Source organism: Nocardia sp. CC201C, from assembly GCF_030010695.1.
Classification (GTDB): Bacteria; Actinomycetota; Actinomycetes; order Mycobacteriales; family Mycobacteriaceae; genus Nocardia; species Nocardia otitidiscaviarum.
On sequence record NZ_JASCXP010000012.1, the window covers coordinates 1 to 40,916 of the forward strand.

At 64.5% G+C, this 40,916-nt stretch carries 30 protein-coding genes and 1 pseudogene; 6 read left to right on the forward strand and 25 right to left on the reverse strand.

All coding sequences use genetic code 11. The features are described from left to right. Positions 1–57 precede the first annotated feature (57 nt). Positions 58–1,431: an AarF/ABC1/UbiB kinase family protein gene (locus tag QK444_RS02640; protein WP_282776721.1), complete on the reverse strand. Its 1,374-nt coding sequence runs from the start codon at positions 1,429–1,431 to the stop codon at positions 58–60. 104 nt (positions 1,432–1,535) lie between these two features. Between QK444_RS02640 and QK444_RS02645 the strand changes: the two genes are divergently transcribed. Further along, the gene (locus QK444_RS02645; RefSeq protein ID WP_282776723.1) at positions 1,536–2,216 is read left to right on the forward strand and encodes a TetR/AcrR family transcriptional regulator; all 681 of its coding nucleotides are present in this window, start codon (positions 1,536–1,538) and stop codon (positions 2,214–2,216) included. Here QK444_RS02645 and QK444_RS02650 read toward each other — a convergent pair. Continuing rightward, positions 2,211–3,449, reverse strand: a complete 1,239-nt coding sequence (locus QK444_RS02650; protein ID WP_282776676.1) for a helix-turn-helix domain-containing protein — start codon at positions 3,447–3,449, stop codon at positions 2,211–2,213. The two genes, QK444_RS02645 and QK444_RS02650, sit on opposite strands and share 6 nt — an antisense overlap. Before the next feature lie 395 nt (positions 3,450–3,844). On the opposite strand from QK444_RS02650, the gene QK444_RS02655 reads away from it, so the two are divergent. Continuing rightward, positions 3,845–5,923, forward strand: coding sequence for an AMP-binding protein (locus QK444_RS02655; RefSeq protein ID WP_282776678.1), 2,079 nt, complete (start codon positions 3,845–3,847; stop codon positions 5,921–5,923). Between the two features lie 8 nt (positions 5,924–5,931). Here the strand turns inward: QK444_RS02655 and QK444_RS02660 are convergent, their stop codons facing one another. The 11 genes and pseudogenes from QK444_RS02660 to QK444_RS02710 form a co-directional block, all read right to left on the reverse strand. Further along, positions 5,932–6,090 (reverse strand): hypothetical protein, encoded by a 159-nt coding sequence (locus tag QK444_RS02660; protein ID WP_282776680.1) that lies wholly within the window; start codon positions 6,088–6,090, stop codon positions 5,932–5,934. A 291-nt stretch (positions 6,091–6,381) separates the two neighbouring features. Beyond that, the gene (locus QK444_RS02665) at positions 6,382–6,966 is read right to left on the reverse strand and encodes a hypothetical protein (RefSeq protein ID WP_282776681.1); all 585 of its coding nucleotides are present in this window, start codon (positions 6,964–6,966) and stop codon (positions 6,382–6,384) included. 110 nt (positions 6,967–7,076) lie between these two features. Continuing rightward, complete coding sequence (locus tag QK444_RS02670; RefSeq protein WP_282776683.1) at positions 7,077–7,715, reverse strand: hypothetical protein; 639 nt, start codon at positions 7,713–7,715, stop codon at positions 7,077–7,079. A gap of 25 nt (positions 7,716–7,740) precedes the next feature. Further along, positions 7,741–8,982: an MlaD family protein gene (locus tag QK444_RS02675; RefSeq protein WP_282776684.1), complete on the reverse strand. Its 1,242-nt coding sequence runs from the start codon at positions 8,980–8,982 to the stop codon at positions 7,741–7,743. Continuing rightward, positions 8,979–10,226 carry an MCE family protein gene (locus QK444_RS02680; protein WP_282776686.1) on the reverse strand — a complete coding sequence of 416 codons (1,248 nt, stop codon included), beginning with the start codon at positions 10,224–10,226 and terminating at the stop codon, positions 8,979–8,981. The genes QK444_RS02675 and QK444_RS02680 overlap by 4 nt, the downstream gene beginning before the upstream one ends. Next, positions 10,226–11,455, reverse strand: coding sequence for an MCE family protein (locus tag QK444_RS02685; protein WP_282776688.1), 1,230 nt, complete (start codon positions 11,453–11,455; stop codon positions 10,226–10,228). The genes QK444_RS02680 and QK444_RS02685 overlap by 1 nt, the downstream gene beginning before the upstream one ends. A 1-nt stretch (position 11,456) precedes the next feature. After that, positions 11,457–12,470 carry an MCE family protein gene (locus tag QK444_RS02690; protein ID WP_282776689.1) on the reverse strand — a complete coding sequence of 338 codons (1,014 nt, stop codon included), beginning with the start codon at positions 12,468–12,470 and terminating at the stop codon, positions 11,457–11,459. Continuing rightward, complete coding sequence (locus QK444_RS02695) at positions 12,470–13,543, reverse strand: MCE family protein (RefSeq protein WP_282776691.1); 1,074 nt, start codon at positions 13,541–13,543, stop codon at positions 12,470–12,472. Before QK444_RS02695 ends, QK444_RS02690 begins: the two co-directional genes overlap by 1 nt. Continuing rightward, positions 13,540–14,871, reverse strand: a complete 1,332-nt coding sequence (locus tag QK444_RS02700) for an MCE family protein (protein WP_282776692.1) — start codon at positions 14,869–14,871, stop codon at positions 13,540–13,542. The genes QK444_RS02695 and QK444_RS02700 overlap by 4 nt, the downstream gene beginning before the upstream one ends. 16 nt (positions 14,872–14,887) lie before the next feature. Continuing rightward, the gene (locus tag QK444_RS02705) at positions 14,888–15,754 is read right to left on the reverse strand and encodes an ABC transporter permease (RefSeq protein WP_282776694.1); all 867 of its coding nucleotides are present in this window, start codon (positions 15,752–15,754) and stop codon (positions 14,888–14,890) included. A 3-nt stretch (positions 15,755–15,757) separates the two neighbouring features. Then, a pseudogene (locus tag QK444_RS02710) lies at positions 15,758–16,530 on the reverse strand (ABC transporter permease). A gap of 166 nt (positions 16,531–16,696) precedes the next feature. On the opposite strand from QK444_RS02710, the gene QK444_RS02715 reads away from it, so the two are divergent. Together QK444_RS02715 and QK444_RS02720 are read left to right on the forward strand one after the other, a co-directional pair. Beyond that, complete coding sequence (locus tag QK444_RS02715; RefSeq protein WP_282776696.1) at positions 16,697–17,581, forward strand: AraC family transcriptional regulator; 885 nt, start codon at positions 16,697–16,699, stop codon at positions 17,579–17,581. A 269-nt stretch (positions 17,582–17,850) separates the two neighbouring features. Continuing rightward, positions 17,851–18,267, forward strand: a complete 417-nt coding sequence (locus QK444_RS02720; protein ID WP_282776697.1) for a MarR family winged helix-turn-helix transcriptional regulator — start codon at positions 17,851–17,853, stop codon at positions 18,265–18,267. Positions 18,268–18,333: 66 nt separating this feature from the next. Here the strand turns inward: QK444_RS02720 and QK444_RS02725 are convergent, their stop codons facing one another. The 3 genes from QK444_RS02725 to QK444_RS02735 are packed head-to-tail and all read right to left on the reverse strand — an operon-like array spanning position 18,334 to position 24,065. Next, positions 18,334–20,955, reverse strand: a complete 2,622-nt coding sequence (locus QK444_RS02725) for an aminotransferase class III-fold pyridoxal phosphate-dependent enzyme (protein WP_282776699.1) — start codon at positions 20,953–20,955, stop codon at positions 18,334–18,336. A gap of 24 nt (positions 20,956–20,979) precedes the next feature. Next, complete coding sequence (locus QK444_RS02730; protein WP_282776700.1) at positions 20,980–22,023, reverse strand: 3-oxoacyl-[acyl-carrier-protein] synthase III C-terminal domain-containing protein; 1,044 nt, start codon at positions 22,021–22,023, stop codon at positions 20,980–20,982. Continuing rightward, positions 22,020–24,065, reverse strand: coding sequence for an AMP-binding protein (locus QK444_RS02735; RefSeq protein WP_282776702.1), 2,046 nt, complete (start codon positions 24,063–24,065; stop codon positions 22,020–22,022). The genes QK444_RS02730 and QK444_RS02735 overlap by 4 nt, the downstream gene beginning before the upstream one ends. 1,009 nt (positions 24,066–25,074) lie before the next feature. Between QK444_RS02735 and QK444_RS02740 the strand changes: the two genes are divergently transcribed. Beyond that, on the forward strand, positions 25,075–26,193 hold the full coding sequence (locus QK444_RS02740; RefSeq protein ID WP_282776703.1) for a nitroreductase family protein: 1,119 nt from the start codon (positions 25,075–25,077) through the stop codon (positions 26,191–26,193). A gap of 155 nt (positions 26,194–26,348) precedes the next feature. Then, positions 26,349–28,487: an MMPL family transporter gene (locus QK444_RS02745; protein ID WP_282776706.1), complete on the forward strand. Its 2,139-nt coding sequence runs from the start codon at positions 26,349–26,351 to the stop codon at positions 28,485–28,487. Between the two features lie 17 nt (positions 28,488–28,504). Here QK444_RS02745 and QK444_RS02750 read toward each other — a convergent pair whose 3' ends face one another. The 9 genes from QK444_RS02750 to QK444_RS02790 all read right to left on the reverse strand — a co-directional run. Further along, a complete protein-coding gene (locus QK444_RS02750; RefSeq protein WP_282776707.1) occupies positions 28,505–28,822 on the reverse strand; it encodes a hypothetical protein in 318 nt (105 codons plus the stop codon). 14 nt (positions 28,823–28,836) lie between these two features. After that, on the reverse strand, positions 28,837–29,997 hold the full coding sequence (gene redW, locus QK444_RS02755; RefSeq protein WP_282776709.1) for an L-prolyl-[peptidyl-carrier protein] dehydrogenase: 1,161 nt from the start codon (positions 29,995–29,997) through the stop codon (positions 28,837–28,839). 5 nt (positions 29,998–30,002) lie between these two features. Beyond that, entirely contained in the window at positions 30,003–32,765 is a 2,763-nt protein-coding gene (locus tag QK444_RS02760) for a polyketide synthase (RefSeq protein ID WP_349239508.1), read from the reverse strand. Then, entirely contained in the window at positions 32,728–35,391 is a 2,664-nt protein-coding gene (locus tag QK444_RS02765; RefSeq protein ID WP_282776712.1) for a PEP/pyruvate-binding domain-containing protein, read from the reverse strand. Before QK444_RS02765 ends, QK444_RS02760 begins: the two co-directional genes overlap by 38 nt. Then, positions 35,388–36,437 (reverse strand): class I SAM-dependent methyltransferase, encoded by a 1,050-nt coding sequence (locus tag QK444_RS02770; RefSeq protein ID WP_282776714.1) that lies wholly within the window; start codon positions 36,435–36,437, stop codon positions 35,388–35,390. Before QK444_RS02770 ends, QK444_RS02765 begins: the two co-directional genes overlap by 4 nt. A gap of 6 nt (positions 36,438–36,443) precedes the next feature. After that, positions 36,444–37,268: a thioesterase domain-containing protein gene (locus QK444_RS02775; protein WP_282776715.1), complete on the reverse strand. Its 825-nt coding sequence runs from the start codon at positions 37,266–37,268 to the stop codon at positions 36,444–36,446. Between the two features lie 8 nt (positions 37,269–37,276). Beyond that, positions 37,277–38,818: an amino acid adenylation domain-containing protein gene (locus QK444_RS02780; protein WP_282776717.1), complete on the reverse strand. Its 1,542-nt coding sequence runs from the start codon at positions 38,816–38,818 to the stop codon at positions 37,277–37,279. After that, the gene (locus QK444_RS02785; RefSeq protein WP_282776719.1) at positions 38,815–40,428 is read right to left on the reverse strand and encodes a pyridoxal phosphate-dependent aminotransferase family protein; all 1,614 of its coding nucleotides are present in this window, start codon (positions 40,426–40,428) and stop codon (positions 38,815–38,817) included. The genes QK444_RS02780 and QK444_RS02785 overlap by 4 nt, the downstream gene beginning before the upstream one ends. 9 nt (positions 40,429–40,437) lie before the next feature. After that, a partial coding sequence (locus QK444_RS02790) for an acyl carrier protein (RefSeq protein WP_282776720.1) occupies positions 40,438–40,916 on the reverse strand: 479 nt, incomplete at its 5' end.

Genomic DNA, 40,916 nt, shown 5'->3' on the forward strand with positions numbered 1-40,916 from the left:
TCAATCCCCTATGGTCGAAAACCTCCGGATCCAGACCAAGCTCCGCCACCGCCAACGCTATTGTTCGGCCTGCCACCCTGCCATAACCTGTCCGATATCGGTTGCCGGTCGCTCACCGTAAAGCCATTCCCGAGCGAGCCTGTGCCAGTTGGCGGTTGTCTCCAGCTGTCCGAGAGCAGCGAAGGTGAACAGGTCGGTACGCCGGGAGAACACGGTCTCCGGGGGCAGCATCTGCTTGCGCATGCCGCGGAATTCGTTAGCTCTCGGGTCGATAGCGAGCACCACGGCGCCGGTGGCGAGTTCAGGGGTGATGGTGATCTCCTCGTCCAGGAGGTGCCACCCCGCTGCGGCCCATACGTATTCGAGACATTCCTGTGCGGTGACCCCCGACATCGGATCGACGATTCCGCGGTCGAGCCACTGCTGGAACAGGTCCTCGGCCCGATACTCGGCTGCGGCCTGCAAAGCCTCGCGCTCATACTCGACATGCACCGGATCCATCCGATGATAGAGCCCGAAATCCACGAAACAGACCCGACCGTCGGAAGCCAGCAGGACGTTTCCTGGATGCGGATCACCGCAGAACTCGTAATCGGCGAAGATCGAGCCGATGTAGAAGCGGTAGATCAGCTCACCGATCCGATCCCGGTCAGCGGCGGGCAGCTTTCGAAGCTCCGGGAAGTCCTGCCCCTCCACGAACTCGGTCACGAGAACGTGGTCGGTACAGAATTCTTCGACGCTGTCGGGCACCGTGATGAAGGGGTGCCCCCGGTAGCGTGATGCGACTCGGTGCTGGGTGCGGGCTTCACGTGCATAGTCGAGCTCGCCACCGATATTGCGCGCGATCTCGTCCAGCACGTCGGCATCAGCCGCGCTGGGCAGCATCGACTTCCAGAGTCTGCTGAAGAACGTCAAATTCTGCATATCGGATAGGACTGCCTCGTCCACACCCGGATACTTCACCTTCACCGCGACGCTCCGCCCATCGCGCAGCCGTGCCCGGTACACCTGACCGATCGAGGCCGCGGCAATCGGAGTCTCGTCGAAGTCCGCGAAGATCCGCGATATCGGGCCGAGATCATTCTCGATGACCTGACGCATCGCCGGGAAGGGCACCTCCGGTGCCCGGTCGCGCAGCTCGGCGAGCTTGAGTCGAAAGAGCTCCCGATGCGACTCCGGAACCAGGTCGACGTCGAGCACCGAGAGCATCTGCCCCAGCTTCATCGCCGCACCCTTCATACTCCCGAGCACGGTGACCAGTTGTTGTGCGGCCTGCAATGCCGACCGCTCGGCGAGCATCTGCCGGACCTGATCGGACCGGCCGAGCATCGACAGCCTGGTCCCGACCCCACGCGCGGCCTGCTCAGCGGCGAACATTCCGAGCCGTCCGCCACGCGCCAGCCGACTACTGGGCACTCGACCAGTAACCATCCGTACCTCCCGGAGAAGCCTCTGGGGAAACAACTTACAGCCGCATCGACGCTCACACCCTACGATGATCAATGTTCGGTTACACCGCACAGAATGGAGCTGTGATGCCGCCGAAGGCCACCCGGCAACGCCGCCCACCGACTCAGGATCGCGCGAAGGCGACCCGAGAGCACATTCTCGATACCGCCGCGCACCTGTTCGGTGAACGCGGCATCGCCGAGACCTCCACCAACCGAATTGCGGCGGAGGCCGGTGTGAGCATCGGAACGGTGTATCGCTACTTCCCGGACCGCACCTTCATTGTCGATGAATTGCTCGAGCGGATGCTCGTCAGCGCTGAAGCGAGCTTCACGGAGTGGATGACGCGACGCCCACTGCAACCAATCGATGACTTGGTCGGCGCAATTCCTCAACTGGTCACCGAGATATTCGAGGTCTTCACCGAAGATCTGGCCGAGAACGCGAAGCTTGTCCGCGCGATGATCGCTGGCGTTCAGTTCTTCCGCAGTGGCATCCCCGAACTCGAGCCACGGCTCCGGCTCCTGGTCAAGCTCTTATTGATCCAGGTACTCGGCCCTGGAGACGACGAGAAGTACGACACGATGACATTCGTGCTGATCAATACCGGTTTCGCGGCGGTGCTCCGAGCCTCGTTGCCATCGGTGGACAGTCAGGAGCGGCGGCGGGCGATAGCCATGACCGCCGGGATGATCGCCACGTTCATTCAGGCCGAGATCCAGGAACCCAAGGTGTATGGCGTGGAATCGGTATCGATACCGTCATGACGTGCCCGAATCGGTACTTTCTCGGAACGAGCGGGCAATCAGCGCCGACCGCAGCTGCCATAGCCCCGACGTAGCAGTCGGATCCAATCCGGTGAGTCGACCGATGCGCCGGAGCCGATAGTCCACGGTATTGGTATGGATATGGAGTGTTCGCGCCGTACGCTGACGATTGAGATCGTTGCTGATATGACTCCGCAGCGTCTCCATCAGTTCGGGATAGGCGTCGAGCGGGTCCAGTAGTGAGCCGAGGATTTCCCGCCCCGGGCCTGGCCGGGTGAGTTGATACTCCAATGCCATATCGGTGAATCGGTACAGTCCCGGAACACAGCGCAGACGCTGAACCATGTCGAGTAGTTCATGCGCCCGGTCGGCAGCACCCGGTACTGCTCCGACCGAGGCAGTGACGACGGCCGCGGTCACCGGTACATGCGCGGCAGCCGACAACTGGGCTATCAGCTCATCGAGTTCATCATCAGCGTATGTACTGGTGGGGATGAGGATGGTCCCACCATCCACGCTGAGCAGGGCGAGCGCGCTCTCGCCGCAGCGGGTGGCCAGCGCCGCCTGCAGTCGGCGCAGTTTGCGACGCGCGACGACCTTTGCGTCCAGTGTCGGCGACTGCTCATCCGGGTGCTTCGAAATAGCCAGTGCCAGAACGGAATACTCCTCCGCCAGGGCGATCCCACATTCACGCGCCATGGTGGATGTGGGATAGCCGCCGAGTAGCGCGGAGGTGAGTGTGTGCACCGCGTTGTGATGTTCGCTCACCACTGCCTTGTGCTCACGGATGTAGGCGTGCGCGACCGTCCCGCTCATGGTGTCGAGCAGCTCCACCACCCGTTTCGCGCCATCCATCATGCTGGCGTAGTCCTGGGGCGTCGCGTTGCCCACGATGAGATCCATACCGACCTTGAAGCCTTCGTGGATGGCATGCAGGATCGTGGTGATCGGTACGCCTTCGCGCGCCCACCCGGCGGCAGCGCTCGCGAGCCGATCGGTCTTGGCCGCGATGTCTCTGCCGTCGAGCATGCCTACCGACAGCTCCAAACAGATACGAGTCACGGCGGTGATGTCACCGGAGATGATGTCGCCGGGCAGGGTGCCGCAGGTGATCACGTTCTCGATGAAGTGTCCGACCAACTGTTGCGACACCCTACGCACGTCCTGCAAAGGCGTTGACATCGGTTTGCCGGACACGGTGAGGCCCGGTCGAAGCATCCCATTGGTTGTCATCGTCGACTCCCTTCCGCCCAGTTGCTGCGGTTCTTGCGATGATCGAACCCTAAAGTGAATACCAGCTCACATTCCACTCCTCTTCGCTCGGCGGCGAGGCATGGGCCGATCATGTCCGTAGCCTGCGAGTAATCCCCCAGCGTGAGCGATTCGGTGAAGTCCGACAGTCGAAGTGCTCGCGTGCCCTCTCACTTTTCGCTGAGCCACGTGGCCTGAGGAGCTGGAACGCGGTGAACACGCACCGGCCGCAGCCTCGTCGTGACGCCGTCCCACTTCGGAGGCACTCGTGATGTGCATTCCGACAAATATGTAGCAACCGCGCCCGTGGTGAGCCCTCGACGGCGGTACCGTCCGCTTTGTCCCGGCAGGCGACGGGACGCACGAGGAGTTGCGAAATGGTTGCCGAAATCGTCGAAGTGGTTCACACTCTGCCGCTGGCGCGGCAACTGGTCTGGAACATTCTTATCCAGCCGGAGAGCTACGCCCGGCTGTTCAACGGAGTCGGTGGTCTGGAACCACTGGAACGGGACGAAAGCTACTGGCGCGCAGCATTTCGTGTCGGTACACCCGAAGTCGGAATCGAAACCGTCGAGGTGAAGCTGGCGATCCGCCAGTGGTACGACCGCCTCGAACTGTCCGCCCCACAGGTGGGCGCGCTGGCTACGATTCGGTTGCAGCGTGAGTTCAGCGACTATGACGCAACCGAGCGCACGGTGGTGCGGGTTACGTTCTTCGCCGCTGCTCGCGCACACCCGGCGCTGGATCGGGTGTCCAAAGCGGCCGTAGGCGCTTGGACCCGGGCGGGCCTGCGACACGTACTGGGACTCGCCCGACAGGCGTCGACATCCGTTGTGATCAATGGCGAGAACCTCCCACTGCGCCGACGCACCAGGACCGCTGGGCAGATGATGCGGACAGGCGTCTTGGCACCGAGCCGACCGGACCGCGGCATGCGGCAACTGGCTGGGCTGGCGAAGTGGCGGTTCACCCTTGCCGGCGGGTACGCGGCGGGCGCGGCACTCGAACCCGATCGACCGGCGCTGATCGACGACCACGGCACACGCACCTTCGACGAGGTGCACCGACGCACCACCGCCCTGGCGACCGCCATGGCCGATCTCGGCATCGACTCCCACCATTCGATCGGCTTACTGGCACACAACCACGCCGATATGGTCGAAACGATGGTGGCCGCAGGCAAGCTCGGCGCCGATCTGGTGTTGCTCAACGCCGGGCTCTCCGGCCGACAGCTCGAGGAGATCGCTCAACGCGAACGCCTGACGGCACTGTTCGTCGATGCCGCCCTCGAGCCGTTGGTGAGCTACCTGCACGACGGTGTTTCGCGATACATCACGGGCGCTCGACGCGGGCGCGACGACCTGTCCACCATCGACGATCTGATCGCACTCGGTCATGATCGAATCCCCAAGCCCGCCCATCCCGGGCGGCTACTGGTCCTGACGTCCGGCACCAGCGGCATTCCGAAATGTGCTCGGCGGCCGCACGCGAAGGGCTTCGGCACCATCGCGGCGCTGCTGTCGCGAATTCCGCTGCGCATGCGGGAGACGATGCTCATCCCGGCCCCTTTGTTCCATACCTGGGGCCTGGCGGCGTTGCAGCTCAGTACCGCCTTGCGCGCCACCGTCGTGCTGCCCGAACAGTTCGACGCCGAGGACTGTCTGCGATTGATCGCCGAACACCGAGTCACCTCGCTGATCGTGGTACCGACCATGGTGCATCGCATCCTGGCGCTGCCAGCCGCGGTCCGCGACCGCTACGACACCAGCAGTCTGCGGATCGTAGCCAGTTGCGGCGCACCGCTTCCGGCGGCCACCGTGCTGCGCTTCCTGGACGATTTCGGTGACGTCCTCTACAACATCTACGGTTCCACCGAGGTGTCCTGGGCCACCATCGCCGGGCCGGAGGATCTGCGCGTCTCCCCCACCACCGCGGGTTGTCCACCCCTGGGGACCAAGGTGGCGGTGCTGGACGCGGATGCTCGCCCGGTTCCGATCGGAGCCGTAGGACGGATCTTCGTCGGCAACCACATGCTCTTCGATGGCTACGTCGCCTCGACACCACCGGCCGAGGCCGACGGAATGCTGGATACCGGCGATCTCGGATACCTCGATGTAGCGGGACGACTGTTCATCGCCGGGCGCGACGACGAGATGATCATCTCCGGCGGGGAGAACGTATTCCCGCGCCCGGTCGAAGAGGCCCTGTCGTTCCTACCGCAGGTGAACGACGTCGCCGTGGTCGGAGTACCTGATTCCGAATTCGGTCAGCGCCTGGCAGCATTCGTCGTCAAACACCGGGGCTCCGGATTGGATTCCGCCATGATCCAGAACTACATTCGTAATCGCCTGGGCCGTGCCGCGGTTCCGCGAGACGTATCCTTCCTGACCGAGTTGCCTCGCACCGCCAGCGGTAAAATCGTCAAGCGGTTGTTGGGGACCGGCCAAGCAGTATGAGCTGACGATCAACGCCAGAGACTGCGGCAGGGCAACTGCCGCAGTCCCGGCCGAATATGGTCGTCGACAGTGACCAGTAGTCCGAGATGACCGGCGGCCGCGGCGAACTCGGCCGCTTCGGGCCACGTCGCCAGATATTCGAGCACCATGCCGGGTTCGGAATCCACTCGACAAAAATATACGGTTACCCGGCAGGTGAGTGTTACATCCACCTCGTCGTGTACGACATGATTCGTGTAGCGTTCCATTGCAATTGCGTTCCTTCGACGACGGTGTCAACTGCCCGATTCGATCGATGGAATCGGTGCAGCGGACGCAATAAATACGCTAGGGATCCGCTCCCCGCGCAGACGGGATATGCCGGCCTTTCTGGACGATTCACAGCAGAACGCAGGGTGCGCTGTGCGGCGCCCCTGCGTTTCGTGGTAGTCGGTCTGCGGCTACAGCCGGGACCTGCCTCAGCGATCGTGGATCTCACTCGCCAACCAGGTGCCGTCCACTTTCCGCATACGCAACACGATGGTCCCGGAAACGCTCTGCTGAGCAACGCCGTCCTTGTCCGCGGCGACCGTCAGATTCACGAGCAGTTCGGCGCGATCGGCGGTGAGCATGGTGACGCCCACCGGCTCGGCGGCGGCTTGCACGCTCGTCTTCGCCTGCTCGATGGCGTCGACGGTAGTGGCCGAGAATTTGTCCAGGTCGGTCAGCATCTGGCCGGTGACAACGCCGCGTACAGCAGCGTCGTAGCCATCGATCGTGTTCACGTCATAGCCGTAGATGGTCTGCAACGTATGAACTGCCGCCGCTTTCACTTCTTCGGTTGCGGCCGTGTCGACAAGCGCCATATTGGCGTCGTTCATGCCGGATTGCATAGCCGCGAAGACCGCGAATCCACCGAACATCACCGCACCCACCGCCGCGGCCACGACCGTACGCCACGAGCCGTGCCGCCCGAAATCGAAGCGGGGGAACGACATCCAGCGACGGAACCTCGTCGCCGAGTGATCCACCGGGGTGGACTGCGCTGCTGCGGACTCTGTCATGACGCCGTCGGTCTGCTCCGAATCGGCGGGCCCCTGCGCGGGCCGTGATTCCGAGGGCCGCCGTTTGGTGGTGACTCGGTTCACCGGTCGTCGAGTTGTCATCGGTACTCCTACGATCCGGGCTGTGTGGTGGGTGCCGGTTCCGGGACAGGTGCCGGTATCGGTGGTTCGGGGGCGGCACCCGAGTTATCGAGCAGCACAGGCTGAGTCAGCGATGCCACCTGGTCGGTCTTCCATACGTCGCCGTCTTTGATCATGTCCAGGCTCCAGGAGTATCGGTAACTCGACGTCGACTTGTCCTGCTTGGTCTCGGTCACCTTCATGACGACGAGCGCCGTAGCCCGGTCCAATTCGCTGTTCAGCGAAGTCAGTGCGGCAACCTGCACTTGCGATTCCATCCCGACACCGGCCTGCCGCGCCATCTCTTCGGACTTCTCCCGGTTCTGGTCGGCCGAATCCAGAATCGCGCCTGTCATGGAGGAGCGGGCCAAGGCCAGTGAACCAGGAATATCGTCGATCTTTATCGTGGTCATGTTGATCGCGGCCTGGCACGCAGCGGCCAGAGCGGCTTCACGCGCGTCCGCGCGGGGCCCATCGGTGAAGTAGGCTGCCCGCACCCAGCCGCCACCGAACCACAGTGCCGCAAGCAAGGCCGCAGCCAGCGCCCCCACCGCCGCGGCGGTGAGCGGCGCGGGTGGACGCGTGACGCCGGCCGTCACCTCCGCGGAATCGTTTATTTTCGTCACCATTCGCACCTCACGTCATGGTCGTCGGTCACCGCTTCGGCGTGACCCCGAGCAGAGTCGCCACCTGAATGGCGATCGGGCTCACATCGAGCTTGTCCGGGTCGGTTTTCGGGGTGTTGTCCCATGGTTGCGGGATGCTCGGATCGGCGTACTCGGCCCGCGCTCCACCTCGTACGCCGGTCGGATTACCGAAAGGCACGGTGCATTTGGCGTCGGCATTGAACGGAAAGTCGTCCACAGTATCGTCGAAGTCCGGATTCGCGGCCTTCATATCCGCCAGGATCTGGTGCGTCCCCTCGTAACCGACCGAGCAGGCGGGCGGATAGTTCAGCTCGAAGACGTAGCCGAAATGCGTGGTGCCGTCACCGGGCGCGGCGGCCGATCCGCCGAACGAGATTGGTGGCATCATCATGAGAATTGGTTGCAGCGCATAAAATTTCGGCGACACTGTCTTCAGTAGCGTACGTAGCGAGGTCAGATTCTCGGTGAGATCCGGACCACTGTCGGTCACCAGTCCTTCGATCTGCTCACCTGCCTCAGCGCCGGTGCCGATCAGACGGCGCACATCCGGGTCACTGTCACGCAATTGCGCGGTGAGCTGGTCGAGGCCCTCGCTGAACTCCCGGATAGCACCCGACTGCTCGGCCTGGGTGCCGAGTGCGGTCCTACCGTCACGGATCAGCTGGATGGTCTGCGGCAACGCCGTGTGGAAGTCGGTGGTGATGTTGTTCAGCGACTGCACGAGAATCTGCATATCATCGCCCTTGCCATCGAAGGCCTTGCCGAGTTCGGTGATGGTGGTGTGCAGGGCGGCCAGGTCGACCGACTCGGTGAAGTGGTCCACGCTGGCGAGCAAGTCCTCGACCGGAACCGGTGTCACTGCACCGTGGATCACCGAATTATCGTGCAGGAAGGGTCCATTCGGGCTGTCGGGCTGCAGGTCCAGGTATTGCTCGCCGATGGCCGAGCGGCTCGCGACCACGGCGGTCGCCGACGCCGGTATCCGGGGTGCGCCCGAGCTGATGTCGAGCCGCATCGCCACACCCTCCTCGGTCAGCTCGAGTTCGCCGACGCGCCCCACCGGGACCCCGCGGTATGTCACCTCCGCCCCCTGGTAGAGGCCGCCGGTCTGAGCCGCCTCGACCCGTACGTGATAGACGCCGAACCCGAACATCTCGTCCAGCCGCACATACCTGGCACCGACATAACTGATCCCGACCACGGCGATCACCACGAAGGCGATCAGCTGATAACGAACCAGACGAGTCATCGCGGACCACTTTCATCAGCGGGAGCGGGGACCACCCCGAGGTTTTCCAGCAGCGGCGTCAGTACGCCCGGCAGGGTGGGCAACGGCGGCACGGGCAACGTCGGCAGCAGGGTGATCGTGGGCCACCCGGGACGCGGACCATTGCCGTTGTAGTACGGATTCGTCGGGTTCACCGTAACCGGCGGGCCGAACGGTGGCGGGGTGTAGACCGGTTCGGGTTTGCCCACGCCGAAATTGCTCATCAGAACGCCGATCTCCATATCGACCGAGAGCCAGGTGTTGACCGATCCACCGAAGGTGCTCTCGAGCGCCGCGTCCGGGAACGGATAGGTGGGAAAGAGCGGCAGCCCCGTGACCAGATCGCCAGCGCCTTTCGCCAATTCCTGCAGGATGGGCCGCAGCGCGGACAGATCCTTGATCAAGTCGTCCTTAGCGGTGTTCAGCACATCGAACCCGGCCTGTCCGACGCGGTCCAGCTGAGTCAACAGCGACACCAGCTGGGGCCGCTGCTCTTCGAGGATCCCGATCCCCTCGGGCAGCTCGTCGAGCATGGCGCCGATCTGGTCGGTCTGGGCGCTCACCCGCCCGCTCAACGTGGCGAGGCCATCGATAGCCGCCGTGATGTCATGCACCTGTTCGTTCAATCCGGCGATCAGGGTGTTGGCCTGCTCGAGCAGGGAACGTACCTTGTCCTCGCGCCCGCCGAGCGCCTTGTTCAGCTCGGTGACAATGGGCTGCAACTGAGCCACGCCACCACCGTTGACGAGCAGCGACATCGCGCCGAGTACCTGCTCGACCTCGGTCGCGTGACGCGTACTGGAGACCGGGATCACCGATCCGTCGGTCAGTCGCGCGGTATCTGCGCCCTCCACGGGCCCGGTCAGCTCGATGTACTTCTCACCGAGCAAGTTCGATTGCCGTACCTCGGCGCGCGCGTTCGCGGGCAGATCGACCGAGCGATTCACCACGACACGGACGCTGGCGGTCCACATATCCGCGGCGAGCGCGATCTCCTCGACCCGGCCGACCGGTACGCCGTCGACCTTCACCGCGGATTGCGGCACCAGGTCGAGCACGTCGTCAAACTCGATCTCGATACTCATCGGATTGGCGCCGATATCCGCCCCGCCGGGCAACGCGACGCTGTAGATGCCGTCGGAGGCGCACGAACTCACGCCCGCGGCCGTCACCGCGATCACCACAGCGGTGACGAAACCGCGTGCGGTGCGGCGAATTCCGCTCATCATCGATCTCCCTGTTCCGAGGGCGGAAGTTGATTGGAGGGGGTTCCGGGCACCGTCCCGGGCACCGGATCGCGCTGCAGGTTCTCATTGCTGAGAATGCCGAACGGCAAGATCATCGGCGATTTCACCGCCGCGGCGAGCGAGTCCGCGATCGTCGCGCAGTGGTCGAGCAGCGGCCGTAGCTGTCGGCTGACCTCGTCGAAAGTCGGGTTGCCGGGCATCAGTTTGCCCAGATCCATGAACTTGCAGATCGTCCCGAATGGATCCTGTAACTGGTCCTGGAAATTGGACCGCATGTCCAGGGTGCCGGCTTCACCGTTGTGGATGCCGATCACATTGCTCATCGCTACCGGGATGACCGGCAGAGCCGCCGCGATATCGTCTCGGTGATCGGCAAGATTCTTGGTCAAAGCGGTCAACGCATCCGCGTTGTCCGCGATCTTTTCCCTGTTGTCCGACACGAAACCGGCGACATCGCCGAGGGCGATCGAGAGCAGGTTCAGTGCGTTACCGAGACTTTCGCGTTCGCCGGCCAGGAATCCCGACAGATCCGCCAGCTGGCTGTTGAATTCGCGTACTTGCTGATCGTTGGCCGTCAGCATGGAGACGAAGATCTGCAGGTTCTTCACCGTCTCGACGATGTCGCCCCGCGAATCCGACAGCGTGTGTGCCGCACGGGAGAGCTGCGTGATGCTGTCGGCCATCGCCGCACCGTTACCCGCGAGATTCGCCGCTCCGGTTCGAACGAGCTGGTTCACCGCGCCTTCGCGATTGGCGCCATTGGGTCCGAGAGCCTCCGACAGTTCGGTGATGCTCTCGTACAGCTGATCGACCTCCACCGGCGTCACGGTCCGCTCGCGGGGGATGGTGGCACCGCTTTCCATGGTGGGGCCGCCGCGATAGACCGGGGTGATTTGGATGTAGCGATCCGAGACCACCGAGGGGGTGACCAGGGCTGCGCTGGCGTCCGCTGGAATATCGAAGCGGCGCTCGACCCGCAGCGTCACCTTCACCTGCTCACCGATCGGCTGCACGGACTCCACCGAACCCACCGGTACTCCGAGGATCCGAACATCCGAACCCTCGTAGATCCCGACCGTCCGATCGAAATAGGCGGTGATCCGGGTGCTGGTTATCCGGCCGTATCCCCACGACAGCGCGGCGGCCGCGACCAGGACCACGACCACGGCGAGGGCGATACCGGGCAGGGATCGAATCCTACGGACCATGTCAGTTACCTCCGATGGTGCGGATCGGCGGCCGGACACCGGGAATCTCCGGCAACGCGGGCGGCGAGAGGTTCACGATGACGGCTTCGAACCACCTGCCGTTTCCCATCACATTGGCGTAGAGCTCATAGAACGGCGCGGCGAGCTCCAGGGTCTTGGCGATGTTGGCCTGGTTGTCGTTCAAGGTTCCGATCGCGGTACGCAGGTTGGTCAGGGCCGTGCCCATCTGCTCCTCGTTGTCCTTCACCAGTGCACTCAGTTCGGCGGCCAATGTCTCAGCGCCGGTCAGCAATTGGCGGATGGCCTGCTGACGGAAGTTCAGCTCGGCGAGCAATACCCCGCCGGACCCGAGCAACCGCTCGAATTCGGCATTGCGGTCCGCCAGCACCGCCGTGGTGCCCCGGAGCGCGTCGAACATCTTCAGCAACTGCTCGTCGCGGCTGGCGATGGTCGACGAGAGCCGAGCGATACCGTCGATCGATCCGCGGATCTCGGTCGGCGTGGTCGCGAATGCCTCCGAGAGCACCTGCATGCTGCCGGCCAGCTGCGCGGTGTCGATCTGATCGAATTTGGCGGCGGCGTCGGTGAACGCGTCGACGACGTCGTAGGGAGACAGGGTGCGCGACAACGGGATCGGCGTATCCGGGTCGGCCGGATTCAGTCCTCTGGGGTCCAGCGCCAGATACTTCTGACCGAGCAGTGTCTTGATCTGGATAGAGGCGGTGGTCTCATCGCCGATCCACGCGCCGGAGGTGCGGAAATCGACGAGCACCTTGTCGCCGTCGAGATACACGTCCGATACCTGGCCGACCTTCACCCCCGCGATGCGGACCTCATTCCCCTTCTTCAAGCCGGCGGCTTCGGAGAACTCCGCGGTGTAGCTCGTGCCCGCCCCGAGGAAGGGCACCCGATCGAGGAAGAAGACGGCGGCCACGGCCAACAGCACCACGCCGATACCGAGTCGGCCCACCGTGGCGGTACTGCGTCGACCGCGCTGCAATATCCGATACTCCATCAGCGGGCCTTCCCGTGGCATCGAGGGGCCGTGTTCGTGTACACGGGCTGGTTGATCGTCGGCATCGTGGGCAGGTTGAGATGCGGAGCGTCCTGGGCACCGGTGCCGAGCTGAATGTCGAGACCGCAGAGATAGAACTGGAACCACCCGCCGTAGCTGCCTACGCGCCCGAGCTTCTCCATCTTCACCGGCAGGGTCTCCAGTGCCGCGTTCACTTCGTCGGAACGCTCGTTCAGAGTGCCGGTGAGTTCATTCAAGCCCGCGATCGCACCCTGCAGATTCGGGCGTACCGGTACCAGCAGGTCCGCGGTGGCCGCGGCCAGGTTCCCCATCGAAGTCACCGACCGGCCGACCGTGTCGCGTTCAGCGGACAATCCGCTCACCAACGCTTCGGTGTTCACGATGAGTTGGTCGAACTGATCGTCGCGTTCGCTGACGGCGGTGAGCACCGCGGTCAGATCGCGCACCAGATTCCCGATCACCGCGTCCTTGTCGGCGATCTTGTTGGTCAGCGATGCCGTCGTGGCCACCAGGTCGTGGATGGTGCCCTGCTCCCCTTGAAAGACCTGGATGATCTCGTAGGACAGCTTGTTCACATCGTCCGCGGTGAGCGTGCGGAACAGCGGACGGAATCCGTTGAACAGCGTTGTCAGATTCAGTGCGGGCCGGGTGCGATCCAACCCGATGGTGGCTCCGGCGTTCAGCTTGCCGCCCTGTTCGCCGGCGCCTTGCTCGAGCGCGATGTATCTCTGCCCCACCAGGTTTCGGTATCGGATCGACGCAGTGGTCGAGGCCGGCAGCCAGTTGCGGTCGTGTAGTTCGAACTCCACTTCGGCTTCACGCCGGTGCACGATCCCGACCTCGGTGACCTTGCCCACCCGCACACCCGCGATGCGCACCTCGTCGCCGGGCACGAGCGAAGTGACGTCGGTGAACCGGGCCTTGAACACTGTGCCACCACCGGTGTAGTTGGCGATCGACAGTGCCAGGACGGCGGTCGCGAACAGCGTCACCATCACGAAGACGGTCAGTTTGACGAATGGGCCTCCCAGGCCGCGTAAACGTCCTTTCATCGGAAACTCACCTCACTGCCACGGAAAGCGGGCGCGACGGCCCGAGTCAGCCAACCGGGCACGGACTCCGGGGAAACATCGTGCGCCGCACCGTAGATCGCGCCGAGTGAGTCCTGCTCGCCCGGTGAGCCGGCCAAGGTGGGCTGCTGTCCGGCGGGGAACACTCGAAGCTGCGGTTCCGGCAGATAACCGGTGGTCTGATCGCCGGGATTGCGGCTGGGCGGTTGGTAGGCGCCGTCGTTCGGGGGTCCGCTCGGGTATTGCCCCGGGTCGATGCCGAGGGGCAGTTCGGGCAGGCACCACGGGCCGCGGTCGTCGAACCAGCGCGGCTCGTCCTGATTGGGCAGATACCGCCCGCGATTGTTGACGAGTTCGATCGTCACCCTGGTTCCCGGCATATCCGTGCCCTTGCCGAAGAGCTCGTCGATACGCGGCTTGATCTGCGCGAAGTTCGCCAAGGTACAGGCGTATGTCGGAGCGAACTTGGCGAGCTTCTCCATCGCCGGACGCGAATCGGCAGCCACATCGATGATGTTGTCGCGGTTGGCGATCAGGAAGTCGGCGAGCGTCAACGAGCTCGGTGTCACGACCGCGTACAGATTCTCGATATCGGCGCGACGCTCGACGACGGTCGCATTGGTGGTGCGGAAGTTGTCCAGCGCCTCGACCAGTTGCGGGGCGGCATCGGAATAGGTATCCGCTACTGTGGCGAAGCGCTGCAAGCCCTCTCGCAGTTCCGGCATCACCGCGTTCACATCGCTGAAAATGGTGTCGAGCTTGTCCACCGTCGATCCCAGCGCCTCGCCCTGACCCGACAGCGCCTGCGAGAGCGCACCCAGCACCGCGGCGAGATCCTGCGGCGGGATGGCCGCCAGCAAGGGCATCAGATCATCCAGCAGCTTGCTGACCTCGATGGCATTGCCACTGCGGTCCTGCTGCAGGGTGACGCCGTCGGTCAGGCGAGCTGTGCTCGGTTCATCCGGAATGACCAGCGCCACATACCGTTCCCCGAACAGCGTCTTCGGCAACAGTCGAGCGGTCGCGTTCGCCGGAATCCAGCCGGCCTTGTCCGGGTCGATCGCCAGATGCACCCGCACCTGCCCCCGTTCGGAGCGGCTGGACCGCACCTCACCGACCGTGACGCCGCGAACCTTGACATCCGCGTTGCGGCCCAATGCGTTTCCGGCGCTGTCGGTAAGGAGCGTCACCTCGACGGTGCGGACGAAGGTCTTGTTGTACACCGCGACGGTGGTCGACAGAAACAGGCCAGCCATCGCGAAGAATGCGATACCCGCTAACCGGACACGCGTCTTCCTGGTCCTACTCAATGCGTGAACTCCCTGCTCATCCAGCGATCCTGACGGTGGTTGTCGTGCCCCACAGGGCGAGGCCGAGAAATAGGTCCAGCACGTTGACCAGCACGATGGCCGCACGCACCGCTCTGCCGACCGCTACACCGACCCCTGCGGGCCCGCCGGTGGCATGGAAGCCGTAATAGCAGTGCACCAGGATGATGACGAACGCGAAGACCAGTACCTTGAGGAACGAGTACAGGACATCCTGCGGTGGCAGGAATAGTCCGAAATAATGGTCGTAGGCACCACTGGACTGGCCGTTGAACCAGATGCTGATCAGCCGAGAGGCAACGAACGTACCGAGCAGCCCGACGATGTACAGCGGTATCACCGCGACGAAACCAGCGATGACCCTGGTGGACACGAGGAAAGGCACACTCGGCACCGCCATGACCTCGAGCGCGTCGATTTCCTCGGAGATCCGCATGGCGCCCAATTGCGCGGTGAAGCCACAGCCTACCGTCGCCGAGAGCGCCAACGCCGCAACCAGAGGCGCGATCTCACGAGTGTTGATATAGCCGGTGAGGAAGCCGGTCAAGGTGGCACTGCCGAGCGTATCGAGCGCCTTGAATCCCTGTAGCCCCACGACGACGCCGACCGATCCGGACATGAACACGATGACACCGATGGTGCCGCCGATCACCGCGAGTGCACCGGTCCCGAAGGTCACCTCGGCCAACAACCGCATGACCTCCTTGCGGTAGTGCACGACGGTGCGCGGGATCCAGGCGACGGTGCGGGCGTAGAACGACATCTGCTCGCCCGCCTGGTCCACCACATTGACGGGCGCTCGAACGATTCCGCCGAGTCGCCGGGACGACCGCGCGAGCAGCGGTGGTTGATACTTCGTCGCCATTCGTCATGCCCCCTTGGCGGGAACGAGTTGGAGATAGACCAGCGTCACCAACAGGTTCACGAAGAAGAGCACCATGAAGGTGATGACCACCGACTGATTCACGGCTTCGCCCACGCCCTTCGGCCCCCCGCTGGGACGCAGGCCCTTGTACGAGGCGATCACGCCGGCGATGAACCCGAACAGCAGCGCCTTGATCTCCCCGACCCACAGATCGGGTAGCTGCGCCAGCGCGGAGAACGAGGCCAGGTACGCACCCGGCGTCCCCCCTGCAGGAGGACGTTGTAGAAGTAGCCGCCCGCGATGCCGACCACCGACACCAGTCCGTTGAGCAGCAGCGCGACCAACATCATCGCGAGCACTCGTGGCACCACGAGCCGTTGGATGGGATCGATGCCGAGGACCTCCATGGCGTCGATCTCCTCGCGGATGGTGCGCGAGCCGAGATCGGCCGCCACCGCGGAGCCGGCAGCTCCCGCGATGATCAAAGCCGTCACGACCGGGGCGGCCTGCTGGACGGTGGCCAGCACACTGGTCGCACCCGTGAAGGATTCGGCGCCGAGCTGTTTGATCAGCGATCCCGTCTGCAGTGCCACCACGGCGCCGAATGGGATGGCGACCAGTGCGCTGGGCAGAATCGAAACACTCGCGACGAACCACGATTGCTCGATGAACTCCCGAAACTGAAAAGGCCGTTTGAATGTTTTGCGCAGCACATCGTTCGATAGCACGAAGATATTGCCGACCTGGCTGAAGGCGGAATCAATAGATGACCGCAAGTGCGCCGGGTTCGAATTCACCGGGCGAACGTTAGCAGCGAAATAGTTTGCGACACAGCGTAGTTGCCATTGCTGTGCGAGATATCGATATCCCGCACATATCGTTGTGACGAGTCACTGCGAGTACTCGGGCCAATTTCACCCAGTGCGCCATATGCTGTCACGTATGGCCGATACTTCCGTAGCCAGATCCGCGCCCTCGCAAGCATTCCGACCGATTGTCAACGAATTGGGAGACGATCCAGGAGTGATGCCGATCGCCCTGGCGACGGCGTTGCACAGTTCCTCGACGCTGTCGGGCGCGCTGCACGCGGCCTCGCAACAACTGTCCAGGCACGGCCGGTCGTTACGCATCGTCGTGGTCCCTGACCCCTATCAGGCTCAGGGCGTTGTCGCGCTCCGCTACGGCCCACCGACCTACGATCGTCGAAGCCGCCAGGCCAACGACTTCGACCTGGGCTTGATACATCGAATCCTCACGGCGCTGGCGGGCCGCAGTTATGGGCTGCGCAGCGTCGAGTTGCCCTACCAGGCACCCGCGCCGTTTTCGATGTACGAGAGCTTCTTCGAGGCTCCGGTGCGGGATCGTCGACCCGCAGCGCTGTTCCGTATCCCCCACTCCGTGCTGACCTGGCCTATCGCCGAGACCGCCGAGAGACAGGTGCGTGAACTCGCTCTGACCACGCTCGACCGACAACTCCCCGAAGCACGCGCTGAGCTGTCGCCGCAGGTCGCGGCCGTGGTTGCGCGCATGCTCGGATACACCGTCCCAGACCTGGGCATGGTCGCCGATACGTTGCGCGCACACCGACGCACACTGCAACGCAGGCTCGAACAAGAAGGAACCAGCCTGACCGCCATAGTCGACGACGTGCGCAGACGGGAGGCACACCGCTATCTGACCGTGACCGACGTGCCCATGGGTGAGATCGCACGCCGGCTCGGCTTGTCGAGTCCATCCGTGTTCACCCGGTGCTGTCGCAGATGGTGGGGCCGGACACCGAGCGCTGTCCGGGCTCGTCGCACCACGCCCGGAGCCGTGCCGAGCTGAGTGATTGTCACGCTGAGAAGAGAATCCGACCAGGGCGTCGCCGAGAGCGGCCGACACCCGCACTTCCGCTGCAGAGGATCGCGATGACGAATCCGTCCCCCCGCCTCCACTACCACTACAGCGGTACCCACTCACCGGGAACCGAAAGAGCAGGGTCGCATATCGTTTCCGACCGAGGGGCCGGACTCCCCCACGTGGGCCCGGAGCCGCCAGGCCGCGTCGACCCGACCGAAATGGCAGCACGGCTTCGGATAATCTCCGGACTGATAGTGCACCGCACGCGCGATAGCACCGCCGTCGCGGAACTGTCCCCCACACAGGTATCGATTCTCGGCCGTCTCGGGCGCAACGGTGCGCTGTCGTCGGCCGACCTCGCGAAGAGCGAACGACTCAAACCCCAGACGATCCGCAACCTCGTCGACGGCCTCCGCACCCGCGGCCTCGTCGTGGGTGTACGCGACAGCGTCGACGCCCGTCGAAACATGTTCGCGCTCACCACCGAGGGACGCGGCTGGGTACGTGGGAGGCGGGCCACGGCCGCGGATCGCGTCCTCACCCGCGTCCTGACCGAGCAGCTGAGCGAGACAGAACTGGCGACGGTCACCGAGGCATTGTCGTTGTTGGAACGGCTCGCATTCGCTCCGCCGGACCCACCCAGCACTCACCGCGATACGCTGACGGGGTAGAAGTGCGTACCGCGGTGAGTGGTTCGCGAGGGTGCGGTGGCGCATAGCGCCGCCACACCATCACTCCTAGGTGACGAAAAGCTGGTCTGCCAGCATCTCGTCGAGGCTCTTCTCGAAGGCGTGCGCGATCTGGTCGAGATCCTCGGTATCGTGCGCGGCGCTGATCAAGAAGCTGTGCATCTCGGGCAGATAGACATAATGCTTGCGCATGTAGTATGCCAGCGCGATCGTCGCCTTGAAGTTGCTGCCCCCCATCCGTTCCCGGTACAGGCCAGCGGCACGGTGGCTGAAGTTCAAGGAGAATATCGAGTGCCGTGCATTGATTCGGCATGCGATACCACGCGACTGCGCGGCCTCGCGCATCAGTTGCGCGAGGTACTCGGTATTGGTGTCGAGTTGCGAGTAGATTTCGCGGTGCGCATCCAGGTGGTCCAATACTGCGAGACCGGCTGTGCACGTGAGCGAATTGCCACTCAGAGTGCCCCCCGCGAACACTTTGTTCTCGTAGTCGTAGAACGGATCCTGGGAACTCTTGGCCATATCGATCAGATGGCGCTTGCCGATCACCGCCCCGCAGGGCAGCCCGCCACCGATCACCTTGCCGAGGCAGGTGAGATCGGGGTGCACGTCGGCCAGCACCTGCGCACCGCCGTAGGCGACCCGGAACCCGGAAACCACCTCGTCGAAGATCAACGGGATATCGAGTTCGGTGCACAGGGCCCGCAATTCGCGCAAGAAGTCCACGTGCAGCGTGACCACCGAGGTCGGCATGGGTTCGAGGAGAACACAGGCCAACTCGTCGGCCTGCTCTCGCAGCCGCGTGAGCCCGGCGATATCGCCGTACTGCAGCACGGTGGTGCCCGCGACCGTGGCCGGATCCGTGCCGAGAGTTCCGGCCACCGGCTCGGGCCGGTCCCTGGGACCGGAGAATCGGAACCACGAACTGACCATCGCCTGATCGGAGAACCCGTGGTAGTGCCCCTCGAACTTGGCCACCCGGGTCCGGCGCCGGTATCCGCGCGCCATCCGAATGGCGAACAGGACCGATTCGGTACCCGAATTGCACAACACCGCCTTTTCCGCGGCAGGGAAGGCCTCGACCAGCTTCTCGGCCAACTCGAGTTCCGGTGCGTTGCCGATGCCGTTCACGAGCCCCCTGGCAAGACCACTCGCGATCGCCGCATTGATTTCCGGATGCGCATAGCCGAGCAGGTGCGGCCCATAACCGCCGGACAGGTCGATGAAGCTGTTGCCATCGCAGTCGGTGACACTGCCGCCGGCGGCCTCGGCGACGAACACGGGGAAGCTGCTCGGGAAGAAGTAGCGGTCGATGTGCGTCGGCGCGACGAGCGTCGCCTGCGCCCGGTCGCGCATGGCCAGCGACCGGGGCATCTGATCCTGGAACTCGGCTTCGAACCGCTGTTCCACCTCGGTACTCATGTAGGGCGAGTAGCGGTCGGTGAACTTGCTGGCGTTGGCCCAGATATCGATCTCCGGATCTATCTGGGTCGCGAAACCCTCGCCGGAGAGGAAGACCAATTCCACCTTGGTGAACGTGGTCGTGTACCGCGAATCGTACCGCTGCAGTACGGCGTTGACATCGTTGAAGTACGCGACGGTCGACCACCGGTTGCTCGAGACGTCGAAATGATGGCGCAATACCCCTACCATCTCGGCCTCATAGGACGCGTACTGCGTGGTCAGGGTTGGTGCGGAGAGCACGAAATGGCGGGTGAAGCGGTCGACTGCGATCGTCCACTCCTTGCGGCTGCACGCGTAATAGAAGGAGGACAATCCCCATTTCTCGTCCTCACTGAGCTCGGCTGTCACGCCGTAGTCCACCAGGATGACTTCCCCTGCGGGAGTGAACATCACATTGCCCGGATGCGGATCACCATGGCAGATGCCGTGCATGTACAGCATGGTGTAGATCACGTCCTGCAGCCGCTGCGCGAGGCGTTCACGCGGGAACCCCACTGCGTCGGCGAGCCGACCGGGAATGCCCTCCATGTACTCCATGACCAACATGCGCTCGGTGACGAGTTCCGGTAGCACGGCGGGGATTCGCACGAACGGATGGGACGAGAAGTTCGCGTGGATGCGCTGCTGCTGGGTCGCTTCCTGCGTCATGTCCGCCTGCGGCCGCAGCAGCCGCGCCACTTCCTCGAACCGCTTGGGTAGGTCGAGGTTCCGCACCGGCCACGCCACGGCGTGCACGGCTCGTACCGCGGTACTCAGTGAACGCAGGCTGCCCTCGATCTGCTCGGGCACCGAGTCCTTGACCAGTTTCACCGCGACCTTGCGGCCGTCGAGTAGTTCGGCGACGTGCACCTGGGCGACGGATGCGCTGGCGATCGGCACCAGGTCGAACGATCGGAAGGTCTTCTCCATCGCGCCGCCGAGTTCCCGCTCGACCGCCCGCCGGGTCCGGTCCTCCGCCATGTGCGGCGTGTGATCCTGCAGCACGCGCAGGGTGTTCACCCAGGTTTCCGGCAGCAGGTCCGATCTGGTCGCCGCGATCTGACCGATCTTGATGTAGATAGGCCCCATCCGCAACAGGAAGGCGAGGATCGCGTCGGCCCGACGCTGTTCCGAAGTGGCTCGGGCACGCGACCGCACGGCCCCGAGCGAGTATTCGGCGGCTCCGAGCGCCGCGCAGCCGACGACCTTGGCGAGATGTGTGAACATGTGACAATCCGATTCCGATGGGCGTCAGTAAATGAAAGAGAAAGCGCCGAAGGACATTCCGGCACTACCGACCCAGCCGACCACACGTTCACCGCGCTGCAGCACACCGGAGTCGATGGCGGAGGCCATCGCGGTGGGCACCGACGCCGACACGATGTTCCCGGTCGTGGGGAATACGTGGTGGATCACATTGCCGAGTCCGACGCTGTCCGCCATCAACTGCCACTGGCGCTTGCTCGACGCATGGGTGAACAATGCGGACACCTTCTCCGCGTCCACGTCCAGGCTCCGGAATACCGCCAACGTGTCGGCGGCACCGACTTCGTGCATCTCCGCCCCGAAGGAGCTGAAGGTGCCGACACCGTTGGCGGCCAACTTATCCGACGGTTCGCAGAATCCCTCGTAGCCGGGCAGGGTCACGTTGCACAGCGGCGACAGGTCGGGACGGGAGAGGAACCGGAAATCCCACGGGTCGTCGTCCTCGGCGCTCACTACGGTCGCCGTCGCGGCCTCGCCGAGGGTGTATGCGGGGAAGGTCGAAGCCAGGGCGGCGGCGTTCGGCAGCGCGAAAAGCTGCGGGAAGACCATACCTCCCATTCGTAAGCTGAACTCCGCGTTGACGATCACCGCGGTGCGGTATCGCCCCGTGCACAGCATCGATTCCGCCACCAGCACGGCGCGAGTCCAGCTCATGCAGGCGTCGATGATATCGAAGCAGTGGGCCTTGTCGAACCCCAGCGCGGCGGCGCAGTGGTAGGCGCCGCCCGGCTCGATGAAGCCCCGGCCGATACCGGTGTAGATCAGTAGGTCGACCTCACTCGCGTGCACGTCCGCTTGATCCAGTGCGGTCGCCGCGGCGTCCGCCAGTAGATCGAGCGGTCGCTCCCCCGCGTCGAGCCAGCGCCGCTCGTTCGAGCCCGTATAGCGCAGATAGGAGTCTATTTTGCGCAGTGTGTCGTCGAGATCACCGTCGAAGCAGGCCGAACTCTGCCCGGCGACCATGCCGAGGATGTCGGCATTGGTGACGGTACGCGACGGCAGGCCGGCCGCCACCGAACGAAGCCTCATCGCCCACCCTCGGTCACGGTGCTCAGGGTGTCGGCGATCGCCCGCACCATGTCCTCGACGGTCGCCGACTCCCAGAGCAGTTCCGGAGCGAAGCGCTGCCCCGCCCACGTCTCGAGGCTTTCATGCAGATCGATCTGGTCCACCGAGCCGAGACCGTGATCGATGAGTGATCGGCTCAGATCCAGGACCGGCTGGTCGGGGCCGGGACGGTCGGCCATCCAGGCCCGTACTTGTTCGATCAGACCGAGCCGCACGAGCTCGGTCATGGTGGAGCCGGATGGACCCGGCACCTGGTTCTCGGTGGTTTCCGTCATTGTCTTCTTGCCTTCCCAGCGATATATCTCTGACAGCCGACCGGCCTGAAAGTCGTTGCGGCACTGTTGGCGGCGCAGCTTTCCGCTGGTGGTGCGCGGAATCGTCCCGGGCGCGATGAGAACGACCGACTCGGCGACGATGCCGTGACGCCGCGCCACGAGGTCGGACATCGCCCGGGTCAACTCGCCCGGGTCGACACCACTGTCGGGCCGGTGTTCGGCGACCAGCACTAGCTTCTCCTGCCCGCCCTTCGATATGCCGAATGCGAGCACACCGCCGGCCCGCAGCCCGTCGTGACCGTCGGCGAGAGTGCCCTCGAGATCTTCGAGGTAGTAGTTCACCCCATTGACGATCATCATGTTCTTCACACGACCGCAGATGAACATCTCACCCGCGTGTACGAATCCGAGGTCGCCGGTCCGCAACCAGTCCCTGGTGTCTCCCTCGATCCTGACCCCGAAGGTCTGCGCGGTGTCCGCGGGACGCTGCCAATAGCCGGGCGACACGGCGGGTCCGGATACCCAGATCTCACCAACGCGGCCATCGGGCAGGCGAAACGCCGTGGCCGGATCGACGATGGCCAACTCGGTGGACAACGCGGTGACGCCGAGGCCGACGAGGTCGATGCCGTCTTCTGCCCCGCTCGGCTCCGCCTTTCCGAGGCCGAGGGCTTGGCGGTCGAATCGCACCGCCACGTGCCTGCCACGCACATTGCTACACGTGACCTTCAGCGTCGCCTCGGCAAGACCGTATCCGGGGGTGAGCGCGGTCGCGCTGAGACCGGACGGCGCGAACGTGGCATGGAAGCGGTCGAGCGATGCCTTGCGCACCGGCTCAGCGCCATTGCTCAATGCCCGCCAGCTGCTGAGATCCAGCTCGGCGCGCTGCTGAGGCGTGGTCTTGTCGACACACAGATCGAGCGCGAAATTCGGTGCACCGCTGTGTGTTCCACGGTATGTGGTGATGGCTTCGAGCCAACGCACCGGGTTCTTGACGAAGGTCGACGGTGCCATGAGCACGGCACTGCACCCGGCATAGACGGGCAGCAGCACACCGGTGACGTGACCGAAGTCATGGAAGTGTGGCAACCACGACACGATCACGTCGTCCCGCCCGACCTGCCAGCAGTGCGCCATGTCGGCGCTTTGATGCAGCGCCATCGCGTGATCGATGATCACGCCTTTGGGCGCGGCCGTGGAACCGGAGGTGTACTGCAGGTACGCGACAGCGGAACCGTCGATCGCCGCCCGCGGTGCCGGGTCCTGCGCATCCCTGAGAACGTCGGTGGCGATTCGAGGCAGGCCGGTGAGGGCGTGATGTGTGCCCGGCGAATCGAGTTCGACGACGCCCTGATAGGTGGTGAGCACCGCGACAGCGACGCAATCTCGCGCGACCGCCTCGATCTGCCCGACCCGGTTCCGAGCCGCTTCGGGCATCGGCACCGCGATGACTCCGGCATAGAGGCAGCCGAAGAACGCTGTGACGTAGTCGAGTCCGGCCGGGTACAGCAGCAACACGCGGTCACCACGGTTGAACTGTTCGGCGAGGCAATCGGCGATCACCCGAGCACGGCGGTCGAGATCGCGATAGGTGAGAGTGTCGGATTCTCGGCCATCCGCGGCGAGGAAGGTAAATGCCCTGCGGTCACCGAATTGCCGAACTCGCGTGGCAACGAGATCAACCCAGTTACACGCGGTGACAACAGGATCCATGGACAAGGTCTTCATGCCAGCCCCTACGTAACGATCATTGAACGATCAGCGAACTGAACCCTCACGAATCGAACCGTTCTACTGTGTCGATTCGGATGAACGCCAGCCAAGCTACCCATGAAATCTACAGTGCGTCAATACTTTCCGTAACCATAACGCAATCGCGGCATCCGATTGGTGAACTGCCACCATTCGTCAGCGGAACGTCAGCGGACTCGTCAGCGGATACCGACATAATGGCGAAGTTCACGGACTGGAGAATTCGGAAATGTCGCTACTCGATGCCAGCATTCTCGATCCCGCGCGACCGTTGCGCATTTTCCATGCTGCCGGAGGTCCGACGGTTGCCGTCATGCCGACATATTCACCCTGCCCCACAACGCATTTGTCGAAGGCGGAGGCGGCATACGCGGCCACGATACCGATTCCGAGGCGGCAAGCCGAGTGGGTAGCGGGTCGGGTGGCGGCCAAGCACGCGGTCCAGGCGCACTGTCAGCGCCACTTCGACATTTTCCATGCCACGGCCGACATCGTGGTGCGGACTGTCGATTCAGGGGTCCGCACGGGGATGCCGGTGGTGGACTATCCGGTGGGGATCAGCATCTCGCACAGTAGTCATCTCGCCGTCGCCGCGTGCACTTCCGGCCCGGTGGGGATCGACCTCGAGCGCCACCGCGTTTTCGCACCACGACTGGTGGCCGAACTCGGGACCCCGCTCCCCGTAGCGCCCGGCGACTGGCGACCACGGCTCGACACGATGGGGACTCCGCTGCGATGGGCGTGTCGGGAAGCGGTGCTCAAGTACTTCGGATTCGGCTTGCGGATCGACCCTCGCGAAGTCCAGCTCACCTGCTGGCACTCGAGTGGATCGTTTCACTGGCGGGCCGGTCCCCGGTTACGGCACGGGGCCCGAGGGCTGCGGTGGCCACGCCGCGCCTGGGCGATCGAGGGTACGGACTACTCGCTGGCAGTCGTCTGGTAGCGCAGGGAGACAGGTATGACGATGTGGCGTTCCCCTCGGCGGGTGAGTATTTCGTTCCACGAGGCCCTGGCGGCAGCCGCGGCTATCGCTGCGCGATCGCCCTCCTCGCACAACTGCCAACCGTGGGCATTGGCCCACGTGGTGAGTGACCTGGCCCGTCGCCGCGCCGTGGCGCTGTGTGGCGATTCCGACGCAGACGGCGAGTTCCTGCTGCTCATGGCCGACCGCACCCGCGAACTCGTGACACTGCCCGCCCATCACGTGGAGATGCAGTTGAGCTGCGGGCTGTTCTGGCGACTGCTGGAGCGCGCGATGGCCGCGCAAGGCTGGATGGTCCGGGGCGTCATCACCCCGGCCGCCGCCGATCTCGGTGTGCTCGGCGTACCCACCGACCGCCGCCCGCTGCGATTGGCCCGTTTCGAGCGCACCGACGATCCGGCGGAATCCTTCACGCGGCTACGGAATCTCGCGGCGGCGCGCCACACCGATCGGGGCCCATATCTGGACAGGCCCATACCCCGTGAGGTGTTGGATACGCTCAAGAGCCCCAGCGCGGACAGTACCCAGCCGATCAGCGTCCGGCTGCTGACATCCGAGTCCGATCGAAGCCGATTCGCCCGGTTCGTCGCCAGAAATGCGAGTCGGGATTTCACGGATTCGCCAGCCTGGCGGGAGACCCATTCGTTCATCCGTCGCAGCGAAGCCGAGGCACGTGAGCTCGGTGACGGATTCACCTTCACGCAGCTCTTCGGACCGATGTCTCGTCCACAGACACTCCTGCGACGGATCGTGCTGGCTCCCGTCACCATGCGGGCATTGAGCCGCACCGGACTCCCGGAGATCCTCGCCCGCCAGCTTGCCGCCATCGTCCGGCGGACCCCGGTGGTGGTCATGCTGACGCTGCCGACTCCATCCGTCGACGACGAACAGTTGCTCGCCGCCGGCGAGGCTCTCACCGACTTCTGGCTGCGCGTCACCGACGCGGGACTGGTGCTGCACCCGATCAGCATCGTCGTCCAGCACGACGACCTGCGCAATCGCCTGCAGGCCGAGTTCAGCTTGTCAGGGCTGGTGTTCTTCGCTGCGCGCCTCGGCTACTCGACGGGACGATTCCCCCCGTCGCCCCGACGCGATCCGGCCGATTCTCTGCGTGTGCTCTGACGAGCCAGCGCATCCCGACCAGTGAGAGATTCCCGACTAGTGAGAGACAAAGGATGAGACATCACCACTGGGGTGCACGAATGGCACGCCACCGTCGCTTGGTCATTACGGCCTGGATCATACTGATCGCCGTCTGCGGTGCGGTTTTTCCGCTCATGGCCGACCAGTTGAAGGCCCCGAACTACGGGGTGGATCAGGCCGAGTCGACCCGCGCCTCGACCTTGGTTCAGCGCCACTTCTCCGGCCTCGGCAATGAGCAGGACGTCATCGTGTTCGACAGTCCCGAGGGCGCGATCACCGACCCCGATCGACGGGCCGTCATCGACAACGTGCTGGCGACGGCACGTGCGGAGGACGGAGTGGTCACCGTTATCGGCCCGTTCGATCCGAACGCGAGGAATCAGGTGTCCGACGACGGACGTGCGGCCCTGGCGCTGGTCGGCTTGGAGGGTGACGCCGGTTCACTCCCCGGTCGCGCGGCCGCGTTGCAGCAGGCTGTCGCCGATGCCAGTGGCGCCGGCGTGACCGCGAATGTGACGGGCTTCTCGCCGATTACGAACGACCTCACGACGGTGGAGACCGCGGCGACGACCGAAGCCGAATCGATCGGGTTGCCGCTCGCCCTGGTGATCATGGTGCTGGCATTCGGAGCGGTGTTGGCCGCTGTCCTCCCCCTGCTGCTCGCCATCGCCGGGCTCAGCCTGACCTTCGGCGTGCTCTACCTGCTCAGCTTCGGACTGACCTTCGACGCCTTTCTGATCAGCATCGTGACGATGATCGGTACCGGAATCGGCATCGACTACGCGATGTTCATCGTCAGTCGATTCCGCGAAGAACTTGCTCGTCGCCGTATCACCGAGTCCGATCCGGCGCTGATCGCCGAGGTCACCGACGTCGCCGTCACCACGTCGGGACGTACCATCGCGTTCTCCGGTGTGGTGGTGGGTATCTCGGTGTGCTCGTTCTTCATCATGGACTCGCCGATCTTCCGTGAGGTCGGTACCGGCGTTCTCGTCTCGGTGATCTGCACTCTGATCGCCGCGCTCACACTCTTGCCCGCCATGCTGGCGGTCCTCGGCCCCCGGGTGAACAAGTGGCAGCTCCCCGTCCGTTGGCGCCCCGCCGACGTGCGTTCGGATTCCGCTGCGACACAAGGAATGTGGGCACGATGGGCGCGACTGGTGATGCGTCGCCCCGTCCTGTTCGCGACGGCGGCGAGTACGGTCCTGGTACTGGCCGCACTGCCGATCGGGAGTCTGCGCTACGGTATCGATCTCGGTACGGCGTCCCTGGGTGACCAGCCCACCGCGGAGGCGCAGCTCATCCTCGACCGTTCCTTCTCATCCGGTGCGGTATCCCCGATTCAGGTTGTCCTCACCGGATCCGGCGACACCGCGCTCGACGACTCCGGCCGACAGCAAGCCCACCGCTTGGCGGCCACTCTGGCCGACGACCAGCGTGTCGACGACATCGAAACACTGGTCAACAACGACCGGATCCTGCTCAACGTGGTACCGGTCGTCGCCATCGACTCGACCGATGCGATCGCTCTGGTCCGGCACATTCGCGATGACCTGGCCGAGGCCATGCCGGACACACAGGTCCTGGTCGGTGGCGCGACGGCGGGATTCGTCGATCTGTCCGATGAGACCACGCGGAAGCTGCCCTGGGTCGTCACGTTGGTGCTCGGCATGTCGCTGCTGTTCTTGCTGGTGATATTCCGCAGTGTCGCCTTACCGGTGAAAGCCGTCCTGATGAATCTGCTCGCGACCGCCGCGGCCATCGGCCTTACGGTGGCGGTGTTCCAATGGGGTCACGGTGCAGGTGTACTCGGCTTCACCAGCCCAGGTTTCCTGCAGGTCTATATCCCCCTCACGGTGTTCGTGCTGCTGTTCGGATTGTCGATGGATTACGAGGTTTTCCTCATCCGCCGCATCCAGGAAGCCTGGGAGAACGGACACGACACCGATTCGGCTATCGCGGTGGGTATCGAGCACACGGCGCGTCCGATCACGGCGGCGGCAGCGATCATGGTCGCGGTATTCGGTAGCTTCCTCATCGCCCCGGTCCCGGAGCTGAAACAGTTCGGGTTCTCGTTGGCCATAGCCATCGCCATCGATGCGACCCTGGTGCGCCTCGTCCTGGTCCCGGCACTGCTCAAACTGTTCGGCGACTGGAACTGGTGGCTGCCCGCCGGTCTGGACCGGACGCTCCCCCGCTTCGGCAATCGAGCGCCGAAGAGCGGCAATCGTGCACCGGAGCACGCCACACAGGCCGTCGTCGACGCGAACTGACCAGAGCTGGAACGGAATCAGGTAGCCGAGTAGCCGGGGTCCAGCCGTACCCCGGCGAACTCCCGCACCACCGACGCCATCGTGTCGAAGGCGCTCACCAGCTCGGCGAAAGCCGGGGTGCGCATATCGGCTTCGAAGTCGGCCCGACTGGTCACCTGGATGATCTCGAAATAGTGCCGGGGTTCCCCCACAGCGTCGTCCGCACGCTGCACACTGAACGCGCGCACACTGGGAAGCTGGGGGCAGGTGGCGTAATCGACTGTGCGTACCCAGTGTTCGAAGGCGGCCGGATCGATGCCGGAGTGGAGTTCGATGAGATGGACGATGACCTGCATGGATCAGCTTCCTTTCAGCGTCGCCGGGCCGGTGCACGTCGGCCCAACCCCAATGCGCGCGCTACGTTGTTCTTCTGAATCTCATTCGTGCCAGAGAAGATTCGTGAGGGCAGTGCGTCCCGAAGCAGGGCTTCGGCTTCGCCTTCGGTGACGCCGAGGCCGCCGCGCACCCCGATGGCGTCGAGTCCCAGTTGCACCGCCGCCTCGCTGACCGCGATCTTCGCCAACCCCGACCACACTTCGCTGTTGCCGCCATCGGCCAGGTCCGCAGCCGCCTTGAAAAGCAGCAGGCGCGCGGACTCGAGTCGCATCACCATATCGACGATCCGATGACTGACCGCTTGGAAATCACCGATGGGTGCACCGAATTGCACGCGCTCGCCCGCGAATTCGATGGTGCTGTCGAGCACCCGCCGCATTGCGCCGAGATAGACGCCGAACAGGCAGGTGCGCTCCCATTTCATGGAACCGGCGAACACTGCCGCACCCGCGCCAGGGCCACCGAGCACACAATCCAGGGGCACACGGACGTCGGCCAGGTGCACCTCACCCGTCGGTGAGCCGCGCAAGCCGACCTTGTCATAGGGGGGACCCGCGGACAGGCCCGGTGTTCCAGCCTCGACGATGAAGCTGGTCAGACCGAAGAATCCACCTCCGGGAGCGGTGACAGTCTGCACGATGAACACATCGGCGACCGGACCGTTGGTGGCGAACGCCTTGACACCGTCGAGTACGTACTCGTCGCCGCGTAGTTCGGCGGTGGTGCGCATCGCGAAGATGTCGGAACCGGCCTCGGGTTCGGTGATGGCGTGTGCCGCGATCAATTCACCGGAGCTCAATCGAGGTAACCACCGCTCTTGCTGCTCGGGGGTGCCGAACTCGACGATGGGCATCAGGCAGGCGAACAGGTGTGCTGCCACGGAGAAGCCGAAGCCCGTATCGGTGGCACCGGCTCCGAGGGCTTCCATCAGCGCGACCGCCGACACTGCGTCCAGGCCGCTGCCGCCGTACTGCTCGGGCACCGTCGCACCGAGAATCCCCTGCCTTCCCGCGAGCTGCCAACGGTGTCGGAAGTCCTCGGCGACGAAGGTTCCGGTGCCACCGAGGTCGCGGCGCGCGAACGCGGTCAGCGCCGCGCACATCGCCTCGGTGTCGGCGGGTAGATCGAAGTTCATCCGGCTCAGCCTTGCCTGTATTCCTCGAGGAGAAGGTGATAGTTGATGCCTCCGGTGCCGAACGAACTCACGCCGGCCCGGCGCGGACGGTCCGGCTCCCGCGGCCACGCGGTCGGCTCCCGCGGCAACACCGCGGGGATGGCTCGCAATGGCAGATCCGGGTTCACCGTCGTCAGGTGTGGGTTGTGTGGGTATACGCCCGCGCGCATCGCCTGCAGCGCGTGCAGCAATCCCGCACCGCCCGCTGCCGCGAAGGTGTGCCCGACCAGAGCCTTCACCGAGCCGATCACCAGCGGCCGAGTACGCTGCGATGCACCGTAAACGGTTGCCGCTGCGGCGATCTCGACTCGGTCGCCGACGTGGGTCCCCGTCCCGTGCGCCTCGAGATAGTCCACGGTGGCGGGTTCGTAATCCACCTGCGCGTACGCCGCGCGCATGGCTCGGACCTGGCCGTCGACGTCGGGCGCTATCAAGGACTTCGCGTCATTGCTCGCACCGACTCCACGGATCAGCCCGAATATCTCGTCACCGTCGCGCCGTGCGTCGGAGAGTCTCTTGAGCAGAAACAACGCACAGCCGTCACCAGGACTGAATCCGTCGGCCCGGATGTCGAAGGGGGTGATCCTCGTCTGGGACAGCAGCCCCAGTGCCGAACACAGCACCAGATCTCTGGGAGTGCACGCCAGTTCGACGCCGCCCGAAATAGCGAAATCCGCACGACCCATCCGCAGGGCATTGACCGATATATCGAGCGCCGCGAGGGCGGACGCACATGCGGCCTCGACAGCCACGGGGACGGCTCGCAGCCGAAACGCGCTCGCGATGGCACCCGCGACGCCGCTGGCGAGCCAGCCATCCAGATCTGTGAGCTCGAGCGGATCCGGATCAGCGGTATAGCTGCTACGGGCGCGATCGAGAATGCGGGTATGGACGGTCAGAGGCAGGTCCGTGAGTGCCGCGATACCAGCCGCGGCTGATTCCAGTTCCCAGAACGAGCGCTCGCTCGCTTGCCTGCGCTCCGTCGACAGACATAGCGTGCTCCCGATCGCCACAAGACCGGCCCGTTCGCGTAGCGCGGCCGTCCGCCCGTACCGGGCGAGCGCTTCGTCGGCTACCGACAGCGCGACGCGCTGGGCGGGGTCCATGGCCGCATGGCGACGCGCGGAGACATGCGTCGCCGGTGGCGGATGATCTGGTATGCGCATTGCCGCACCGATCTCGGAGTAGCTGTGCGTGAGCGTGACTTCCCCCGGCGCGAAGTACAGGTCCCGATCGAATACGGTCTCGGGTACCGGACCTATACCGCCCCGACCTGACCGGCAGTTGTCCCAGAAGTTCGCCGCGTTCGCGGATCCGGCGAACGCCCCGCCGAGACCGACTATCGCGATGGGTTCGGTACTCATCGTCGGCCGACCGCGCGCAGCGGTCACCACGCTCGGCTCACGATGGCCTTCGAGTAGCAGGTATCCGAGCGTGCCACTCAGTCCCGAGCCGCATACGACCGCATACCGGGACCCGGATTTCGGCTCGGCAGGCCACGTCTCACCATCGTGAGTGGTGCGCGGCCCGGTATCCGCCGAATCGGCGAACCGGGTCCGGTGTCGCGGTACCGTTCGGTGGGACAGCGCCAATGCGGCTTTGGTGACTGCGGCGACACCCGCATTGGCGAAGGTGTGTCCGAGCTGCTCGACGGCGCTGCCGAACACCATCGCGTCGAATGCGTCGTCACCGAATATCTGGCCGAAGCCTTTGGCATCGGCCGCCGCTACTGCCGCGATGCCCGGTCCCACGGTATCGACATAGCGCACCGCTGCGGGTTCGACCGAGCTGACCGAATGACAATGCGCGGCGAGCGCATAACGCTCGGCCGTCGCCGTGGAGTATCGGAAGGCACCATGGTGCGATTCGCGGCGCAGAGCGCATTCGAGTATCGACGCGTAGACGCGGTCACCGTCGGACACGGCGGTTGATTGCCGTTTGAGCAGCAGTGCACCGACCCCATCGGACAATGTGAAACTCTCATCGCGGCTCGAACCGAACCCCTTCGCGGACAACGCCTCGTCGATGAGCGAGCCGTCCCGACGCTGGCCGGTCACCACCAGGACCGCGTCGGCGGCGCCCGCGCGAAGATTCGTCACAGCGGTCTCCAGGGCCACGAACGAGGTCGCATCGGCGCATTCCACTGCGATCGTGCGGCCGAGGAGTTGGAAGCTCGCCGCGATCCGCGCCGGAATCGTGCTCGCCATCTCGCCGACCCGGTCGTGGCGCGAAGCGCCGAGGTGACGCCCGAGTCGGCTGCGCAGTTCACCGGACAGCCGACCGGCGACGCGACGAGCCCGATCGTCGAGGTCGTTCTCCGCCGCCCGCTCGAGTTCGCGGCCATAGCGGGCGCTGTCGATCCGCAAGGCATTCGCGTACTGGCGATCGAGCCCGAAACAGGTCCCCACCACAACATCGGTACGTTCGCGTGGAAGCGGCCGGTCCGGATGTCCGGCGTCGGCCAGGCATTGCCGGGCGGCCTCGGCCATGAGGATCTGCATCCTGCTGATCGATCCGCGCTGGACCGGCGGAATGCGGAACGTCGTGACGTCGATGTCGAGGTCGTCCAAATCCACGGGCGCGGTGTCGGTTTCAGCGGTAGTGAACAGCTGCCACAGATCCGCTGTACCGCGGGCGGCCGGGTAGAGTCCCGCCACTCCGACGATGGCGATGGGATCGTTCACCATCACCTCACCCCTCCACGAACTCGACCACACCGCGGTCGCCATCGACCATGATCAGGTCGCCGGTTTTGATCGCGGCGGTGGCGAATTTCGCGTTGACCACCGACGGCAGCTGGAACTCCCGCGACACGATCGCCGAGTGCGACAGCATCGATCCGATATCGGTGACAATGCCGCCCGCGATCGCGAACAGCGGGGTCCAAGAGGAATCGGTGTACTGCGTCACCAGGATCTCGCCGGGCTGGAATTCATCGGCCTGCCAGACCAGGTCCTCCACGACACGGGCTCGCCCGATGGCGGTACCGGGGCTGACCCCGAGTCCTTCGAGGGCGGCTCCGTCCGGGACCGAACGCACGGATCGGGCAGGGTCCCATTCCCCGACGAAACTCATCGGCGGAGCTGGCATCCGGGCGTAGTTCTGGAAGGTGCGACGGGCTTCGTCGATCGCGGGGCGGGTGAAGATATCGCGCGCGTCCTCCGCACCCGCCAAGTAGCGCAGGACATCGGTGAAGTTCAGATAGGCGACCTCGTCAAGGGAGCGCAGAACCCCCATCGTTACCAACCGTGCGCCGACCTCGTAGACGATCTCTCGAACCAGCCACACCGACGTGATCATCGACATGCGTGCGACCTCCCGCAGGGAGCTGCACTGCTCATACATCGAGATCGCGGATCTCAGCGCACGACGTTTGATCCACGGCAGCCGGCGCACGGCCTCGTCCACCTCGCCGGAGCGCGGGTCGGGAGCGGATTCGATGGCGTCATCGAACGAGAACCCGTCCTCGGCGTAGCGCCGAATCATCTTGACCACGTACGACAGATCATCGATCCAGCGCGGATGGGTGAGTTCCATCTCCTGCTGGGCCCGCGCGCCGTTCTCCCGAAGAAACGGCTCCATGTGCGTCTTCCAGAACGTCCTGCCCACCCGGTCGGCCCGCAGTCGTTCGACCACATCGCCCGCAGGTCCGGACATGATGATCCGCAGCACTCTCGGACGCTGGCGTACGATCCGCGCCAACTCCCACACTTCACGCGCGGACGCCACGGTGCGCAGGTTCGACATATCGGCTTTCACCCGATTCTGCAAGTGGTCCCCGGCGGCGCCGAGCCAGGAACCGCACATCGCCTCGAGGGCGCCGTACAGTGTGAAGGCGTTGATGAAGTACGGCATGTAGCCGACGTGCATGTCGTGGAGGAACCCCAGCCGGCGCTGCATCTCGGCACGGAGCGCGGACAGCTCAAGCACGGTCAGGTCGATGCCGCGGGCACGGTCGAATTCACGGACCCGTGCGGCGACCATACGGTCCGCGCGGCGACGCATGTCTCGCAGCTCGGCCACCGTCGCCCTGCCCCAGAACGCTGTCGATCTGGCCGTACGGATACCGGTTCGGTAGCTGCCGAAGGGATTTCGGTAGGCGGCACGGTCGACATCCTCGCTCGCGAAGCGTGCGGTGATCCGCTCCTCGTCCTTGGTCGCCAGACTCTGGCTGAGCAGATAGCTGGTATAGGAGACATTCAGATATACATAGCCCTGGAGATACCCCATCTGCACGGCGATATCGCCGGTATCGCGCACGCCGGTCGCACGAACACAATCGCTGTGGACGTTGTACTGGTAGTACTCGGAGAACGAGATGCCCAGCGGGGTCATGATTCCGGTGAAGATCTCGCCGATATCCATCCTCGACCACAGGGTGTTCCGCTGTATCGCATCGGGTTGGGGGTCGCGATAGGGGCTGCGCCGCAGGGGTTTCGGAGTATCCACGGTGATGGGCCGGGCCTGAAGCAGATAGAGCGCTCCGCCTTGTACTGCCCACTCGATGTCCTGCTCGGAACCGTACTGCTCGCGTACCCGCACCGCCAGTGCGGCGAGTGAGACCAATTGCGCGTGCGACAGACAGGCGACGCCGCGTAGTTTCTCGGCCACCTTGACCAACTCCACGATGCCCGGTGCCACCGACACGGCCTGGGTGACCTTGTAGCGGATGTTCTGGTCTATCACGTGCGGCTCTGCCGGATCCACGATGAACGAGTCGGCGCTCACCCGTCCCGAGACGAGCCCCTCACCAAGACCCCACACCGCGTCGACCACGAAACGGTCGGTGCGCCCGCTGATCGGATCACGGGTGAACAGCACACCGGCGGCGTCAGCGTGGACCATCTGCTGGATGATCACGGCGATCGAGCCGGCATTTCCGGAACCGCGATAGACAGCCGCGCGATCCGACCACAGCGAGGCCCAGCACACCTTCACAGCATCGAGAACATCCGCGGCGCTGGAGATATCCAACACGGTGTCGTGTTGTCCGGCGAACGATTGCGAGACCGAATCCTCTCGGCAGGCCGAGGACCGCACCGCGACGTGCCGCGCTCCGAGTGCCGCATAGGCGTCGAGGATGGCATCGCTGATCTCCGAGGGAATCTCGGCGGTCAGCACCCGTTGTCGGAGGACCTCGGGATCGGCCGCCAGCGCCTGGGCGTCGAGACCGATCTCCCGCTGGAAACGTTCGAACAGATCGGCGGTGAGACAGACGGCCGGCGGTACGGGCAGTCCGGCCCTGAGCATCTCGTCGAGTCGAGCGCCTTTGCCGCCCAACGATTCCGGGGAGGCAGCCGGTGATTCGCCGAGTACGACGATCAGGTTGTGCAGGCTCTCGGGGGTGGCTGTCATGACAGGCGCTCCTCGGCGTCGGTGTGCGATGACGGATTGCGGCCGAGGAAGGAGCAGAACTGCTCGCCGGGTATCAGGCGGCGCACTTCGACATCGGCGAAGCCCGCGTCACGCAGCTGCTGTGCCAACCCCGCGGAATCGGGAAGCGGACCACCGAAGTCTGCGAACTCGAACCACAGGCCGAGCACTTCGGTACTGAGATTGCCGCCCTTGCACGCGCTGGTGATCAGCAGTCGCCCGCCGGTCTTCAGCATCGAGCGCACGCGCGCGAGCAGCTCGGCGCGTTCTGCTGCCGGGAAGTAGTAGATATTGTTGTGCATCGTGACGATATCGAAGAGTTCCGACGAGCCGAACTCCCTTATATCGGCCTGTCCGATCTCGACGCGTTCCGCCAATCCCCACTCCGTCATATTGGCCGCGGCCGCCGCGGCGACCTCGTCCTGGTAGTCGATGGCGACAGCTGTCAGCTCGGGATTGATAGCGGCGGCGTGCCGGACATACGCTCCACTGCCGCATCCGATCTCGAGGAGCCGAACCGGGCCGGTACGACCCAGCACGCCACTCACCGCCTCCTCGATGAACGGCTGCACGATCCGGCTGGAACGGGCGATGATCGAGCCGTCCTGATCCGACATGGTCAGTCTGTCGCCGCTACGCACCATGGCGGGCCCGTTCAGCAGCACCGGCAGATGAAACCGCACCAGCTCTTCCAAGGCGGCGGCGACCGCGTCATTGCGCGGCCGAGCCAACGCCCTGGCCCGACGGCTCGCCAGACGATAGCGGCCATCGGCGACACCGAGCTCGCCGAGCCGCACCCCCAGGTCCAGCCAGGCACGCAGCAGCCGTCGATCACCGCCGATCCCGAGGGCCTCCGCGAGTGCCTCGACGTCGCAAGGGCCTCCGGCGAGGTGTCGCAGGACGCCCTGGTCCAGTGCCGCGACGAGGAAGCTGGCGCGGTAGAGCGGGGTGGCGAAACTCCTTGCCAGCGACAGCAACAACGGCAAGCTGCCCGCGGAGTTGACTTTGGTCAAGGTGGAGAACTTCATGGGTGGTTATCCTTCGGCGATCGCCGGTGGGACCGTCGATCCGAGAGCGGTGGTGTGGCGGGCGAGTTCGTCTCGTATCTCGTGGAGCAACCTGAACCGGTGCGGACCAGCGAGATAGAAATGACCTCCCGGAAAATGACTGCGCCGCACCGGGCCGGTGGTGTACGACAACCACTGGTCGCTGTGCTCCGTGTCGACGACGAGATCGCCCGCGGCCGAGAAGATGGTCAGTGAACAATCGAGCGGTGGCCGAGGTCGCGGGTGATAGTTCTCGCACGCACGCAGGTCCGCGCGCAATGTCGGCAGGCGGCGGTCGAAATACGATCTCGCACCGGAATGCGACCCGTTGAGCGCACGAACCCAAGCCAGCAGCCTGTCATCGGGCAGTTCGGCACCGAGCGGAGTCCCATAGAGATGCGGCGCCCGGCTGCCCGAGACGAAAAGGTGCTCCGGCGCGGGCGCACCCCGATCGCGGAGGACGCAGGCGACCTCGTAGGCCAGCAGCGCACCCATGCTGTGCCCGAACATCGCATAGCGGCCGGGAGCGGCCTGTTCGACGAGCGCCGTGGCAACCTCGCGAGCCAGCATCCCGATATCCGTCCATGCCGGCTCCGACAGACGAATTCCGCGTCCGGGCAACAACACCGGCGCGACGAGTAGATCGGGGCCGAGATGGGCCGACCAGTCCCGGAACAGCGACGGCGTACCGCCCGCATGAGCGAAGCACACCAGCCGGATCGCCGCCCCGCTGCCGGCGGACCCAGCGAACCATCGATCGCCCGTAGTCCGCGGCGGCCGAGGTTCACGGAGTTCGAGCGGATCCTTTCGCATGGCTTCGCTCACTCGCCGAGGCGCCTGTAGTCGATCTTGCCGTTCGCATTGCGCGGCAATGTCTCGACCCGGATAGCCTTGCGCGGCAACATGTACCGCGGTAGGTGCTCGGCACAGTAACTCTTCAGGTCGATCAGCGTCAGATCCGACGCGTCGGATCGAACCGTGTAGAAGGCCGTCAGCCGCGCCGTCGGACCCTCCCCGGCGACGACAACCGCTGCCTCATCGATCGCGGGATGCCGCACGAGCACCGATTCGATCTCTCCCAGCTCGGTACGGTAACCGGACAGTTTGACCATCCTGTCCTTGCGTCCGCGATAGATGATCTGACCGTCGACGCAGCTCACCAGGTCACCGGTCGGGTGGCGGCGTTGCCGATGCTGCTCCGCCATCGGTTCCCGCTCCCGACCCCAGTATCCGGGGGTGACGCAGCTGCCTTCGACCACCAGCTCGCCGAACCCATCCGGCCCGTCGATCGGTAGTCCGTGCTCGTCGACGATCAGCAATGAGGCGTCGCCGACCGGGCGTCCGAGAGACAACGGCTCGTCACAACTCAGATCCTGTGCGGTGACCCGGTGGTAGGTACATACGTTCGTCTCGGTAGGCCCGTATAGGTTGTAGAGTTGAGCGCTCTCGTGCAGCAGTGCTGCTAGTTCCGCGAGCCGCGGCTTCGGATAAACCTCACCAGCGAAAAGCACGTAGCGCAGGGTGCCGACCACCGCAGGCGTCAACGCACCGCACGTGGTCAGCAGAGTCAGGATCGACGGCACCGAGTACCACACGGTGACACCGTGTTCGCGAATCCCGTTGGCGAGCGCCACCGGATCCCGAGCCTCCGCGTCCTCGATGATCCACATCGCCGCACCCACCGAAATAGCGGCGAACAGGTCGAATGTGCTGAGATCGAAGTTGAACGACGCATGGTTGGCGAAGACGTCCGTCGCATCCAGATCCAGCTCGGCGCAGGCCCAGTCGATGAACACGCCGAGATTGCGATGAGAGATCTGGACGCCCTTCGGCGGTCCCGTCGACCCGGAGGTGTACAAGATCGCAGCGAGGTGCGACGGTGCCAGCACCGCTCGTCGCACGTGGACTTCCCCGACGCCACCGACGAAATCAGTCCAGGTGACCGTCCGTTCTGGCGTCCCCGCGTCGTCCGCGCTGCCGACCACCACCACGGTGCGGACGGAGTCCGGCAGGTCCAGCTTCGCTACGTGCGCCAGATGGCGCTCATCGGTGACGAGGAGGATCGGCTCGGTGTCCGCGACGACCGCCCGCACTCGACTCGCCGGATGGGCACCGTCGACGGCGACGTACGCGCACCCGACATGCAGTGCGCCCAGTATCGCCTGAACGAATTCTGGGCGTTTGTCCATCCAGATGGCTACCCGGTCCCCCAAGGCCGCACCGAGTTCGCGCAGCCGGTAGCCCACCGCATGCACCGCGGTCGCGAGTTCGCCGTAGGTGACTGTGGTCCTTCCGAGCAATGCCGGACGGGCCGCATGCTCGTCGGAGACGATATCCGGCAGGCAGATGACGCGGTCGCTCATTCCAGTACTCCGGTTTCCCGCCCCGCGTCGATGAAGATCTGCGCCGCCAACGCCAGATCCTCCGGCGTGTGCTCGGAGGTCACGCTGACACGCAAGCGTGCCTCACCGAGCGGCACCCCCGGGAAGACCACGGTCTGACAGAACAAGCCACGCGCCCGCACAGCGCGTCCCATCTCCATCGCTTTGCGCTCGTTGCCGATGACGATCGGCACAATCGCGCTCCGGCTACGTTCCAGATCGAAGCCGGCGTCGGTGAGGTATCCGGTCAGGCTGCGAATATTGTTCCACAGCACCGTGATTCGTTCCGGTTCGCGTTCGATCACATCGATCGAGGCGATCAACCCGGCCGCGACACCAGTGGGGATGGTCGCGGCGAACACGTACGAATTCGAGTAGAAGCGCAGGTAATCGATCACGTCCTCGTCGCCGACGACGAATCCACCCATGCCTGCGAGGGTCTTGCTCATGGTGCCGAGTTCCAGATCGACCTCGTTCTTCAAGCCGAAGTGCTCGGCGGTACCTGTACCCCGGGCACCGAGAACCCCGGTGGCGTGCGCGTCGTCGACCAGTACCCGCGCGCCGTAGCGCTGGGCCAGCCGGATGATCTGGGGCAACTCGCAGATGTCACCGTGCATGCTGAACACCCCGTCGGTGACGATCAACATCCCGCGGGCATGCTCGGCACACACATCCAGGACACTCTCGAGATGCGCCATATCGTTGTGCCGGTAGATCCGGCGCAGCCCGCCCGACAGCTTCCAGCCATCGACGATGCTCATGTGATTGAGCTTGTCCACGATGACCGCGTCCTTGGAGCCGACCAGAGCCGAGATGGCACCGAGGTTGGCGCTGTAGCCGCCCGGGTACACGATGGCGGCCTCACGACCCTTGAACACGGCGAGCCGGCGTTCGAGTTCCTTGTGCAGGTGGTTGGTGCCGCCGATAATGCGACACCCGGTGTTGGTGGCACCAAATTCCCTGGTAGCGGAGCAGATCGCATCGACAACCTGGGGGTGGTTGGCCAGGCCGAGGTAGTTGTTGGAGCCGAACATGAGGAATTCGCGTGTACGGCCGGTGATTTCGTCGTAGATCCTGGCCCGGTTGGTGCATCGCGACTGCAACGGCATGCCGTACCAGTACAGATGCTCCGCCTCACGGGCGCGGCGATGTGCGGCGAACTCCGCGGTTTTCGCGAACAGATTACGTTCGTCGCTGGTGAGGAAGTCACGCATCGAACGCCCATCCCACGTCCCGATCCCGGCTGGCTCGGTCGGATCCAGCTCTCCGACCGCCAATTCCGGATCCGCTAGGGGCAGCGCGCCGAGATCCGCGAGTGGCTCCTGGATGACCGCACCGGCGACATAGGCTTCCAGCTCTACGATCAGCGCACCCAGAGTGGTGACCGAGATATCGGAGGTGAGATTGGGAGGCAGGGCCAATTGCTTCGCCGCGTCACCGATGATTCCGATGAGCACGACGGAGTCGATCCCGAGCTCCCCTTCGAGATCCGCCGAGGTATCCAGCTGGTCGCGGTTGTAGTGCGTGTGCCGCATCGCTGTCGCGATGACCACCTCGGACACCGATTTCACTGTCGCCGTCGTTTCAGTCATCGAATTCCCCTAGTTCCCGCGAAAACGTTCGATCAGATCAGCGATCACCGCGACAGACCGAAAGTTGTCCGGCCTGACCTCCTGCAGTGGAATCGAAATTCCGAACTCCATCTGTATGGCATGCACCAGATCGAATACTTCGGCAGAAGAGATGATGTTCAACTCCAACAGCGGCGTATCCGCGGACAGTCCTTCCTTCTGCCCACCCAGCCATGAATCGGCGATGCACTCCAACAGGAAATCTTGCGCTGTCACAGCTACTCCAATATCGCCCTGAGCCTCGACGGATGTCTCATAAACAACCCGACTTTGACTCACCACGCTGACGGATTCACTGACAAGGGGCTGACGAACTCTCCAGCGTCGGACGGCCACAAGCCACCACGCCGAACATGGTGACAGATAACGAAAGTGCCGTCTGTTCGATGGTTGCAACCCATCGCTAGGATCGCCCACCAGGGAAATGTCGAATACGAGAGAGGTTCGCC

What these genes read in the sequence shown, in the direction of transcription:
- QK444_RS02640 (WP_282776721.1), bottom strand. Translation starts at nt 1,431, where the DNA reads ATGGTTACTGGTCGAGTGCCCAGTAGTCGGCTGGCGCGTGGCGGACGG.
- QK444_RS02645 (WP_282776723.1), top strand. Translation starts at nt 1,536, where the DNA reads ATGCCGCCGAAGGCCACCCGGCAACGCCGCCCACCGACTCAGGATCGC.
- QK444_RS02650 (WP_282776676.1), bottom strand. Translation starts at nt 3,449, where the DNA reads ATGACAACCAATGGGATGCTTCGACCGGGCCTCACCGTGTCCGGCAAA.
- QK444_RS02655 (WP_282776678.1), top strand. Translation starts at nt 3,845, where the DNA reads ATGGTTGCCGAAATCGTCGAAGTGGTTCACACTCTGCCGCTGGCGCGG.
- QK444_RS02665 (WP_282776681.1), bottom strand. Translation starts at nt 6,966, where the DNA reads ATGACAGAGTCCGCAGCAGCGCAGTCCACCCCGGTGGATCACTCGGCG.
- QK444_RS02670 (WP_282776683.1), bottom strand. Translation starts at nt 7,715, where the DNA reads ATGGTGACGAAAATAAACGATTCCGCGGAGGTGACGGCCGGCGTCACG.
- QK444_RS02675 (WP_282776684.1), bottom strand. Translation starts at nt 8,982, where the DNA reads ATGACTCGTCTGGTTCGTTATCAGCTGATCGCCTTCGTGGTGATCGCC.
- QK444_RS02680 (WP_282776686.1), bottom strand. Translation starts at nt 10,226, where the DNA reads ATGAGCGGAATTCGCCGCACCGCACGCGGTTTCGTCACCGCTGTGGTG.
- QK444_RS02685 (WP_282776688.1), bottom strand. Translation starts at nt 11,455, where the DNA reads ATGGTCCGTAGGATTCGATCCCTGCCCGGTATCGCCCTCGCCGTGGTC.
- QK444_RS02690 (WP_282776689.1), bottom strand. Translation starts at nt 12,470, where the DNA reads ATGGAGTATCGGATATTGCAGCGCGGTCGACGCAGTACCGCCACGGTG.
- QK444_RS02695 (WP_282776691.1), bottom strand. Translation starts at nt 13,543, where the DNA reads ATGAAAGGACGTTTACGCGGCCTGGGAGGCCCATTCGTCAAACTGACC.
- QK444_RS02705 (WP_282776694.1), bottom strand. Translation starts at nt 15,754, where the DNA reads ATGGCGACGAAGTATCAACCACCGCTGCTCGCGCGGTCGTCCCGGCGA.
- QK444_RS02715 (WP_282776696.1), top strand. Translation starts at nt 16,697, where the DNA reads ATGGCCGATACTTCCGTAGCCAGATCCGCGCCCTCGCAAGCATTCCGA.
- QK444_RS02725 (WP_282776699.1), bottom strand. Translation starts at nt 20,955, where the DNA reads ATGTTCACACATCTCGCCAAGGTCGTCGGCTGCGCGGCGCTCGGAGCC.
- QK444_RS02730 (WP_282776700.1), bottom strand. Translation starts at nt 22,023, where the DNA reads ATGAGGCTTCGTTCGGTGGCGGCCGGCCTGCCGTCGCGTACCGTCACC.
- QK444_RS02735 (WP_282776702.1), bottom strand. Translation starts at nt 24,065, where the DNA reads ATGAAGACCTTGTCCATGGATCCTGTTGTCACCGCGTGTAACTGGGTT.
- QK444_RS02745 (WP_282776706.1), top strand. Translation starts at nt 26,349, where the DNA reads ATGGCCGACCAGTTGAAGGCCCCGAACTACGGGGTGGATCAGGCCGAG.
- QK444_RS02750 (WP_282776707.1), bottom strand. Translation starts at nt 28,822, where the DNA reads ATGCAGGTCATCGTCCATCTCATCGAACTCCACTCCGGCATCGATCCG.
- redW (WP_282776709.1), bottom strand. Translation starts at nt 29,997, where the DNA reads ATGAACTTCGATCTACCCGCCGACACCGAGGCGATGTGCGCGGCGCTG.
- QK444_RS02760 (WP_349239508.1), bottom strand. Translation starts at nt 32,765, where the DNA reads ATGGCGACCGCGGTGTGGTCGAGTTCGTGGAGGGGTGAGGTGATGGTG.
- QK444_RS02765 (WP_282776712.1), bottom strand. Translation starts at nt 35,391, where the DNA reads ATGACAGCCACCCCCGAGAGCCTGCACAACCTGATCGTCGTACTCGGC.
- QK444_RS02770 (WP_282776714.1), bottom strand. Translation starts at nt 36,437, where the DNA reads ATGAAGTTCTCCACCTTGACCAAAGTCAACTCCGCGGGCAGCTTGCCG.
- QK444_RS02775 (WP_282776715.1), bottom strand. Translation starts at nt 37,268, where the DNA reads ATGCGAAAGGATCCGCTCGAACTCCGTGAACCTCGGCCGCCGCGGACT.
- QK444_RS02780 (WP_282776717.1), bottom strand. Translation starts at nt 38,818, where the DNA reads ATGAGCGACCGCGTCATCTGCCTGCCGGATATCGTCTCCGACGAGCAT.
- QK444_RS02785 (WP_282776719.1), bottom strand. Translation starts at nt 40,428, where the DNA reads ATGACTGAAACGACGGCGACAGTGAAATCGGTGTCCGAGGTGGTCATC.